Source organism: Nocardia sp. NPDC001965 (assembly GCF_053594175.1).
Genome location: NZ_JBSFDZ010000009.1, coordinates 134639 through 192309 on the forward strand (window position 1 = coordinate 134639; position 57671 = coordinate 192309).

At 67.9% G+C, this 57671-nt stretch carries 52 protein-coding genes and 1 pseudogene (2 of these 53 running past the window's edge); 26 read left to right on the forward strand and 27 right to left on the reverse strand.

Annotated features, from left to right (window positions below):
• From ACWCPQ_RS15910 to ACWCPQ_RS15920, 3 genes are all read left to right on the forward strand, one after another.
• Window positions 1-171, forward strand: the 3' portion of a protein-coding gene (locus ACWCPQ_RS15910) for an HAD family hydrolase (RefSeq protein WP_449899164.1). It extends 498 nt beyond the left edge of the window; the window shows 171 of its 669 coding nt (coding positions 499-669); its start codon lies beyond the left edge, outside the window; it ends in the stop codon at window positions 169-171.
• Window positions 172-279: 108 nt separating this feature from the next.
• Entirely contained in the window at window positions 280-1116 is an 837-nt protein-coding gene (locus tag ACWCPQ_RS15915; RefSeq protein ID WP_449899167.1) for an SMP-30/gluconolactonase/LRE family protein, read from the forward strand.
• Window positions 1117-1202: 86 nt separating this feature from the next.
• Entirely contained in the window at window positions 1203-2168 is a 966-nt protein-coding gene (locus ACWCPQ_RS15920; RefSeq protein ID WP_449899168.1) for a dipeptidase, read from the forward strand.
• On the opposite strand, the gene ACWCPQ_RS15925 is transcribed toward ACWCPQ_RS15920, so the two are convergent.
• Window positions 2165-2554 (reverse strand): hypothetical protein, encoded by a 390-nt coding sequence (locus tag ACWCPQ_RS15925; protein WP_449899171.1) that lies wholly within the window; start codon window positions 2552-2554, stop codon window positions 2165-2167. The genes ACWCPQ_RS15920 and ACWCPQ_RS15925 overlap by 4 nt on opposite strands.
• A 194-nt stretch (window positions 2555-2748) precedes the next feature.
• Window positions 2749-3015, reverse strand: coding sequence for a hypothetical protein (locus tag ACWCPQ_RS15930; RefSeq protein WP_449899173.1), 267 nt, complete (start codon window positions 3013-3015; stop codon window positions 2749-2751).
• Window positions 3016-3313: 298 nt separating this feature from the next.
• On the opposite strand from ACWCPQ_RS15930, the gene ACWCPQ_RS15935 reads away from it, so the two are divergent.
• Window positions 3314-5368, forward strand: a complete 2055-nt coding sequence (locus ACWCPQ_RS15935) for a glycosyltransferase family 39 protein (RefSeq protein ID WP_449899176.1) — start codon at window positions 3314-3316, stop codon at window positions 5366-5368.
• A 140-nt stretch (window positions 5369-5508) separates the two neighbouring features.
• Here ACWCPQ_RS15935 and ACWCPQ_RS15940 read toward each other — a convergent pair whose 3' ends face one another.
• Both ACWCPQ_RS15940 and ACWCPQ_RS15945 read right to left on the reverse strand, forming a co-directional pair.
• On the reverse strand, window positions 5509-7758 hold the full coding sequence (locus ACWCPQ_RS15940) for a thiamine pyrophosphate-dependent enzyme (protein ID WP_449899178.1): 2250 nt from the start codon (window positions 7756-7758) through the stop codon (window positions 5509-5511).
• Window positions 7759-7841: 83 nt separating this feature from the next.
• On the reverse strand, window positions 7842-8408 hold the full coding sequence (locus tag ACWCPQ_RS15945) for a TetR/AcrR family transcriptional regulator (protein WP_449899180.1): 567 nt from the start codon (window positions 8406-8408) through the stop codon (window positions 7842-7844).
• Between the two features lie 91 nt (window positions 8409-8499).
• Between ACWCPQ_RS15945 and ACWCPQ_RS15950 the strand changes: the two genes are divergently transcribed.
• Entirely contained in the window at window positions 8500-8937 is a 438-nt protein-coding gene (locus ACWCPQ_RS15950; protein WP_449899182.1) for a DoxX family protein, read from the forward strand.
• 46 nt (window positions 8938-8983) lie between these two features.
• On the opposite strand, the gene ACWCPQ_RS15955 is transcribed toward ACWCPQ_RS15950, so the two are convergent.
• Window positions 8984-9586 (reverse strand): TetR/AcrR family transcriptional regulator, encoded by a 603-nt coding sequence (locus ACWCPQ_RS15955; protein WP_449899184.1) that lies wholly within the window; start codon window positions 9584-9586, stop codon window positions 8984-8986.
• A gap of 248 nt (window positions 9587-9834) precedes the next feature.
• Between ACWCPQ_RS15955 and ACWCPQ_RS15960 the strand changes: the two are divergent.
• Window positions 9835-10086, forward strand: a pseudogene (locus ACWCPQ_RS15960) (DUF1772 domain-containing protein); the annotation flags it as partial.
• A 91-nt stretch (window positions 10087-10177) separates the two neighbouring features.
• On the opposite strand, the gene pgl reads toward ACWCPQ_RS15960, so the two are convergent.
• From pgl to tkt, 5 genes are read right to left on the reverse strand one after another with little or no spacing between them, the layout of a single operon-like run.
• Window positions 10178-10921 carry a 6-phosphogluconolactonase gene (pgl, locus tag ACWCPQ_RS15965; RefSeq protein WP_449899186.1) on the reverse strand — a complete coding sequence of 248 codons (744 nt, stop codon included), beginning with the start codon at window positions 10919-10921 and terminating at the stop codon, window positions 10178-10180.
• A complete protein-coding gene (opcA, locus tag ACWCPQ_RS15970; protein WP_449899370.1) occupies window positions 10911-11822 on the reverse strand; it encodes a glucose-6-phosphate dehydrogenase assembly protein OpcA in 912 nt (303 codons plus the stop codon). Before opcA ends, pgl begins: the two co-directional genes overlap by 11 nt.
• Window positions 11819-13393 carry a glucose-6-phosphate dehydrogenase gene (gene zwf / locus ACWCPQ_RS15975; protein ID WP_449899189.1) on the reverse strand — a complete coding sequence of 525 codons (1575 nt, stop codon included), beginning with the start codon at window positions 13391-13393 and terminating at the stop codon, window positions 11819-11821. Before zwf ends, opcA begins: the two co-directional genes overlap by 4 nt.
• A gap of 5 nt (window positions 13394-13398) precedes the next feature.
• Window positions 13399-14535, reverse strand: a complete 1137-nt coding sequence (tal, locus tag ACWCPQ_RS15980; protein ID WP_449899191.1) for a transaldolase — start codon at window positions 14533-14535, stop codon at window positions 13399-13401.
• A gap of 6 nt (window positions 14536-14541) precedes the next feature.
• A complete protein-coding gene (gene tkt / locus ACWCPQ_RS15985) occupies window positions 14542-16683 on the reverse strand; it encodes a transketolase (protein ID WP_449899193.1) in 2142 nt (713 codons plus the stop codon).
• Between the two features lie 348 nt (window positions 16684-17031).
• Here tkt and ACWCPQ_RS15990 point away from each other — a divergent pair, with 348 nt between their 5' ends.
• On the forward strand, window positions 17032-18021 hold the full coding sequence (locus ACWCPQ_RS15990; RefSeq protein ID WP_449899196.1) for a heme o synthase: 990 nt from the start codon (window positions 17032-17034) through the stop codon (window positions 18019-18021).
• A gap of 66 nt (window positions 18022-18087) precedes the next feature.
• Here the strand turns inward: ACWCPQ_RS15990 and ACWCPQ_RS15995 are convergent, their stop codons facing one another.
• Window positions 18088-19515: an FAD-dependent monooxygenase gene (locus ACWCPQ_RS15995; protein ID WP_449899199.1), complete on the reverse strand. Its 1428-nt coding sequence runs from the start codon at window positions 19513-19515 to the stop codon at window positions 18088-18090.
• Between the two features lie 96 nt (window positions 19516-19611).
• Between ACWCPQ_RS15995 and ACWCPQ_RS16000 the strand changes: the two genes are divergently transcribed.
• Window positions 19612-20214, forward strand: a complete 603-nt coding sequence (locus ACWCPQ_RS16000; RefSeq protein ID WP_449899202.1) for a TetR/AcrR family transcriptional regulator — start codon at window positions 19612-19614, stop codon at window positions 20212-20214.
• A gap of 22 nt (window positions 20215-20236) precedes the next feature.
• On the opposite strand, the gene ACWCPQ_RS16005 is transcribed toward ACWCPQ_RS16000, so the two are convergent.
• Window positions 20237-21202 (reverse strand): quinone oxidoreductase family protein, encoded by a 966-nt coding sequence (locus ACWCPQ_RS16005; protein ID WP_449899204.1) that lies wholly within the window; start codon window positions 21200-21202, stop codon window positions 20237-20239.
• Window positions 21203-21340: 138 nt separating this feature from the next.
• Here ACWCPQ_RS16005 and ACWCPQ_RS16010 point away from each other — a divergent pair, with 138 nt between their 5' ends.
• Together ACWCPQ_RS16010 and ACWCPQ_RS16015 are read left to right on the forward strand one after the other, a co-directional pair.
• Complete coding sequence (locus ACWCPQ_RS16010; protein ID WP_449899207.1) at window positions 21341-21691, forward strand: hypothetical protein; 351 nt, start codon at window positions 21341-21343, stop codon at window positions 21689-21691.
• A 137-nt stretch (window positions 21692-21828) separates the two neighbouring features.
• Complete coding sequence (locus ACWCPQ_RS16015; protein ID WP_449899209.1) at window positions 21829-23061, forward strand: PucR family transcriptional regulator; 1233 nt, start codon at window positions 21829-21831, stop codon at window positions 23059-23061.
• Window positions 23062-23067: 6 nt separating this feature from the next.
• On the opposite strand, the gene ACWCPQ_RS16020 is transcribed toward ACWCPQ_RS16015, so the two are convergent.
• From ACWCPQ_RS16020 to mptB, 4 genes are all read right to left on the reverse strand, one after another.
• Window positions 23068-24042: a COX15/CtaA family protein gene (locus ACWCPQ_RS16020; RefSeq protein WP_449899212.1), complete on the reverse strand. Its 975-nt coding sequence runs from the start codon at window positions 24040-24042 to the stop codon at window positions 23068-23070.
• A 65-nt stretch (window positions 24043-24107) separates the two neighbouring features.
• Window positions 24108-24899, reverse strand: coding sequence for an ABC transporter permease (locus ACWCPQ_RS16025; protein ID WP_449899214.1), 792 nt, complete (start codon window positions 24897-24899; stop codon window positions 24108-24110).
• 272 nt (window positions 24900-25171) lie between these two features.
• Window positions 25172-26065 carry an ABC transporter ATP-binding protein gene (locus ACWCPQ_RS16030; RefSeq protein WP_449899372.1) on the reverse strand — a complete coding sequence of 298 codons (894 nt, stop codon included), beginning with the start codon at window positions 26063-26065 and terminating at the stop codon, window positions 25172-25174.
• A 35-nt stretch (window positions 26066-26100) separates the two neighbouring features.
• Window positions 26101-27807 (reverse strand): polyprenol phosphomannose-dependent alpha 1,6 mannosyltransferase MptB, encoded by a 1707-nt coding sequence (gene mptB, locus ACWCPQ_RS16035; protein ID WP_449899374.1) that lies wholly within the window; start codon window positions 27805-27807, stop codon window positions 26101-26103.
• A 518-nt stretch (window positions 27808-28325) separates the two neighbouring features.
• Between mptB and ACWCPQ_RS16040 the strand changes: the two genes are divergently transcribed.
• The 15 genes from ACWCPQ_RS16040 (at window position 28326) to ACWCPQ_RS16110 (ending at window position 43887) form a co-directional block, all read left to right on the forward strand.
• Complete coding sequence (locus ACWCPQ_RS16040) at window positions 28326-29177, forward strand: helix-turn-helix transcriptional regulator (protein ID WP_449899376.1); 852 nt, start codon at window positions 28326-28328, stop codon at window positions 29175-29177.
• Window positions 29174-30610, forward strand: a complete 1437-nt coding sequence (gene sufB / locus ACWCPQ_RS16045; RefSeq protein WP_449899216.1) for a Fe-S cluster assembly protein SufB — start codon at window positions 29174-29176, stop codon at window positions 30608-30610. Before ACWCPQ_RS16040 ends, sufB begins: the two co-directional genes overlap by 4 nt.
• Before the next feature lie 23 nt (window positions 30611-30633).
• The gene (gene sufD / locus ACWCPQ_RS16050) at window positions 30634-31824 is read left to right on the forward strand and encodes a Fe-S cluster assembly protein SufD (protein ID WP_449899379.1); all 1191 of its coding nucleotides are present in this window, start codon (window positions 30634-30636) and stop codon (window positions 31822-31824) included.
• A 38-nt stretch (window positions 31825-31862) separates the two neighbouring features.
• Window positions 31863-32675: a Fe-S cluster assembly ATPase SufC gene (sufC, locus tag ACWCPQ_RS16055; RefSeq protein WP_449899219.1), complete on the forward strand. Its 813-nt coding sequence runs from the start codon at window positions 31863-31865 to the stop codon at window positions 32673-32675.
• Between the two features lies 1 nt (window position 32676).
• Entirely contained in the window at window positions 32677-33930 is a 1254-nt protein-coding gene (locus ACWCPQ_RS16060; RefSeq protein ID WP_449899222.1) for a cysteine desulfurase, read from the forward strand.
• Between the two features lie 3 nt (window positions 33931-33933).
• Entirely contained in the window at window positions 33934-34431 is a 498-nt protein-coding gene (gene sufU, locus ACWCPQ_RS16065; RefSeq protein ID WP_449899225.1) for a Fe-S cluster assembly sulfur transfer protein SufU, read from the forward strand.
• Window positions 34428-34817 (forward strand): metal-sulfur cluster assembly factor, encoded by a 390-nt coding sequence (locus tag ACWCPQ_RS16070; RefSeq protein ID WP_449899227.1) that lies wholly within the window; start codon window positions 34428-34430, stop codon window positions 34815-34817. The genes sufU and ACWCPQ_RS16070 overlap by 4 nt, the downstream gene beginning before the upstream one ends.
• Window positions 34818-35641: 824 nt before the next feature.
• Window positions 35642-37225 carry an ATP-binding protein gene (locus ACWCPQ_RS16075; RefSeq protein WP_449899229.1) on the forward strand — a complete coding sequence of 528 codons (1584 nt, stop codon included), beginning with the start codon at window positions 35642-35644 and terminating at the stop codon, window positions 37223-37225.
• Window positions 37225-37659: a roadblock/LC7 domain-containing protein gene (locus tag ACWCPQ_RS16080; RefSeq protein WP_030521402.1), complete on the forward strand. Its 435-nt coding sequence runs from the start codon at window positions 37225-37227 to the stop codon at window positions 37657-37659. The genes ACWCPQ_RS16075 and ACWCPQ_RS16080 overlap by 1 nt, the downstream gene beginning before the upstream one ends.
• Entirely contained in the window at window positions 37656-38003 is a 348-nt protein-coding gene (locus ACWCPQ_RS16085; RefSeq protein ID WP_030521401.1) for a DUF742 domain-containing protein, read from the forward strand. Before ACWCPQ_RS16080 ends, ACWCPQ_RS16085 begins: the two co-directional genes overlap by 4 nt.
• Window positions 37978-38601, forward strand: coding sequence for a GTP-binding protein (locus ACWCPQ_RS16090; RefSeq protein WP_449899231.1), 624 nt, complete (start codon window positions 37978-37980; stop codon window positions 38599-38601). The genes ACWCPQ_RS16085 and ACWCPQ_RS16090 overlap by 26 nt, the downstream gene beginning before the upstream one ends.
• Window positions 38598-39869, forward strand: coding sequence for a cytochrome P450 (locus ACWCPQ_RS16095; protein ID WP_449899233.1), 1272 nt, complete (start codon window positions 38598-38600; stop codon window positions 39867-39869). The genes ACWCPQ_RS16090 and ACWCPQ_RS16095 overlap by 4 nt, the downstream gene beginning before the upstream one ends.
• Window positions 39870-39880: 11 nt before the next feature.
• Window positions 39881-41098, forward strand: coding sequence for a cytochrome P450 family protein (locus ACWCPQ_RS16100; RefSeq protein WP_449899235.1), 1218 nt, complete (start codon window positions 39881-39883; stop codon window positions 41096-41098).
• Between the two features lie 145 nt (window positions 41099-41243).
• A complete protein-coding gene (locus ACWCPQ_RS16105; RefSeq protein ID WP_449899236.1) occupies window positions 41244-42512 on the forward strand; it encodes a cytochrome P450 in 1269 nt (422 codons plus the stop codon).
• A 130-nt stretch (window positions 42513-42642) separates the two neighbouring features.
• Complete coding sequence (locus tag ACWCPQ_RS16110) at window positions 42643-43887, forward strand: cytochrome P450 (protein ID WP_449899238.1); 1245 nt, start codon at window positions 42643-42645, stop codon at window positions 43885-43887.
• Between the two features lie 127 nt (window positions 43888-44014).
• Here the strand turns inward: ACWCPQ_RS16110 and ACWCPQ_RS16115 are convergent, their stop codons facing one another.
• The 9 genes from ACWCPQ_RS16115 to ACWCPQ_RS16155 form a co-directional block, all read right to left on the reverse strand.
• Window positions 44015-45625 carry an ABC transporter permease gene (locus ACWCPQ_RS16115; RefSeq protein ID WP_449899240.1) on the reverse strand — a complete coding sequence of 537 codons (1611 nt, stop codon included), beginning with the start codon at window positions 45623-45625 and terminating at the stop codon, window positions 44015-44017.
• Window positions 45622-46533, reverse strand: coding sequence for an ATP-binding cassette domain-containing protein (locus ACWCPQ_RS16120; RefSeq protein WP_449899242.1), 912 nt, complete (start codon window positions 46531-46533; stop codon window positions 45622-45624). The genes ACWCPQ_RS16115 and ACWCPQ_RS16120 overlap by 4 nt, the downstream gene beginning before the upstream one ends.
• A gap of 65 nt (window positions 46534-46598) precedes the next feature.
• A complete protein-coding gene (locus ACWCPQ_RS16125) occupies window positions 46599-47591 on the reverse strand; it encodes an Acg family FMN-binding oxidoreductase (RefSeq protein ID WP_449899244.1) in 993 nt (330 codons plus the stop codon).
• A gap of 68 nt (window positions 47592-47659) precedes the next feature.
• On the reverse strand, window positions 47660-48508 hold the full coding sequence (locus ACWCPQ_RS16130; protein WP_449899247.1) for a hypothetical protein: 849 nt from the start codon (window positions 48506-48508) through the stop codon (window positions 47660-47662).
• Window positions 48509-48800: 292 nt separating this feature from the next.
• Window positions 48801-49553: a L,D-transpeptidase gene (locus ACWCPQ_RS16135; protein ID WP_449899249.1), complete on the reverse strand. Its 753-nt coding sequence runs from the start codon at window positions 49551-49553 to the stop codon at window positions 48801-48803.
• 119 nt (window positions 49554-49672) lie between these two features.
• The gene (locus tag ACWCPQ_RS16140; protein WP_449899252.1) at window positions 49673-51784 is read right to left on the reverse strand and encodes an amylo-alpha-1,6-glucosidase; all 2112 of its coding nucleotides are present in this window, start codon (window positions 51782-51784) and stop codon (window positions 49673-49675) included.
• The gene (locus tag ACWCPQ_RS16145) at window positions 51781-52932 is read right to left on the reverse strand and encodes a glycosyltransferase family 4 protein (protein ID WP_449899382.1); all 1152 of its coding nucleotides are present in this window, start codon (window positions 52930-52932) and stop codon (window positions 51781-51783) included. Before ACWCPQ_RS16145 ends, ACWCPQ_RS16140 begins: the two co-directional genes overlap by 4 nt.
• Before the next feature lie 271 nt (window positions 52933-53203).
• Complete coding sequence (locus ACWCPQ_RS16150; protein ID WP_449899254.1) at window positions 53204-53488, reverse strand: hypothetical protein; 285 nt, start codon at window positions 53486-53488, stop codon at window positions 53204-53206.
• A gap of 218 nt (window positions 53489-53706) precedes the next feature.
• Window positions 53707-54369 carry a cyclodeaminase/cyclohydrolase family protein gene (locus ACWCPQ_RS16155; protein ID WP_449899256.1) on the reverse strand — a complete coding sequence of 221 codons (663 nt, stop codon included), beginning with the start codon at window positions 54367-54369 and terminating at the stop codon, window positions 53707-53709.
• 130 nt (window positions 54370-54499) lie between these two features.
• Here ACWCPQ_RS16155 and ACWCPQ_RS16160 point away from each other — a divergent pair, with 130 nt between their 5' ends.
• Window positions 54500-55540: an LLM class F420-dependent oxidoreductase gene (locus ACWCPQ_RS16160; protein WP_449899259.1), complete on the forward strand. Its 1041-nt coding sequence runs from the start codon at window positions 54500-54502 to the stop codon at window positions 55538-55540.
• 177 nt (window positions 55541-55717) lie between these two features.
• Here ACWCPQ_RS16160 and ACWCPQ_RS16165 read toward each other — a convergent pair whose 3' ends face one another.
• A complete protein-coding gene (locus tag ACWCPQ_RS16165; protein WP_449899261.1) occupies window positions 55718-56056 on the reverse strand; it encodes an STAS domain-containing protein in 339 nt (112 codons plus the stop codon).
• Window positions 56057-56099: 43 nt separating this feature from the next.
• Window positions 56100-57671 carry the 3' portion of a SpoIIE family protein phosphatase gene (locus ACWCPQ_RS16170; protein ID WP_449899264.1) on the reverse strand. Its footprint extends 759 nt past the window's final position, so the window shows 1572 of its 2331 coding nt (coding positions 760-2331); its start codon lies beyond the right edge, outside the window; its stop codon occupies window positions 56100-56102.

Here is a 57671-nt window from a genome sequence, read left to right on the forward strand (position 1 = left end):
TGCGCACGGATCGGTGTCGCGCCGAACGAGGTACTGATGATCGGCGACAGCGCGGAGGCCGACGGGGCCGCGGCCGATATCGGCTGCGCGGTCGGGCTCGTCGATCCGCTGCCGACCGATCAGCGACCGCGTGCCCTGCTCGATGCGTTGGCACGGTACGGAATCGGCTGAAGGAGCGCCGGAAAAGCCGAGTGGTGCGCCCCGGCGATTCGGATCCACCGATGATTTCCCGGCGGTCGCCACGTCCGCATCACCACCGTCGAACGAAGGGAATGCCGCGTGGATACACCAGAGGTGCTGCTCGAGGGGGTCGTCTTCGGAGAATCGCCCCGCTGGCACGAAGGGCGGTTGTGGTTTTCCGATTGGGGTGCGAACCAGGTGGTCGCCGTCGACGGACCGGGCCGGAGCGAGGTGATCGCGTCGGTGCCCTCGTTCCCCCTGTGTTTCGACTTCCTGCCGGACGGGCGGCTGCTGATCGTCGATTCGGCCCGGCGGCGGCTGCTGTGCCGTGAAGTGGACGGTAGCCTGTCGACATACGCCGACCTCGCCGCCGAGACGGACAAGCCGTGGAACGATATCGTCGTCGGTGCCCAGGGCAACGCCTACGTCAACAGCATCGGATTCGATTTCCCCGGCGGCGAGTTCGTGCCCGGTTTCATCGTGCTGGTGACTCCGGCCGGTACGGTGCGCCGGGTGGCGGTGGATCTCGCATTTCCCAACGGTATGGCGATCACCGCCGACGGCACCACGCTGATCGTCGCGGAATCCTATGCCGAGCAGCTCACCGCTTTCGATATCACGGCCACGGGTGATCTCGTCGGCCGCCGCGTCTGGGCGGCCACGCCCGGCGACCATCCCGACGGCATCTGCCTCGATGCCGAGGGCGCGGTCTGGTACGCCGATGTCGGCAACCGGCACTGTGTACGGATGGCCGAGGGCGGCACGGTACTGGGCACTGTCGAATTCGATCGTGGCGCGTTCGCCTGTGTGCTGGACCGCGATCCGGACCGCCCCCGGCTCTTCGTGGTCGGTCAGGAATACGGCGCCGAAACAGCCGGCCCGACCGGCCGGGTGGTGGCCTTTCCCGCGCCGGCACCGGGCGCGGGCCGCCCCTGAAATGCCATAGCGCGCATCGCTGAGGAAACGGGCCCGCGCCGGGGTTCCCCGGTCCGCACCCGCGGTCGGGGGCAGGATGGTCTGTTATGACCTTGCTCTGGGATCAGCACGCCTGTCTGCCCCTGCAACTCGGCGCGGATGTCGGCGAGCTGGCGCGGTTCCGGCGGCGTGGGCCCACATTCGTCTCGGTGAACGTGGGATACACCCCACAGCGCTTCGCGGATTCGGTCGCGCTGCTGCACGATTACCGCGCGGCGATCGCCCGGCACCCGGAGTTGGCGCTGGTGGCCACGGTGGACGATATCGAGTCGGCGGGGGCGGCGGGACAGATCGGGGTGGCCTTCGATCTGGAGGATTCCGGTCCGCTCGACGGGGATCTGGGCAATCTCCGGATCCTCGCGCAGTTGGGCGTGCGGACATTGCTGCCCAGCTACAACCATGCGAACCGGGCCGGTTGCGGCTGCCTGGACACCGATGACCGGGGTCTCACCACCTGGGGTGCCGAGCTGGTGCGGGAGATGAACGCTGTCGGGATGGTGCCGGACGGGTCGCACTGCAGTGCCCGCACCGGACTGGATATGTGCGATATCTCCGCGCTGCCCGTGGTGTACAGCCATTCGTGTATGCGGTCGGTCTGGGAGCATCCGCGCAATATCACCGACGAGCAGGCGAAAGTGTGCGCCGGAACGGGCGGGGTCGTCGGGATCACGGGGGTCGGGATCTTTCTCGGGCCCAATACCCCGACGCTGGAGGCGATGACCCGCCATCTCGAGTACGCGGTCGAACTGATCGGTGTCGAGCATGTCGGGGTGAGTACCGACCATTCGTTCGACGGCCCCGAATTCCTCGCCGAAGTGGCCGCCCGGCCACATCTCTTCGACGATTCGTACACCCGGTGGGGGCCGATTCGATGGATGCCGCCGGAGACTTTCGTCGCCCTCGGCACCCATCTGGCCGACCGGGGCTGGGCCGATGCGGAGATCGGTGCGGTGCTCGGCGCCAATTTCGCCCGGGTGGCCCGCCGGACCTGGCCGGGGGCCGTGTCCGGCTAGGGGACGACGACCGTGACCGTTTCGCCCAGTTCGTACCCGCCCGCGGGGCCGGTATCCGCGCAGCCGCCACGGGCGGTGATGGTGGAACCCGATTCGAGGCCGGTCAGCGACGTCTCCACAGTCTGCCCGGGAGCGGCCAGCGATTCCGGTTTCGCCTCACCGAAGAAGACGTGGTTGTTCTCCGGGCCGACTCCGGCCTCCGCCCAGCACTGGCCTCGGTCGTTCGGATTGTGCAGGGTGGCGGTCACCGTTCCCGGTGCGGTGCCCTCGAAAGTGACCTGGGGCGCGGTGAACGGTGCGTCCGCGACGGCGGAGGTCGCGGTGAGGGGTACGAATATCGCGGCGGCCAGAGCCGACAGGGCAACTCCATGAACTCGTCTGATCATCACATGACCAGATGGTGCCCGATAATGTCCACGGGCACAGCGGAATCCGCCCAGAACGGGCGATCTCGGTGGCCCGTGCCGATTCCGGGCCGCACTCCCGGAACGAACGCGACCCCGCGAAGAGGTCCGTGCCGACGGAGAACCTTCGCGGGGCCGGGCGGCGACCGGTGGGTCGCGGATCGGATCCCGATGGATCACCAGGGCAGCGGCACCCACCGATCGAAGAACCAGAAGCCGTGACCGTTCTGATGGTTCGGTCCGGGGTTGTGGTTGTCCTGATGCTGATCCCCGTGCTGCTGATTCTGCTGCGGCTGGTTCCAGTGCTGGTCCGGGCCCGGCTGTGCGCTCGCCGCGCCCGCGCCGAGGCCGACCATCCCCAGTCCGACACCGCCGACCACGGCCGCCTTCGCGAGCTTCGACTTCATCACCTTCGGCATTACGAGATATTCCTCCTCTGGCATGCGGCCTGACCCTCAGGCCGTCGTTCCGGAGCGGGCTCCGGTCCGACAGAGGCCATCCTGGGCAACCGGGCTCGAGGTGGGCTGCCAACGGCCTGCGAACTTCCTGGCAACCGGGACCGCCGCGGCCGGACGCGCGGCCGGAGCCGGAATTCGCCCGGTTGTGGCCGTCGCGGCGACTCCCAGCCTGTTCCCAGGCTCCCCCCAGGGGAGGAAGAGCATCGGCGGTGATCGTGGTTTCCATGACCGAGCATTCGAGCAGTTACCACGGCGTCGGCCGTCTCGTACGGGAGGTGGCGCAATGACCACTCTGATGACGCGCCCCACGGCTCCGGCGGCGGCATCCACCCGGCGCGGCACGCCCTGGGAGAAGATCGCCGTCGCGGTGCTGCTGGTGGGTACGGCGGCGGCCTACTTCTGGAATCTCACCGCCAACGGGTTCGCGAATTCCTTCTACGCGGCGGCCGTGCAATCGGGTGCGAAATCCTGGGAGGCGTTCTTCTTCGGTTCCTCCGACTGGTCCAACGCCATCACCGTCGACAAGACCCCGGCCGCGCTGTGGCCGATGGAATTGTCGGCGCGACTGTTCGGGTTCGGCAGTTGGAGCATGCTGGCGCCGCAGGTGCTGATGGGTGTCGCCGCGGTGGCGCTGCTGTGGGCGACGGTGCGACGCTCCTTCGGTGCCACGGCCGGATTGCTGTCCGGGCTCGTGCTGGCGGTGACACCGGTCGCGGCGCTGATGTTCCGGTTCGACAATCCCGACGCGCTGCTCGTGCTGTTGATGACCGCGGCCGTATGGGCGATGGCCCGGGCGGTCGAGGACGGGCGCTGGCGCTGGCCGGTGCTGTGCGGTGCGTTGGTCGGATTCGGGTTCCTCGCCAAACAGTTGCAGGTGATGCTGGTGCTCCCCGCGCTGGCGCTGGTGTACCTGTTCGCCGGGCCCCCGCGATTGGGTACCCGTATCGCGCAACTGTTCGCCGCGGGCGCGGCGATGGTGGCCGCGGCCGGCTGGTGGATCCTCGTCGCCCAGCTGTGGCCCTCGGATTCACGACCGTACTTCGGTGGGTCGGAACACAATTCGATCATCGAACTCACCCTGGGCTACAACGGGCTCGACCGGCTCAGCTCCGCCGGTGGTGGGCCGGGCGGTGGATTCGGCAGTGACGCGGGGATCACGCGACTGTTCGGGGTGTCCATCGGGGGCCAGATCGGCTGGTTGATCCCGGCGGCGCTGATCCTGCTGGTGGCGGCGACGGTTCTGCGCGGCCGAGCCGCACGCACCGACCGCAGGCGCGCGACGCTGCTGCTGTTCGGTGGGTGGGGTCTGGTCACCGGTGTGGTGTTCAGCTTCATGACCGGGACTTTCCATCAGTACTACACCGTGGCGCTGGCCCCGGCGGTCGCGGCGGCGGCCGGTGCGGGCGGGGTCGCGGTATGGCGGGAACGCGAGCGGCTCTGGGTGCGCCTGGTTCTCGCGCTGGCCGTGGCGCTGACCGCGGTGACCTCCTGGGTGTTCCTGGGCCGGTCCGCCGAATTCGTACCGTGGTTGCGCTGGGTGGTATCGGCGGCCGGAGTGGTCGCCACGGTCCTCGTTCTGTTCCGGACGCCGCGTAAGGTTTCGGTGGCCGTGGCGCTGACGGCGGTGTTCGTGGGGCTGGCCGGGCCGGTCGCGTACACCGTGGACACGCTGGCGACGCCGCATACCGGTTCGATCGTGCTGGCGGGGCCGAGTACCGGTTCGGGCGGGTTCGGCGGTATGGGCGGCGGGCCGGGTGCGGGTGGAGCGCCGGGCGAGATGGGTACGGCACCCGGTGGTCCGGAGGCGGCCCCCGGCGACGGGGCCGCCCCTGATGCTGCGGGTGACACAGGTGCGTTGTCCGCCGGCGCCGCGCCCGACAACAGCGACGGCGGCCGGAGCGGTGCCGACGGACGGCCCGCGGGCCGGACCGACGGGCAACAGGGCACCGGTGGGGGTGTACCGGGGCAGGGCGGTCCGGGTGGTGAGAGCAGTGCCGCTGTCACCGCGTTGCTCCGGCAGGATGCCGGTTCCTACACCTGGGCGGCGGCCGCGGTGAGTTCGATGAACGCCGCCGGGTACCAGCTGGCCGGAGACGTACCGGTGATGTCGATCGGTGGTTTCGGTGGCGGCGACCCGTCCCCGACGTTGGAACAGTTCCAGCAGTACGTGGCCGCCGGCGCGATCCACTATTTCATCGGTGGTGGGCAGGGTGGTTCTCGCGGCGGGCCGGGATCGAACTCGGAGTCCGAGGCATCGAAGATCACCCAGTGGGTACAGGACAATTTCACCGCCACCGAGGTGGACGGCGTCACGGTCTACGACTTGACGGCCCGGTGACCCGCCCCGCCACCCATTGTCGATGAGGACGTGAGGTCGCTGCTGCGCCGGGTTGCGCGCCCGCCGGGTCAGCCGTCCGGCGGGCGCACCGCCGGTTTGCGGGCTGGATCCGGGGCCGCGAGTCGGAGGGGTTCGGCTGGTCAGGTTCCGGTCGCCGAGAGCAACCGCTCGGCGGCCGTTTCGATATCGGCCTCGGCGAGCAGCACGGTCGCGGCGGCGGGCCCCAGCGGCACGAAACTGTCCGCACTGGTGACCCGGGCGAGGGCGCCGGTGAACCCGGCGTCCACCAGTGCCGCGCACACGGATTCGGATACCCCGCCGCTGCGCCGTGTCTCGTCGGCGATCAGGACCCGCCCGGTGGCCTCGGCCTGCCGGATCAGGTCCGCCCGGGGGAGGGGGCAGAGCCAGCGCAGGTCGAGAACGCGGATCCCGAACCCGCGCAACGCGAGCCGCCGGGCCACCCGCAGGCTCATCGGTACCGAATCGGCGAACGCGACGATCGTCAGATCCGATCCGTCGCCGTACACACGGCCGTGGCCGATCGGCGCGTGACCGGGGTCCGCCGCGGTGGCCGCCCACCGGCCGTCCTCGGGTTCGTAGAGGTCACGGGTGTGATAGAGGGCGATCGGCTCGAGGAATACACACACCGCACCGTCCACCCGGGCAGCGGAAACGCAGGTGCGCAGCATGGCCGCCGCGTCGTCCGCCCGCGCCGGCGACGCCACGACCACGCCGGGGATATCACGCAGTGCGGCAACGGAATTGTCGTTGTGGAAATGTCCGCCGAAACCACGCTGGTAGGCGTAACCGGCGATCCGCACCACCATCGGATTGTGGTATCGGCCGGCCGAGAAGAACGAGAGGGTCGCCGCCTCACCGCGTATCTGGTCGAGTGCATTGTGGACATAGGCCAGGTACTGGATCTCCGGAATCGGCACGAATCCGGCGAGGCCGGTACCCAGTGCGGTACCGAGAATGCTCTGTTCGTCGAGCAATGTATCGAACACCCGGCGCGGGCCGAACCGTTTGCGCAGTCCCTTGGTGACCCCGTAGACGCCGCCCTTGCGGGCCACATCCTGGCCGAAGACCAGGATATCGGGATCGCGCGCGAGCAATTCGGCGAGTGTGCGATTGATCGCCTGTGCCAATGTTTCCGCGCTCCGGTCCCCGGTGTACCCCGGCTCGGCACCGCTCGCCGCGTCCGCTGCCCGGAACGGGGTGGTGGCGCGCACGGTGGTCGCCGGGGCCGAGGGGGCCGGGCACATCACATCGTCGCGCACCCGGTCCGGGCGGGCCGGAGCCAGTGCGGCGATCACGGCGTCGGCGCCGGTGAGTTTCGGTTCCCGGCAGACCACTTCCTCGATCGCGCCGACCCGCTCGGCCAGGCGGTCGTAGTGGTCGAGCAGCTCGCGCGGGGTGCGGATGCCGGTACCGGCCAGATACCGCGCTGTCGCGATGACCGGATCGCGGGCGAGATCGGTCTCGATCGCCGCGGCGTCGCGATACGCCGTCTCCACATCGGAGCCGGCGTGCCCGAACAGCCGCACCGTCCGCAGCTGCAGGAAAGCCGGGCGCCGGTGGGTGCGAACCCAGTCGACTGCCGCCGTCGCGGTGGCGACCGCATCTCGGAGATCGCAGCCGTCGGCTGTGTACCAGCGCAGTCCCGGGCGGTGCCCGTAGGCGTGTTCGATCCAGTCCGGTGGGGTGGGCACACTGATCCCTATCCCATTGTCCTCGCAGACGAACAACACCGGGACGGGAATACCGAGATGGGCGGTGTGCACAGCGGTGTTGATCGCCCCCGCGGCGGTCGAATGGTTGGCCGAGGCGTCCCCGAAACCACACAGCACCACCGCGTCCGCCGGCCATGGGCAGCGCACCCCGAGCCGGTCGGCGCGGTCGAGCGCGAACGCGAGGCCCACCGCGCGCGGCAGCTGCGAGGCGATGGTGGAGGTCTGCGGGATGATGTTCGCCACCGCGCTACCGAAAACCTTGTGCCGGCCGCCGGAGATGGGGTCGGCCGCGGCGGCCACCACACCCAGCAGGAGGTCGCGTACCGGATCGGTGACTCCGGCCCGGCGCGCCCGATGGAGGAAGAAGGCGCCCGAACGGTAATGCGGCAGGACCGGATCGGTGATCCGGGTCGCCGCCGACAATGCGGCGTTCCCCTCGTGCCCGGACGACCCGATGCTGTAGAAGCCGTGCCCGCTCGCACCCAGCCGGCGGGCGGCGAGATCGGCCTGCCTGCTCAGCACCTGCGCTTCGAAGAGTTCCAGGAGATCCCCGTCGGTGAATCCCGGTGGCAGCGACCGGTCCGGTGCCTCCTGTGCGGGCGTCCGGGCCGCCGCGATCTCCGCGCGGAACCGTTGGTCGGGGTCCTGGACGCTCATGGAGTCCTCACCGGCACCAGCCTAGGCGCGGGCCCGCCGATCCACGGATCATCGGGGCCGAATCGTGTCGCGTCTGCTCCGGTTCAGTCGAACCGGACGGTGTCGAGCATGCGGCGGGCCACGGACTCGGGATCGGTGGAGGAGGCCAGCGGCGAATCCGCCAGCGCGCCTTCGCGCCACAGTGCGGCGAACCCGTGGACGATCGACCAGGCGGCGAGCTGGACTGCTTGCTGATCGGCCTCGGCGATACCGGGCTGCCCGTCGACCACACTCGCGCGCAACGCCGCACCGGAACGAGCGCGGGCGGTGGCGAGAGCCGCGTCGTCGGTGCGGAGGATCCGGCGGCGGAACATGACATCGAAATGGCCGGGATACCGCAATGCGAAGCGGATATAGGCGAGTGCGGCCGCGCGGGCGTCGGCGGTGCCTTCCAGTTCGGCGGCCAGCAGGTCGAAGCCCTCGGCGGCCAGTGCGGTCAGCAGCCCCGCACGGTCACCGAAATGATGGGCGGGGGCGGCATGGGAAACTCCCGCCCGGCGGGCCAATGCGCGCAGGGAGATCGCGTCGACACCGTCGGCCGCTATCTGTTCGGCGGCGGCGGCGAGCAGCGCGGACCGCAGATCGCCGTGGTGGTAACCGGTTTTCGCCATACTCCGATCCTCGCCCATAATCTTGTCATTGACAAGTTTCGTGCGGCGCTCGTATCTTTGCAGTGTCAAGATATGTTCATGAGGAGTTCCAATGGCACCGCTCATCACACTCGTCGTAGTCACCGGGCTCGCCCGGCTCCTCGGCTGGGCCGCCGGCCCGCAATGGCTCGATTCCTGGCCCCACGCGACGGCGCTCGGGCTCGCGGTCATGTTCCTGCTCACCGCGAGCGCCCATTTCCAGCAACCGCGACGGGACGGGTTGATCGCTATGGTCCCGCCCCGCTTACCTGCCGCGCCCGCGCTGGTCACGTTCACCGGAGTTCTCGAACTGGCTGGTGCGATCGGCCTGCTCATCCCGGCCACCGCGCGCCTCGCCGCCGTCGCGCTGCTGATCCTGTTGATCGTCATGTTCCCGGCCAATGTGCGAGCCGCCCGGGCGGACCTCGGAATCAAGACCATGCCGCTACCGCTGCGCACCCTGGTTCAGGTGCTCTTCGTCGCCGCCTGTGTAGTGGTGGCGGTCGCGTGAGCTCGGGCCGGCGAACAAGTGGTCCCCGTGGGTCGGTCCGGCGCGGTCACGATGCGGAGGGGGTGTCGAACAGTCCGGCGCGGGCGGCGTTCAGCGCGACGGCGGTGGCTCGGTCGGCGGTGCGTTCGTCGACCCTCTCGCCGGTGATCAGGACGCGCAGATAGATCGGTGCGACAAGCGCTTTGACCAGTTCCGCGGGATCGGTCCGCGCGGGGAGCTCGCCGCGGGCGACGGCTCGGGTGACCACCGGGAGCGCCCGGCGGATGCGATCACGGAAAACGTGCCGAACCGGCTCCGATGGAGTGGTCGATGCGCCCGTCGTACCGGGCAGCATGACCGCGAGGACTGCCCGCCCGGCCGGGCTGGTGATCCAGCCGACCAGGGTCCGGGCCAGGCCGCGTAGATCGGCGTCGATCGAACCGGTATCCGGGATGGGGATCTCGGCGGCGACGCTGTCGGCCAGGGCTTCCGCTATCAGCGTGTCCCGATCGGGCCAGCGGCGGTAGACGGTGGTCTTGTGTACGCCGGTGCGCCGCGCGACGTTCTCGACGGTGAACGCGGCGTACCCGTGTTCGCTCAATTCGGCGACGGTCGCGGCCAGTACGGCGGCGCGAACCTTCGGTCCGCGGCCGAGCGGTGCGGCGCACATTGCAACTCCTTGTTGCGATATCGACGAGGGGCGGTCATGCTGACGATATCGCAACTCGGTGTTGCGATATCGGTGAGAGGATTCCCATGTGGTCGACATCCGTGCGCGCGGCGGCACTCCTGTTCCCCGGACTCCTGGCCGGAGCCTTCGGATACGGCGCGGTGAACGTGCTGTACGCGTTCCGTGAAGTGCCTCTCGACGTCCGGTTCACCTTCCATACCGCGCTCATGCGGGTGAACGGGCCCGTTATGCAATCGCTGATGGGTCTGGCCGTACTGAGCACACTGGTGCTGGCACTGCGCTCGCGCTCCGGATCGCGCTGGGGCGCCGGGACGGCATCGTTGCTGGCGATCACGTCGTTCCTGGTGACCAGGTTCGGCAACGTTCCGATCAATCAGCACATCAAAGAGTGGGCAGTCGCAACCCCACCGGCAGATTACGCCGAGATCCTGCACCGCTGGGAGATGTTCCATTTCCTGCGGACCGCCTGTGCGCTGGCCGCGTTCATCCTGGTGATCGGTGTCGTCCTGCGGGCCGCGAACCGCGATCCCGGCGACCCGGCCACGCGCCCGGCGACCGCCGAGCGGCAGGTCAGCCCAGACCGGCGGCGGCGTCCGCATCCAGCAGCCAGGTGGTGGACTCCGACCCGTGCGCGCCCGCCGCCGGGACCCGGAGCGGATCGGCGCCCTGCAACGCGGCGGCCACCGGATCGGCTTTGCCGGAGCCGGACACCACGAACACCACATGCCGGGACCGGCGGATCGCCGGATAGGTCAGCGTGACCCGCACCGGCGGCGGTTTGGGGGAGTCGGTGACCGCCACGGCGTATTCGCGCTCCTCGCCGATCGCATCGGCATGCCCGGGGAACAGCGAATTGATATGCCCGTCGGGACCCATCCCGAGCAGATGGAGATCGAAGGCCCCGTACGCGGCGAGGTGCGCGCGTACGGCGGTGGCGTATTCGGCGGCCGCCTCGACCGGATCTGGGTACTCGCCGTCGGAGGTGGCCACGGTATGGATCCGTGCCGGGTCCACCGGCACATGATCGAGCAGGGCTCGGTGCGCCTGGAGTTCGTTGCGCTCCGCATCACCGGCGGGGACGAAACGTTCGTCACCCCAGAACACATCGAGTTTCGACCAGTCGAGATCGCCCGAGTCGGCCCGGACCTTCTCCAGCAATGTGATCCCGGTGCCGCCGCCGGTTACCACGACCGATGCCACACCGCGCTCGGCCTGCGCGGTGACCAGGACCTCGACGAACCGGCGGGCGGCAGCGGTGGTCAGCGCGTCACCGTCGGTATGGACTTCCACGACTGCTTCGGAACTAGTGGTCATAGGTCACCCCTTCGATTCCGGCCAGAGCCTCGGCATAGATCTCGTCCGCGTCCAGCCGCCGCAGTTCCTCGGCCAGGCAGTCACGGGTTTCGCGGCGCGCCAACGCTATCCGCTGGACGGGGTCGCCGGTGCGGGTCAGTGTGGCGGTGACCCCGGTCTGCGGGCGCTCGATGGCAATGGTCACCGATTTCCGGCGCAGCTCCACCCGGAGATCCCCGGTATGCCGGTACACCGGGCAACCCAGCCGCCGGGCCAGCCAGCCCGCGAGCATGTCCAGGGCCGGTTCGTCACGCAATCCCGATATCTGCACCGACTGCACCGGCTCGAACGGGGGTACGTCCATGGCGGCGGCCAGCAACGCCCGCCAATAGGTGATCCGGCTCCATGCCAGATCGGAATCCCCGGGCGCGTAGGAATCGTGCCGCTTCTTGATGGTCGCCTGCGGGTCCGGCGCGAAGGTGGCGTCGGTGATACGCCGGGTCGCCAGCCGCCCCACCGAATCCTTCGACGGGAACTCGGGGGCGCCGCGCGGCCACCAGGCCACCACCGGGGTGTCGGGCAGCAGAAACGGGATGACCACGCTGTTCTCGTGATTCACCAGCTGCCCCTGCAACCGCAGCACGATCACCTCGGCGGCACCCGCGTCGCCACCGACCCGGATCTGCGCGTCCAGCCGCGTCGCCGCCGACCGGTCGCCACGGGCCAGCACCACCACCCGGCACGGATGTTCGCGGCTGGCATCGTTGGCGGCGTCGATGGCCTCCTCGGCCTCGGAACTGTCCAGGGTGCACACCACCAGGGTCAGCACCCGGCCCATGGTGATCACACCGTTGCTCTCGCGCAGCTGCACCAGGCGTTTGGTGACCGCGCCGGTGGTGGTGTCGGGAATATCGATGATCACGGCCGCCGCCATTCCCGGCCGGTACGGGCCAGCATCTCGTCGGCGGAGTCCGGGCCCCAGGTACCGGCCTCGTACTGCTCGGGCTTCCCGTCGGCGGCCCAGTGGGCGAGTACCGGATCCAGGATGCGCCAGGACAATTCGACCTCCGCATTGACGGGGAACAACGAGGGTACGCCGAGCAGCACGTCCAGGATCAGCCGCTCGTAGGCTTCCGGAGACGATTCGGTGAACGCCTCGCCGTAGCTGAAGTCCATGTTCACATCGCGGACTTCCATCGACGACCCGGGCACTTTCGACCCGAAGCGCATAGTGATGCCCTCGTCCGGCTGTACCCGGATGACGAGCGCGTTCTCCCCGAGCTCCTCGGTCATGGTCTGATCGAAGGGTAGATGCGGGGCGCGTTTGAACACCACCGCGATCTCGGTGACCCGGCGGCCCAGCCGTTTACCGGTGCGCAGATAGAACGGCACGCCGGCCCAGCGCCGGGTATCGACCTCGAGGGTGATCGCGGCATAGGTCTCGGTACGCGACTGCGGGTCGAAACCCTCCTCGTCCAGTAGGCCCACCACCTCCTGGCCGCCCTGCCAGCCGGCGGCGTACTGGCCGCGGGCGGTGGTCTCGTCGAGCGGCTCCACGAGTTTGGTGGCGGAGAGGACCTTGATCTTCTCGTTCTGCAACTGCCGCGGTTCGAAGCTGATCGGCTCTTCCATGGCGGTGAGCGCGAGCAACTGCAGCAGATGGTTCTGGATCACATCGCGCGCGGCGCCGATACCGTCGTAGTAGCCGGCCCGGCCGCCCAGACCGATATCCTCGGCCATGGTGATCTGGACGTGGTCGACGTAATTCGCGTTCCAGATCGGATCGAACAACTGGTTGGCGAAGCGCAGCGCCAGAATGTTCTGCACCGTCTCCTTGCCGAGGTAGTGGTCGATCCGGAAAACCGTCTCCTCGGGGAACACCCGGTTCACCAGCGCATTCAGTTCGCGCGCACTGTCCAGATCGTGGCCGAACGGTTTCTCGATCACCACCCGCCGCCAGGGCGCGCGCCCGAGCGCGGCCGCCGAACTGGTGAGCTGATGGCGGTGCAGCTGGTCGAGCACCACCGGAAAGGTGTTCGGCGGAATCGACAGATAGAAGGCGTGATTACCGCCGGTGCCCCGCTCGTCGTCGAGCTGGGCCAGGGTTTCGGCGAGCCGGCCGAACGCGTCGCCGTCCTCGAAGGTCCCCTGGACGAAGCGGAACCCTTCGGCCAGATGGTCCCAGACCTCCTGGCGGAACGGAGTGCGCGCGTGTTCCCGGACGGCTTCGTGCACGATTTCGCCGAAATCCTTGTCCGACATCTCCCGGCGGGCGAAACCGACGAGCGCGAAACCCGGGGGCAGCAGCCCCCGGTTCGCCAGATCGTAGATGGCCGGCATGAGCTTGCGCCGGGACAGGTCTCCGGTGACCCCGAAGATCACCATGCTGCACGGGCCCGCTATACGCGGAATCCGTTTGTCCCGGCTGTCCCGCAGCGGGTTACGCCACGGGGTGCCGGATGCCGTCTGTGTGCTCTCCGGAGCGCCGGCCATCGCGGTCAGTTACCTCCTGTGGCCGACTGGAGTTCGGCCGTCGTGGCCTCCAGCAGTTCCTCCCAGGACTTCTCGAACTTCTCCACGCCCTCACGCTCGAGGACCGCGAACACGTCGTCGAGATCGATACCGGCCGCGCTCAGCTGCTCGAAGACCTCCGCCGCGGCCGCACCGGTGCCGGTGACGGTATCGCCGTGGACCTCGCCGTGATCGGCGACGGCCTCGAGCGTCTTCTCCGGCAGCGTGTTCACCGTATTCGCCGCTACCAGCTCGGTCACGTAGAGGGTGTCGGAGTAGTCCGGGTTCTTGACACCGGTCGACGCCCACAGCGGCCGCTGCCGGTTGGCGCCGACCGAGGCCAGATCTTCGTAGGTGGAGACGTGACCGCCACCCGGCGCGAAAACATCCTCGTACTCGGCGTAGGCGAGGCGGGCGTTGGCGACACCGGCCTTACCGCGCAGGGCCAGCGCCTCCGGCGTACCGATGGCCTCCAGCCGTTTGTCGATCTCGGTATCCACCCGGGATACGAAGAACGACGCCACCGAATGGATCTTCGCCAGATCGTGCCCGGCGATCCGCGCTTTGCGCAGACCGTCGAGATAGGCGCCCATCACCGCGCGGTACCGCTGCACCGAGAAGATCAGCGTGACGTTCACGCTGATGCCCTCCTCGATCACCGCGGCGATGGCCGGCAGGCCCGCCTCGGTGGCCGGGATCTTGATGAACAGGTTCGGCCGGTCGACGATCTTCCACAGTTCGACCGCCTGGGCGACCGTCTTGTCGGCATCGAAGGCCAGACGGGGATCGACCTCGATGGACACGCGGCCGTCCACCCCGCCGGTCTGTTCGAACACCGGGGCCAGCACATCGCAGGCCGCGCGGACGTCGTCGGTGGTGATGGTGCGGATGGCGGCATCGACATCGGCGCCGCGCGCGGCCAGTTCACGAACCTGCTCGTCGTAGGCGTGACCCTTGCTGAGGGCGCCCTGGAAGATGGTCGGGTTGGTGGTGACTCCGACGATGCCGCGGGTGGCGATCAGTTCGGCGAGGTTGCCGGAATTGATCCGATCGCGGGACAGATCGTCCAGCCACACCGACACCCCGGCCGCGGCCAGGGCGGCGATGTTCTCGTTCTGTGCCATGGGCTCTTATCCCTTCACATTGTCGAGCGTGCGCTGCGCAGCGGCCACGACAGCCTCGGGCGTGAAGCCGAACTCGCGGAACAAGGTCTTGTAATCGGCCGAGGCGCCGAAATGCTCGATCGAGACGATCTCGCCCGCGTCACCGGTGAACCGGTACCACGGCATCGCGATACCGGCCTCGACGACGACCCGAGCGGCGACCGCCGGGGGCAGCACCTCGTCCCGATACGCCTTGTCCTGCGCGTCGAACCACTCCACGCACGGCATCGAGACCACCCGGGTACCGATGCCCTGCTCCTCCAGCGTAGTGCGCGCGGCCACGGCGAGTTGGAGCTCGGAACCCGTGGCGATGATGATCACCTGTGGAATGCCGTTGGATGCCTCGGCCAGGACGTAACCGCCCTTGGCGACACCCTCGAGGCTGGTGCCCTCCTGTACCGGCAGGTCCTGCCGGGTCAGCGCCAGCGCGGCCGGGCCGCCGGTGCCCACGGCGTCGCTCGAGACGAACGGCGAATTGTGCTTACCGCTGTGCTTCTCGATCACTGTGCGCCAGGCGTATGCGGTCTCGTTGGCGTCACCGGGGCGGACCACCGACAGACCCGGGATGGCGCGCAGGGCGGCCAGATGCTCGATCGGCTGGTGGGTCGGGCCGTCCTCGCCGAGACCGATCGAATCGTGGGTCCAGACGTAGGTGACCGGTACCCGCATCAGCGCGGCCAGCCGGACGGCCGGACGCATGTAATCGCTGAACACCAGGAAGGTGCCACCGTAGGGGCGGGTGGGACCGTGCAGGGCGATGCCGTTGAGGATCGAACCCATCGCGTGCTCCCGGACACCGAAGTGCAGGGTGCGGCCGTAGGGGCTCGCCTTCCACATACCGGTCGAGATGGATTCCGGGCCGAAGCTCAGCGAATCCGGGATGGTGGTGTTGTTCGACTCGGCGAGATCGGCCGAACCACCCCACAGTTCCGGCAGCACCGGGCCCAGGGCGCCCAGCACCTTGGCCGAGGCTTTACGGGTGGCCAGGCCCTTTGCGTCGGGTTCCCAGGTGGGCAGGCCGTCGGCCCAGCCCTCGGGGAGCTGACCGTTGAACAGCCGGTCGAACAGTTTCTTGGCCTCTGGTGCGCGCTGGGCCCAGGCGTCGAATTCGACGGTCCAGTCCGCGTGCGCCTGCGCGCCGCGCTCGGCGGCCTTGCGGGTGTGCGCGATGACCTCGTCGGCGACCTGGAAGCTCTGCTCGGGATCGAACCCGAGGGCCCGCTTGGTCCCTGCCACCTCGTCGGCGCCGAGGGCGGCGCCGTGCGAGGCGCCGGTGTTCATCTTGGTGGGGGCCGGGTAGCCGATGATGGTGCGCAACAGGATCAGCGACGGCCTGCCGGTCTCGGCCTTGGCGGCGGCCAGTGCGGCCTCGATCGCGACGACGTCCTCGCCGCCTTCCACGATCTCCACATGCCAGCCGTAGGCCGCGTAGCGGGCCGCGACATCCTCGGTGAAGGCGATGGTGGTGTCGTCCTCGATGGAGATCTTGTTGTCGTCGTAGATCACCACCAGATTGCCCAGCTGCTGGGTGCCCGCCAGCGAGGAGGCCTCGGAGGTGACGCCCTCTTCCATATCGCCGTCGGAGGCGATCACGTAGATGTGGTGGTCGAACGGGCTGGCGCCGGTCTCGGACTCCGGGTCGAACAGACCGCGTTCACGGCGGGCGGCCATCGCCATACCGACCGCGGAGGCCAGGCCCTGGCCCAGCGGGCCGGTGGTGATCTCCACGCCTTTGGTGTGGCGGTACTCCGGGTGGCCCGGGGTCAGCGAACCCCATTTGCGCAGGTTGCGCAGATCATCGAGTTCCAGGCCGAATCCCGCCAGGTACAGCTGGATGTAGAGGGTCAGGCTGGAATGCCCGCACGACAGCACGAACCGGTCGCGACCGACCCATTCCGGATCGGCGGGATCGTGGCGCATGGTGCGCTGGAACAGCGTGTAGGCGAGCGGCGCGAGACTCATCGCGGTACCCGGGTGGCCGTTGCCCGCGGTCTGCACCGCGTCGGCGGCGAGGACCCGGACGGTGTCGACAGCTTTGGTGTCCAGATCCGTCCAGTCGTCCGGAAGGTTCGGCTGGGTGAGGGCGCGGATGTCGTCTGTCACTGACACGACCGTGTTTCTCCTGACATTTCGAGGCGTCGAAATTGGGGGCGGGCAGGGCGGCGAACCGGTGCGGCGCGGTGACTGTGGCGCCGCATACACCCCATACCCTAATTGCGCCCGGCCGCCCCCGTGCAGGCCCCCCGGCTAGTCCCGCGAGCCGGTCATCGCCCGGATGGCGCCGGTGCCCGGCCGACCCCGGCGCGCCGGGCGATCGGTCACCCGGGTGAGCGCGCAGGGGCGACCGGCGGCGCATACCGGACGTGGGTCTACCATCGTGCGTAGTAGTAGCCGCGTCGCAGCCGCGCGCTGCTCCTTCCCAAACCGGATGCGAAGCACAGCGTGCGAGGAGAGACAGTGCGGATCGGTCATGACACGGGGGTCGGCGGCGCCCACGATTCCGCCCCGGCACCCGCGGACCGTGTCCTCGGTAGTGAGAAGCTCGCCCGGATCGCCCGGCGCCCGCTCGCGTACATCGCGCTCACCAAACCACGTGTCATCGAACTCCTGCTGGTGGCCACCATCCCCACCATGCTGCTGGCCGACCGGGGGCAGGTCGATATCCGGCTGATCCTGGCCACCCTGTTCGGCGGCTGGATGGGCGCGGCCAGTGCCAACACCCTCAACTGTGTGGCCGACGCCGATATCGACAAGGTGATGAAGCGGACGGCCAAACGCCCGCTGGCCCGGGACGCGGTACCGACCTCGCACGCCTTCGTGTTCGGTGTCGTACTCGGTATCGGCTCGTTCGCCTGGCTGTGGTGGCAGGCCAATCTGCTCAGCGGTGTACTGGTCGTCGCGACCATCCTGTTCTACGTCTTCGTATACACCCTCGGCCTCAAACGGCGTACCTCGCAGAACGTGGTGTGGGGCGGCGCTGCCGGTTGTATGCCCGCCCTCGTCGGCTGGTCGGCGGTCACCGGCACCATCGGCTGGCCCGCTCTGGCGCTGTTCGGGGTGATCTTCTTCTGGACGCCGCCGCATACCTGGGCGCTGGCCATGCGCTACAAGGAGGACTACCGGGCGGCCGGGGTGCCGATGCTGCCGGTAGTGGCCACCGAACAGGCTGTCACCAAGCAGATCGTCATCTACACCTGGCTGACCGTGCTCACCACTCTGGCACTGGTACCGGCCACCGGGGTGATCTACACGGCCGTCGCGGTGGTCGCCGGTGCCTGGTTCCTGCTGATGGCCCATCAGCTCTACGCCGGGGTGCGGCGCGGTGAATCGGTCAAACCGCTGCGGCTGTTCCTGCAGTCCAACAACTACCTCGCGGTGGTGTTCTGCGGTCTGGCCGTCGATTCGGTGCTCGGCTGGACGACGCTCGGCGACGTCTTCTTCGGCTGATCTCCCGGGTGTGCCCGCCCCGGAACCGGGCGGGCACACCCGCTACGGCCGGATACACCGCGGCGATCAGTCGATCTGCCCGATATAGCCGTCGGGCCGAACCAGGATCCGCGTTCCCGCCACGGCACCGTATGCCGTGCGGGCATGGCCTTCCACATCTATCACCGCGTCGTCCGCGCCGGTGCCGCCCGCCTCGACCACCGCCCAGCTCCGGGTCTCCGGCAGCCTGGGCAGTTCGGCCGTGGCGCCGAAGCACAGCAGGGTCGCGTGCGGACCGCGGAAGAGGTCGAAGAGCCGCAGTGACCGTCCGTCGGAGTCCTTCAGCGGCGCGTCGGGAGCACGGTCGCCGGGCGCGACGGGCCGGGGATCGGCCGGATCGCGGTAGCTGATGTCGAGCTGGCGGGTCTCCTCGCCGCGCGCCATGGCGTCCTCGGCGCCGTCGACCAGTTTGTCCAGCAGTTCCGAACTGATACCGAGTACGCGGGCCGCCACGGCGCGGCGTTCCGGCTCGTAGGTCGACAGCGGGCGTTCGTCCCCGTCGAGCGCGGCCGCGAGTTTCCAGCCCAGGTTGTAGGCATCCTGGATCCCGGTGTTCATTCCCTGTCCGCCGGTCGGCGGGTGGACGTGCGCGGCGTCACCGGCGAGCAGCACCCGCCCGGACCGGAACCGCTCTGCCAGCCGGATATTGGGCCGCCACACCGTCGCCCAGGTCAGGTCGGTCAGGGTGATATCGGTGCGTCGCGACCAGTGCTCCACGGCGGCCTGGAGTGTCGCGAGGGTGGGTTCGGTGGCACCGGTGAACGGCGCGGCGAACTGGAAGTGGCGCCCACCGGGCAGCGGTGACAGCGCGATACCCCGGGTCGGGTCGGTGGCCGCGGCGAACCAGTGGCCGTACTCGTGATCGAGGGCGTCGGCGCGCACGTCGCCGAGGAGCATGCGCAACGATTCGTCGGTGGTGCCCGCGAATCCGATACCGGTCTGTTTGCGCACCGTACTGCGGCCGCCGTCGGCGCCGGCCAGATAGGCGACCCGTACGGTCTCGGAACCATGCGCGCCCGACAGCCGCGCGGTGACCCCGGACTCGTCCTGGGAAAACGACAGCAGTTCGGTGCCGAGTTCGACCCGGACCCCGAATTCGGCCAGCCGGGCCCGCAGGATCGCTTCGGTCTGTGCCTGGCCGAGGAACCACGGATCGGGGTAGGGGACGGTCGGAGTCGGCTCGGCGGGCTCGCTCATCCGGTGTTCGCCGACCGGCTGCCCGTCGAAGTAGGCCCGCATGATCGGCGCCGGCCGGCCCGCCGCGCGGATCTTCTCGAGCACACCCAGGTCGTCGAATACCTCGAGGGAGCGGGGCTGGATGCCGTCGCCGCGGGAGCCGGGGCAGAACTCGGTGGCCTTGTCGATGATGCGCACGGCGATATTCCGGCGGGCCAAATCGATGGCGAGGGTGAGGCCGGTCGGGCCGGCACCGGCGATGAGAACGGAAGAGGTCATGGGAACTCCCGAGCGCGAAATTGGATGAATTATGATTCAGTGAATCTGTATTCAGTATTGAGGTTGGTAGGTTGCCGTGTCAAGGAGGTGAGGTCGGTGGGATCCAGCCGTCGGGAACGGGCGGAAGAAACAGAGCAGGCGCTCAAGGCCGCCGCGCGGCAGGTCTTCGCGGAGCGCGGCTATCTGAACACCAAGATCACCGACATCACGGCGGCGGCGGGCCGGGCTGCGGGGTCGTTCTACAACCACTTCGCGAGCAAGGAGGAACTGCTTCGGGCACTGCTGGCAGACCTGGAAACGGCCGGTGACGAACAAGCCGGGCAGCCCGGGCACAATCCGGATTTCGCCGACCCCGACGCCGTGCGTTTCCATATCGCCGGGTTCTGGCACTTCGCGCGCGAGAACGCCGTCGTGATGCGGGCGATGGGTCAGGCCGCGCTGGTGAACGAGGAATTCGCTCGGGAGATGGCACAATTCGGCGCGGACCAGCGTATCGATATCGCCGACCACCTCGACAGTCTGGTCGCCGAAGGTGCCACCCTGCCGGGTACGGTCGATACCAGCCTGGCGATGATGTTCTGTCTCGTCCAGGCCATCTCCGCGGCGGTCGAGGAGGGCGCGGTGCGCATATCCGACGACGAAGCTGTCGAAAGCCTGACCCGATTCGTCTACCGGGGACTGACCGGGCGCGACTACTGAGTTCCGCGCCCGGCCGAACGGATCAGGGCAGCAGGACTATCGAGCCGGTGGTCCGCCGGCTCTCCAGATCGCGGTGCGCCCGCTCGGCTTCGGCCAGCGGGTAGGTCGCGCCGATCCGGACGGTGAGCGAGCCGTCGGCGACGGCTTCGAGGATATCGCCGGCCCGCCAGTCCAGTTCGGCGCGATCGCGGGTGTAGTGGGCGATATTGGGCCGGGTCACGAAAACCGAACCCGCCGCATTGAGCCGTTGCAGATCCACCGGCGGTACCGGGCCGCTGGCCGCGCCGAACAGCGCGAGCGTGCCGCGGACGCGCAGCGAGGCCAGGCTGGCGTCGAAGGTCGCGGCGCCCACTCCGTCGTAGACCGCCGCGACGCCTTCGCCGCCGGTCAGCGCACGGACCCGCTCGGCGAGATCGTCCCCGTAGCGCAGGACCTCCCAGGCCCCGGCGGTACGCGAGAGGTCTTCTTTCTCGTCGGAGGACACCGTGGTGATCACCCGGATATCCCGGGCGACCGCCAGCTGGGTGAGCAGCAGTCCGACCCCGCCCGCGCCGGCGTGAACCAGGATCGTCTCGCCCGGTTCGGGACGGTAGACCGATTCGATCAGGTAGTGCGCCGTCATCCCCTGCAGTAGTGCCGAGGCGGCCACCGCCGGATCGATCTCGCCGGGCACCCGCACCGCGACCGCCTCGTCGATCACCGCGCGTGAGGCGTAGCTGTTCGGCCCGGCTGCCCATGCCACCCGGTCGCCGACGGCGAATGCGGTTACCCCGGAACCGATCTCGGCGACAATTCCGGTACCCTCGGAGCCCGGAATGTAGGGCACCGGCCGCGGATAGGTGCCGGTGCGGAAATAGGTGTCGATGAAATTCACACCGACGGCGTCGATATCGACCAGTAGCTGATCGGGGCCGGGCTCCGGATCGGGAACCTCGGCGAGGGTCAGCACTTCCGGACCGCCGTGCCGGTCTACCTGGATCGCGCGCATGGATCCTAGTTCTACACTGGTGTGCCCGTCCGGTGCGCAGGGGTCCGCCGATGTGTCGGTGGCCCGTGCCCGCGGGGGTGACCAGGCGGTTCGGGCCGGGCCCCGGCGGCCTCCCTACTCGCCGGTAAACTCCACGGCATGAGCGCAGATACCACCACCGTCACCGCCGATGCCCCGAAGGAGATCGTCGAATCGGTGCGCAAGTTCGTCGCCGCGCACGGGGGTTCGGCCGAAGCCGTGCTGCAGCCGGTCGGGCGCCGGGGAGTCCGGGTCACGCTGGTCGGGTCCGACGGGGTCCTGGGGGACCGGATGGTCGCCGACGAGGCCACCGCGCGCGCCGTGGTCGACGCGGTCGACGGACTCACCGCCGCTGAGGGCTGGGAGCGGGAACTGGTCTCCCGCACCACCCCGCGTACCGGGCACTGGGCGAAGATGGCCGGCTGGGTCGCTGGTCAGACTCGGTTTCCGAAGGCTCGCAACGAGAAATGACACCTGTGGGTGCTCACAGGCGGGTTACCGGACATCAGGTAGCTCGAACAGTTTCCCGGGCAAAAACTACTGACGAGTAACCACTTCGCGCTACCGTTAGTGCCTCGAGCGTCAGCCCCGGGGTAGAAGGAGCCGATATGACGGTCAGCAGTCCGACCCGTTCCAGACTCACGGTGTCCGGCCGTCCGATCTCGAACCACCTACGGGATGTGTCGACCCTGTCGCGTCAGATGGTCGGGCATTTCGTCGAACACGTCGCACCGTGCGGAACCCTGCCGGGTGACGCACTCCAGGGGGATGTGACCGCGGTGACCAGGCTCTGCCTGGAACTGACCCTCAGCCGACTCGACGGCCGGGAGCTGCCGGAGAAGATCGAACAGGTCCGCGAGGCCGCCGCCGAATGGGCGCGTGAGGGTATCCCGATCGACACGATCAACCACGCCATCCACGAGGGTTTCAAACTCGGGTTCGACCGCATCATGTCCACCGCGGGACCGTCGGATTCCGCGACACTGGTCGCCACCGCCCGCCGCATGCTGGAGATCCTCGACACGATCACCTCGGAAGTGGCGCTGGCGTACGTCGGCGAATACCGAGGTGTGGTCGCCGAACATCACACCGCGGTACATACGCTGACCTCGGCACTGCTCGGTGGGCACAGCACCGCCACCATGGCCCGCGAATGCGGGATCGAGATCGCCGGCTCCTATCAGGTACTGGCGCTGGCCCTGCCGCCGCATCCGGACGAATCCGCACAGCAGGTGGACGGCCGGATCGTCGCCCGCCGCAAGCTCCGCCGGGTACAGGCCGAACTCGCCCGCAGCTGCGGCGAGAAGGCGCTCTCGCTGCTGAGCATCGACGGGGGCACGGTATTGCTACCGGCCGACGGGTTCCCGGACGAGATGCTGGACGAACTGATCGCGCGCCTGGGGCAGGCGGCGCAGGTCCCGGTCACCGGCACCGTGGTCACCGCGGCCACCGCCGAGATCCCCGATGCCACCGACCGCGCCCACGAACTCCTCGACACCGTGCAGCGCATCACCGACGGCGGGGGACTGCACCGGTTCACCGATCTGGCCCTGGAATTCCAGATCACCCGGCCGGGGCCGGCGCGCGAACACCTCAGCTCCATCCTGGATCCGCTGGACGAACATCCCGAGTTGCTGGAGACACTGCGCCAGCACATCGCGAACAATTTCAATCGCCAGCGCACGGCCCGGCTCATGCATATGCACACCAATACGCTCGACTACCGGCTCAAAAGGGTGCGGCTGCTCACCGGGTTCGATCCGGCCGTCCCCACCGGGCTCTGGTATCTGACCTCGGCCCTGGTCGCCCGGAGCTATCAGAACGGCCCGGCCGGGACCTGAGGTGTGTCAGGCGGGCTGGGCCCGCCTTTCGGTGACGTCCGCGGGCAATGGTTCCCGCGTTCGCAGCGAAGCCCACAGCGCGGCGGTCGCCGCGGTGCACAGGGCCGCGCCGCCCACGTGGATCGCGACCAGCGCCGCCGGGACATCGGTGAAGTACTGGACGATCCCGACCATCGATTGGGCGAGAACCAACCCGAGCAGAACGAACAAGCGGTCACGCACCGGTTTGGTGATGCCGGTCGCGAAGAGACCGAAAGCGAGGCCGACGAGCAGGGCCAGATAGCCGACCAGCAGCTGCGAATGCAGATGCACCAGGGGCACGATCTCCACTTCGAGCCGGGCCACCGGGCGGTCGATGCTCTTGTCACCCGCATGTGGACCGGCACCGGTGACCAGCGTGCCCGCCATGAGAACCCCGGCCAGCGCGACCCCGCTCAGCGCGGTCAGCCAGCGCAGCGGCTCGGGCGCCCGCACGGTCTCCACACCGTCGTCGGGCGCGGCGACCTTCGCGTACATGACCGCTGCCAGCCACACCATCAGCATCGATGCCAGCAGATGCAGCGCGACTGTCCACCACAGCAGCCCGGACAGGACGGTGATCCCACCGAGCACCGCCTGCAGCACGGTGCCACCCGGCATGAGCCAGGCGTAGATGAGTACCTCGCGCCGACGCCGGGCCCGGGTCACGGCCAGGACGATGAGAGCGGCACACAGTGTCACCGCGAAGGTCAGCATGCGATTGCCGAATTCCACCGCCTGGTGTACCACTGCCACCTCGGAGACACCTACCGGGGTGAAACTGCCGGGGAAACACTGCGGCCAGGTGGGGCAGCCGAGACCGGAGGCGGTGACCCGCACGACAGCCCCGGTCACGGCGATACCGGCCTGAGAGGCGATCACCGCCAGGGCGATCAGCAGTTGGGTGCGCCGCGAGGGCAGCGGCAGCCGGTCGACGAGTCGCAGGAATGCGCGATACAGCACGTCACGATGGTAGCGGGCGGCTTTCGGCGGCCCACAGGCGGACTACTACAACTTGTCGTGGTCGATTATTCGAAGCAGAACCAGCGGGCCGCCAGCAGCCCCGCGGCGGTACCCCAGACGATCAACGCCGCGACGCCCAGCCAGTCGACACCGCCGGCCAGCGCGTGTTCCAGCGCGACCGCCAGCGCACCCGAGGGCACCAGCCGCACCAGGGTGTGCACCGCGGCGGGAAGTTCGTCGGAGGCGAAGACCACACTGGCGATACCGAGCATGACGAACCAGAGGATATTGGCCAGCGCCAACACCACCTCGGCCTTGAGCGTGCCGCCCAGCAGCAGGCCCATCGCCGCGAACGTGGCGGTGCCCAGCGCGATCAGGACTGCGCCCAGCAGCAGTCCCAGCGGGGTCGGCCGCCAGCCCAGTGCCACACCGATCAGCCCGAGCAGGACCGCCTGCAGGATCACCACGAGCAGGACCGCGCCGCTCTTACCCGCGACGATGCCCCAGCGCGGCAGCGGTGTGGCGCCGAGTCGTTTGAGGGCGCCGTAACGCCGGTCGAAACCGATGGCGATGGCCTGCCCGGTGAACGCGGTCGACATGACCGCCACCATCATCACCGCCGGCACGATCTTGTCGATCTTGTCCGGACCCATGTCACCGAACGGGAGCAGCGCCAGCCCGATCAGCAGGGTGATCGGAATGAACATGGTGAGCAGCAGCTGCTCTCCGTTGCGCAGCAGTAGCACCAGATCCAGCCGCGTCTGCGCCGCCAACATGGCCAGGCGCGGCGCGGGCCGCGGTTCCGGGGCGAAGGTCCCCGGTGCGAACCGGTTTTCTGTCCGATCAGGCTTGGTCATCGGAACCGTACTCCTTCGTGGGATGCGGTCCGCGGAGCCCGGAGGGAAGGCAGCGGGATCGCATCATCGGAACCGGGCTCCTTCGATAGTGGGATGTAGCCCGCAGAGGCCGTAGTGAAGGCGGGGGGGCTGGTGTGTGGTTGGGCCTTTTTCCGGAAGACGGATGCGTTCCGCGGAGCTCGTAGTGAAGGCGGGGAGCTGGTGTGTGGTTGGGCCTTTTCCGGAAGACGGATGCGCTCCGCGGAGCTCGTAGCGAAGGCGGAGAGACCGCATCATGCGCGCAGGTCCCGTCCGGTCAATTCCAGGAAGACATCCTCGAGCCGCCGCTGATCTATACGGATATCGGTGGCCAGCACGTTCACCCGGGCACACCATGCGGTCACCGTGGCCAGCACCTGCGGATTGATCTCGCCCTCCACCAGATACGAGCCGGGGCTGGTCTCCTTGGGTGCGAAACCTTCCGGCAGCGCCAGCTGCAACAGTTCGAGATCGAGTTTGGGCGGCGCCGCGAAACGCAACTGGCCGGCCGCGCCGTGCGCGGTGACCTCGGCCGGAGTGCCCGAAGCGACGACTCGCCCGTGATCGACGATCACGAGATGGTCGGCCAGTTCCTCCGCTTCGTCCATGAGATGGGTGGTGAGCAGAACGCTCACCCCGTCGCGTCGCAGCGCATCGATCAACTCCCACACCATGATCCGTGCCTGCGCGTCCATCCCCGCGGTCGGTTCGTCCAGGAAGACGATCTCCGGGCGGCCCACCAGCGCGCAGGCCAGCGACAGCCGCTGTTGCTGACCGCCGGACAACCGGCGGTACGGGGTCCGGCGGTGATCGGCCAGGCCGAGTACGCCGAGCAACCAGCCGGGATCCAGCGGGTTCGCCGAATACGAGGCGACCAGATCCAGCATCTCCCCGGCGCGCGCACCGGGGTAGGCGCCGCCGCCCTGCAGCATCACCCCGATCCGAGGCCGCAACTGTTCGGAATCGGTGATCGGATCGAGGCCGAGTACCCGCACCTGCCCCGAATCAGGGCGGACGAAGCCCTCACACATTTCCACGGTGGTCGTCTTACCGGCGCCGTTCGGTCCGAGAAGGGCGAACACCTGCGCGGGTTCGATGGTGAAGCCGATACCGTCCACCGCGATCGTCTCGCCGTAGCGTTTGGCGATGTGGTCCACCTCGACGGCGGCTACGCGGGAAGCGGTCACGAGGTCCCACCGTAGGCCCCGGTCGGCTGTGACGGGGCCGACACCCCCTGCTCCGCCCGCCAGGGCAGCGCATTCCGGGTGACCACGATGAACAGCAGCGACACGATGACGGTGGCCACCGCCGAGCCCACGATCTGGAACACCTCGAGGTCGGCCCCGCGCGGCATCAGGATCACGCTGACCACCGCGGAGATCCCGATCGCCGGCGCTCGGAAGGCCGGGCGGGTGGCCCAGGCGGCCATCGGGACGATGGCCCACAGCAGATACCAGGGCTGGACCACCGGGAACAGCAACACGATCGCGCCGAGTGAAACGCCGAGCGCGCCGACCGGATGCAGCCGACCGGTCCAGGTGGCGACCAGCATGCGCACCGTGATGAATCCCGCCACCACGGCGGCGATGGGCCGGGTGATACTCAGCAGCGCGGTGGTGTGGTCGCCCAGGCCGAGCAGTACTCCGCCGAATCCGGTGACGATTCCCAGCGCCGTGGGTAGCGACATCCAGCTGCGTACCGCGTTGGCGGTGTTCAACGTATAGAGCCAACCGAAACCGAGACCGCTCGCGGTGCTGATCACCACCGTCACCGCGATGGCGATCAGGCCGAGCAGCCCGGCGGCGGCCAGTATCGGCCGCAGCCCCGGACCCCAGCGGCGGGCCAGCGCCATGCCCGCGAATCCCAGCGCGATGATCGAGGTGACCTTGACCGACGAGGACAGGCTGATCACGACCGCGCCGCCGATGAGCAGCGCCCACCCGCGGCCGTCCAGCGGCGGTGGCCCGCCGTTTCCGGGGATCCCGTGGATCGCGCGCAACATGAATTCCAGGCCGGCCAGCATCAAGCCGAGCATCAGGGCGTCGTTGTGTACGCCGCCGATGAGATGGAACAGCACCAGGGGGTTGGCCACTCCCAGCCACAGCGCGCTCACCGGGGCCACCCCGCAGCGGATGGACAGACGCGGCAACGCCCAGACGATGAGCGCCACTCCCGCCAGGGCCAGCAGCCGGTGCACCCAGACCCCGGCCAGGATGTTCTCCCCGGTGAGTTCGGCGATGCCGTGGCCTATCCACAGGAACAGCGGGCCGTAGGGGGCCGGTGTCTCGCGCCAGATATTGGGGACATTGTTGGTGAGCACATTGTCGATGCCCAGTCCCGCGACAGGACCTTCCTGATAGGGGTCGATACCGCGGGCGGCGATCTCGCTCTGCGCCAGATAGGAGTAGACGTCGTTGCTGAACATCGGCGGCGCCACGCACAGCGGAATGACCCAGAGCAGTAGTGTGCGGTCGAACTGACGCCGGGTCAGCCGGTGCAGCGGCGAACCGCCGAGCCCGCCGACGGCGAACCGGCCCAGCAGCAGCCAGGCCAGCACTACGGTGACGGTGCCGACCATGCACATGGCCAGCGACCCGGTATGGGCACGGGCGAAAATGCCGAGGACACGCATGCCCGAGGTCGGATTCTGATGTACCGGCTGAGCACCGATACCGAGCGCGCTGATCGCCATGAGCACGGTGCCCGTGGCACCCATCAACCGGATCCGGTCCAGCTGTGCCCGCTCGCGGCGATCGAGCCCCGGAACCTCGGATTCGTCGCTGTGCAGTATCGCGATGGTGTGGTCCGCGGGCGGGACATCCAGTCCGAGTGCGCGCCGCGTCAGTTTCAGCGCACGCGGGCCGTTGAGTGCGCGCTGTCCGCGCGTCACCACTGCGCCCGGGGCGCCTGCCTGTCCTGCCACGGTCACCGAGACTAGTTCGCCGGCGGCGCTGTCGGTCTCCGGGCCGGAGCATACCGCCGGGACGGGTGGCGGAACGACGGTGCGCCCGCCCGGTCGCGCCCGTCCGATCCGGCGCCGGGTATCTCCCAGCTACCGTGGCGCGTGTCCGGCGCCGCGGCGCCGGATGCCGCGCGGATCGGTGACCGACGCCGAGCCCGGGAAGACCGGGCCCGGCGGTGTCGTCCGGCAGCCGGTACCGGGATACGGTAGGCGCATCCGGACAGCAAATTTTCGGGTGCCGGATCGGCGGGGTGAGTGAACTCCCGGGCGCAGTGAAGCACATCACTCCGTCGATCCGCGGGGAGCGCCGCGAGCGGGTGTTTCTCGTCCGAACAGGCGATTTCGCGAAATTCCGCCGGATGCGGCGCCATGTGGTACCCCTCCTGGTCAGGGCACCCTTATTAGATTTCGGGAACGAATTCCGCCACACTGATGTTGTGAAAACTATGGGTTTGCCGAACGTGGACGAAAGGGCTGGTCACCGCACCGGAACCGGGTCTGTCGGCGTGCCCGTGACCGGCGGTGAGGGACATACCCGTGCCGCCATCGTCCGGCTGCTGCTGGAGGAGGGGCCGATCACCGCGACCGCGATAGGTAGCGCATTGGGCCTGGCTCCCGCGGGGGTGCGCAGGCATCTGGATGCCCTCATCGAATCGGGTCAGGCGCGCGCCGGGCGTTCGGCGCCCTGGCAGCAGAAGGGTCGCGGGCGTCCCGCCAAGCAGTACCAACTCACCGCTGCCGGGCGCGGCATGCTCGGCCATGCCTACGACGATCTGGCCGGGGCCGCCATTCGCCAGCTCCGTGAGATCGGGGGCGAGGAAGCTGTCACCGAGTTCGCCCGCAAACGCGCGCGCACCCTGGTCGACGGGATCGACCCACTCCCGGCGCACAGCCCGGAACCCGCGGCCGGAGGCTCCGGATCCCGGGCCGCTACCGTGCAGTCCGGCACCGCGGACAAGGCCGAGGAGATCGCCACTGCGCTCTCGGACGCCGGTTTCGCCGCCAGCACCCGCCGAGTGGGCGCGGGCGTGCAGATCTGCCAGCACCACTGCCCGGTCGCTCATGTGGCCGAAGAGTTCCCGGAACTGTGCGAGGCCGAACTCGAGGCATTCCGGGAGGTCCTCGGTACGCATGTCCAGCGGCTCGCCACCATTGCCAACGGCGACTGCGCCTGCACCACCCATGTACCGCTGACCGTGCTGCCGACGGCCGCCGACCGACCGAACAACGCTTCACCCTCGACCGTTGCACAGCCCGCAGCGGACGCACCGAACGACTCCGGAAGGAGCGCCGAATGACGACCACCACCGATCAGGTGCCACCGCTCACCCAGGAGGAGGCGATCGCCTCACTGGGTAAATACGGCTATGGATGGGCCGACTCGGATGCGGCCGGAGCCAGTGCGCAGCGTGGTCTGTCCGAGGAGGTCGTCCGCGATATCTCGGCCAAGAAGGACGAGCCGCTCTGGATGCTGGAGAACCGGCTCAAGGCGCTGCGCATCTTCGATCGCAAGCCCATGCCGCACTGGGGATCCAACCTCGACGGTATCGACTTCGACAACATCAAGTACTTCGTGCGCTCGACCGAGAAACAGGCCGAGAGCTGGGAAGACCTGCCCGAGGACATCCGCAACACCTACGACAAGCTGGGCATCCCGGAGGCGGAGAAGCAGCGGCTGGTCTCGGGTGTCGCCGCCCAGTACGAGAGCGAAGTCGTCTACCACCAGATCCGTGAGGATCTGGAACAGCAGGGTGTCATCTTCCTCGACACCGATACCGCGCTGAAGGAGCATCCGGAGATCTTCCAGGAGTACTTCGGTTCGGTCATCCCGGCGGGGGACAACAAGTTCTCGGCGCTGAACACCGCGGTGTGGTCGGGTGGTTCCTTCATCTACGTGCCGCCGGGCGTACACGTGGACATCCCGCTGCAGGCCTACTTCCGGATCAACACCGAGAACATGGGCCAGTTCGAGCGCACCCTGATCATCGTCGACGAGGGTGCCTATGTGCACTACGTCGAGGGTTGCACCGCGCCGATCTACAAATCCGATTCGCTGCATTCGGCGGTCGTCGAGATCATCGTGAAGAAGGGCGGCCGCTGCCGCTACACGACCATCCAGAACTGGTCGAACAATGTCTACAACCTGGTCACCAAGCGGGCCAAGGCCGAGGCCGGCGCGACCATGGAATGGATCGACGGCAATATCGGCTCCAAGGTCACCATGAAGTACCCGGCCGTGTGGATGACCGGTGAGCACGCCAAGGGCGAGGTGCTCTCGGTCGCGTTCGCCGGTGAAGGACAGCATCAGGACACCGGCGCCAAGATGGTGCACCTGGCTCCGCACACTTCGTCGACGATCGTGTCGAAATCGGTGGCGCGCGGCGGCGGCCGGGCCTCCTATCGCGGCCTGGTGCAGGTCAACAAGGGGGCGCACGGCTCCAAATCGACGGTGAAATGCGATGCGCTGCTGGTCGACACCGTGAGCCGCTCCGATACCTACCCCTACGTCGATATCCGCGAGGACGACGTGACGATGGGCCACGAGGCCACGGTCTCGAAGGTGTCGGAAGACCAGCTGTTCTACCTCATGAGCCGCGGGATGACCGAGGACGAGGCGATGGCGATGGTGGTGCGCGGCTTCGTCGAGCCCATCGCCAAGGAACTCCCGATGGAGTACGCGCTGGAACTCAACCGCCTGATCGAACTGCAGATGGAAGGAGCCGTCGGCTAGTGAGCGAGCTTGCGAGCAAACCGATCGACACGGCCAGTGGTCCCTCGAATCTCTCCGAGGCCGCCGAGGCTCGTACGCCGGCGATCAACAAGGGCGAGGTGTTCACCTCCTTCGATGTGAACGCCTTCGAGATCCCCTCCGGCAAGGACGAGGCCTGGCGGTTCACCCCGCTGCGCCGGCTGCGCGGTCTGCACAACGGCACCGCGACCGCCGACGGGCAGGCCGGGGTCGAGGTCGGGGAGGTCGCCGGGGTCACCGTGGAGACGGTGGGCCGCGACGATTCCCGGCTCGGGCAGGGCGGCACACCGTCGGACCGGGTCGCCGCGCAGGCGTACTCCGGTTTCGAGCAGGCGACGATCCTCTCGGTCGGCAAGGAGACCGAGGTCGCCGAACCCGTCGTCGTGCGGATCACCGGTCCGGGCGAGGGGAAGACCGCCTACGGTCATCTCCAGGTGCGGCTGGCCGAATTCGCCGTCGCCACCGTGGTGATCGACCAGCGCGGCAGCGGAACCTACGCCGAGAACATCGAATTCGTGCTCGGCGACAGCGCCAAGTTGACCGTGGTCGCGGTCCAGGACTGGGCCGACGACGTCGTACACGCCACTGCGCACCACGCCCTGGTGGGGCGTGACGCGGTGCTGCGGCACACCGCGGTCACCCTCGGCGGTGATCTGGTCCGGCTCACCGGCAATGTCCGGTACGCAGGCCCGGGCGGTGATGCCGAACTGCTCGGTCTCTACTTCGCCGACGCCGGCCAGCATTTCGAACAGCGCCTGCTGGTCGATCACGCGGTGCCGCACTGCAAATCGAACGTGCTCTACAAGGGCGCGCTCCAGGGCGATCCCCATTCGTCCAAGGGTGATGCTCGCACGGTCTGGGTCGGCGATGTGCTGATCCGGGCCGCGGCCGAGGGCACCGATACGTTCGAGATCAACCGCAACCTGGTGCTCACCGACGGCGCGCGCGCCGATTCGGTGCCGAACCTGGAGATCGAGACCGGTGAGATCGTCGGTGCCGGTCACGCGTCGGCGACCGGCCGGTTCGACGACGAGCAGCTGTTCTATCTGCGTGCCCGCGGTATTCCGGAAGACGCCGCCCGCCGCCTGGTGGTGCGTGGTTTCTTCCACGAGATCATCCAGAAGATCGGCGTCGGTGAGATCGCCGAACGGCTCGAGGCGGCCATCGAGGCCGAACTCGCCGCGATCGGCGCCTGACCACCCAGCCCACAGCCACCGAAGGAATTCGACACCCTATGACCACCCTGGAAATCAAGGACCTGCACGCCGAGGTCGCCACCCCGGACGGCGACACCGTCAAAATCCTCAACGGTGTGAACCTCACCGTGAAATCCGGCGAGACGCACGCCATCATGGGCCCGAACGGCTCCGGGAAGTCGACGCTGTCCTATGCCATCGCCGGGCATCCCAAGTACACCGTCACCTCGGGGTCGATCACCCTCGACGGTGAGAATGTCCTGGAGATGTCGGTGGACGAGCGGGCGCGGGCCGGACTGTTCCTGGCGATGCAATACCCGGTCGAGGTTCCCGGTGTCTCGATGTCGAACTTCCTGCGCACGGCGGCGACCGCGGTGCGCGGCGAGGCGCCGAAGCTGCGGCACTGGGTCAAGGAGGTGAAGGAGTCGATGAACGAACTCGATATCGACGCCGCCTTCGCCGATCGCAGTGTGAACGAGGGTTTCTCCGGCGGCGAGAAGAAGCGCCACGAGATCCTGCAGTTGGGCCTGCTGAAGCCTAAGATCGCCATCCTCGACGAAACCGATTCCGGCCTCGACGTGGATGCGCTGCGTATCGTCTCCGAGGGCGTGAATCGCTACCGGGAGCGGGAGAACGGCGGCGTGCTGCTGATCACCCACTACACCCGTATCCTGCGCTACATCCAGCCGCAGTTCGTGCACGTCTTCGTGGGCGGCCGCATCGTCGCCGAGGGCGGCCCCGAGCTCGCCGAGGAACTCGATGCCAACGGTTACGTGAAGTTCACCCAGAGCTCACCCGCCCCGTCGGCTTCGCCGACTGCCGCCCCCAGTCCCGCCGGAGCCGGAGCCTGAGATGACCGCGACCCTTCCCGCCTTCGACGTCGCCCGGATCCGGGCCGACTTCCCGATCCTGAACCGTACGGTCCGGGACGGGAAGCCGCTGGTGTACCTGGATTCCGGGGCTACCGCGCAGCGGCCGCTGGCGGTGCTGGACGCCGAACGCGAATTCCTCCTCGCGAGCAATTCCGCGGTGCATCGCGGCGCGCACCAGCTGTCGGAGGAGGCCACCGACGCCTACGAGGACGCGCGCGCGCAGATCGCCGCGTTCGTGGGCGCCGCGGCCGACGAGATCGTGTTCACCAAGAACGCGACCGAATCGCTGAACCTGGTGACCTACTCTTTCGCCGACGATCGGTTCCCGTACCACGTAGGCCCGGGCGACGAGATCGTGATCACCGAGCTGGAGCATCACGCGAATCTGGTGCCGTGGCAGGAACTCGCCCGCCGCACCGGTGCCACGCTGCGCTGGTACGGGGTGACCGAGGACGGCCGGATCGATCTGGATTCGCTGGAACTGTCGCCGGCCACCAAAGTCGTCGCCTTCACCCATCAGTCCAATGTCACCGGCGCGGTGGCGCCGGTGGCCGAACTGGTGCGCCGGGCCCGCGCGGTCGGCGCGCTGGTGGTGCTCGACGCCTGCCAGTCGGTACCGCATGCGCCGGTCGATCTCCACGCGCTCGATGTGGATTTCGCCGCGTTCTCCGGGCACAAGATGCTCGGGCCGTCCGGAGTCGGTGTGCTCTACGGGAAACGGGCGCTGCTCGCGGAGACCCCGCCCTTCATCACCGGTGGTTCCATGATCGAGACGGTGACCATGGCGGAGACCACCTATGCCCCACCACCGCAGCGGTTCGAGGCCGGGGTGCCGATGACTTCGCAGGTCATCGGGCTGGGTGCCGCGGTCCGCTATCTGGACGAGATCGGGATGGACGCGATCGCCGCCCATGAGCACAGTCTCGTCGACGCCGCGCTCGCCGGGCTGGGTGCGGTACCGGGTGTGCGGATCATCGGCCCGACCGAGAACGTCGATCGCGGCGGCGCGGTCGCTTTCCTGGCCGAGGGTATCCACGCCCACGATCTGGGCCAGATCCTCGACGACGAAGGCGTGGCCATCCGGGTCGGTCATCACTGCGCCTGGCCGCTGCACCGACGTTTCGGCGTCGCCGCGACCGCCCGCGCCTCGTTCGCGCTGTACAACACGGTGGACGAAGTGGACAAGATGATCGCCGCGGTGCGGAAGGCCCAGAGCTTCTTCGGGGTTGCCTAGAACATGCGTATGGAGCAGATGTACCAGGAAGTGATCCTGGATCACTACAAGCATCCGCACAATCGCGGGTTGCGGGAGCCGTTCGGTGCCGAAGTGCACCATGTGAATCCCACCTGCGGTGACGAGGTGACGCTGCGGGTGCGGCTCGGCGCCGACGGCGCCGTCGAGGATGTGTCCTACGACGGCCAGGGATGCTCGATCAGTCAGGCGTCGGTGTCTGTGCTCACCGATCAGGTGATCGGACTGCCGCTCGTCGAGGCGCTGGGTGTGGTCGATTCGTTCAACGAGATGATCGGCAGCCGGGGCACCGTAGAGGGCGACGAGGACGTCATCGGCGACGGAATAGCCTTCGCCGGCGTCGCGAAGTACCCGGCCCGGGTGAAATGCGCACTGCTGGGCTGGATGGCGTTCAAGGACGCTGTGCTGCGAGTCGACGGCGCGGCCGATTTCGCCGCGGCCGCATCCGATACCGACCCATCACGGAACGGGGAAACAGCATGACCGATACTCCTGCCGCCGAGGCCACCACCCCGGAGAGCGCGGCCGCGCCCGAAGCCGAACTGTCTGCCGAGGATCTGGCGCAGCTCGCGGATCTCGAAGAGGCGATGCGCGATGTGGTCGATCCCGAGCTCGGGATCAATGTCGTGGATCTGGGGCTGGTCTACGGAATGCGGGTCGAGGAGACCACCGCGGTCCTGGATATGACGCTGACCTCTGCCGCCTGCCCACTCACCGATGTGATCGAGGATCAGTCACGGAACGCCCTGGTGCGCAGCGGCCTGGTCGACGATCTGAAGATCAACTGGGTCTGGATGCCGCCATGGGGTCCGGACAAGATCACCGAGGACGGCCGGGAACAACTGCGGGCACTCGGGTTCACCGTCTGAGCCCGGCTATCCGCCTCCCACGCGGGTAATGCGCGACGGCGACCGAATCGGTCGCCGTCGCGTTCTGGTCTGTACCCGAATTGGTTCGGACAGAAGGCCGGGAAGCGGGCATCCGGTACGGACCGGTCCGGCCTTCCGGTGCGCCGGTCGTATTTCACCCGCTAATGGTGGGCTTTCACTGGAATGCGGCTATTTCACGTTCCCGGGGTGATCATCGCGATGCCCGTTCGAGTGTCCGCATTGCGGATTTCGCTGGGCGCGCGGCTTCGATTCGACCGGCCCGGTGCAGTATTGGATCTGTCTTGATATCAATTTTCCGGTCCCGCCGCCAATCGCCGACCGTTCGGTCCGCTTTCCGTGTTCCGTCGCTGGTGATAGGGGATGCGGTCGTGGTGTGCCCTGGAGCACCCGCGGTCGCCCGAGCGGTCCCGGTGGTGTCCGGCGGTCGTGATCTTCACCGTCGCAATACCTTTCCGCATTCGACGAGGTCGCGGCCCTATCACGGAAAGGTGACAATCGATTATCGGCCGTTATTGAGAGAGTTCCCCACAATGCTGCTACTGTGAGCGAGTCGTCGGGTTCCGGGCCATCGGAGCTGTGCTCCGATGGTGAGCGATCGGCCGAATGACTTGTCCCTTAGTTACTTTCGGGTAGGCGAAAGTAACTAAGGGATATGTCACCGACCGTTACCGCGGTGCCCGGCACGGACCTCATCCGGCCAGGGGCGAACACGGTCGGCGTCGCGAGGAAGGCGAGACGAAGCGCCGTGGCCTGCCACGGCACCTCGTGGCGCACCTCGAGCCCCGCCAACGACGAGAAAGCTGATGAATCTGAATACCGCCGTGCTGCTTCCCTGGATACTCGCCCCCATATTGGTGCTCGGCGTGGCGTGGTACGCCGTTCGGGCTGTGCGAGAACAACAGAAACGACTCGATGTGCTCGAGCGGGAGCTAGCTGTGCGCGAGGACGCGCTCGAGCATCTCGCGGCCAGCACCTTGCCCGCCCTCTCGGAATCCACCCGCCGGTTCGACCAGACCGGCGTGACGCCCGAAGTCCCTCCGGGATTGGAGAATTCGCGTTTCGCCCAGTGCCTCCGCTGGATCATCGACCGCGTCTCCGAGGATCTGCGTACCGTGCAGACCGAGACCCGCGAAGCCGTTACCCGGGAGATGGAGGAGCAGGTCCGTACCTCCGTCTCCGCCGCGGAACGCAATGTTCGTACCGAGGCCGACGCCGGCCGCGAACGAGCGGAAACCCTTGCGCGTGAGGCGACCAGCGCCGCGGTCCGCTCGTTCGGTACCTCCGTGGTGAGCCTGGGTGCCGACGTCTCCCAGGTCGTGAGTTCCGCGCTGCGTGAACACCGCGACGACCGCGTATACGAGACGCTGATCCGGATCGACCACACCGTGCAGCAGATGATCCGCCAGGCGCAGTCCTATGTGATCGTCTGTGGTGGTCTGCCCGGCCGCCGCTGGCCCGCCCAGTCGCTCACCGACGTCGTCGGCGGCGCGACCGGCCGAGTCCGTGACTACCTGCGGGTACGCCCCTCCCAGCTGGACCGCATCGTCATCAGTCGTGCGGTCGAACCGCTGGTGCACACCCTGGCCTCGCTCATCGACAACGCGCTGCGCTACTCGCCGCCGACCTCCTTCGTGGACGTGACCTTCCAGGAAGGCCATCACGGCGTCACCGTTATCGTCGACGACGCCGGTGTGCGGATGAACGCCGAGCAGATGGAAGAGGCCCGGCAGGTCCTGGCCAACGAACGCTCGATCGATATCCACCAGCTGGGCCCGGCCCCCAAGGTCGGCTTCCCCGGTATCGCCGCTCTCGCCCGCCGCTACGGCTTCACCGTCTACATCGACGGCCCGAACGCCTACGGCGGTATGCGTGCCATGGTCTACATCCCGGAGGCACTGCTGGTCGCGCCGAAGACCAACCAGGACAACGACGCCGCACTGCCGGGCGGTGCCCCGGCTGCACGCGAACTCGCGGCGGTGCCCGGCGGTCAGGCCTCGTCGGTATCGGGAAGCTCGGGTAACGCCTTGGTCGGAAACGCCGTATCGTCCGGTGGTGGAGCACATTCGGCGACGAGCACCGGGGCGCATGCCGCGGTGACGGTGACGCCGGAGATCTCCCGCCCTGCCGACCGGACCCCGGCGGCAGGCGAGACCGACGAGACCGAGAGCGAGCAGCGTACGACAGTCCACGACATCACCAGCGGCGGTCTGCCCCGGCGCCGACGCCGGGCCGCGGCCGTCCCCGCCGATATCAACGACCGCGTGTCCGGGCAGGACGACCGCACCGAAGCGGGGCAGCCCCGCCCCGATATCGCCGCCGCCTGGCAGAGCGGCTCCAAGAGCGGCCGTGCCGCCGCAACCGAACACACCGAAGGGATGACATCCTGATGGGTTCACCGAGGACAGTGGTATCCGACAGCACCAATAAACTGGGCTGGTTACTGGACGATCTCGAGGTTCCCGGCGTCCGATTCGCCGTTCTGCTGTCCGAGGACGGGCTGCGTATCGCCCATTCGGCGGGTATCGCGAAAGACGATGCCGAGCGGTTCGCGGCCGCGGCCTCCGGGCTGCGGTCGCTGGGTAAGGCGCTCGGCGAGTTCTGTGGCAGCAACGGAAACGACGTGCGGCAGAACATGACCGAATACGACCAGGGCATGATCATGATCACCGCGGCGGGCGAGGGCGCGCTCCTGGGTGTGGCGACCATGACCGATATCGACGTGGGCCTGATCGCCCACCGGATGAACGAGCTGGCCGGCCGGGTGGGCCACGAGCTCGGCAGCGAACCTCGCAGAGGCGCACACGGCGGCGATCTGCAATGAGCCGGTCGCGGCGTGATCCAGATCTGGTCCGTGCGTATGTGCGGACCGGCGGACGCTCCCGTCCGACCCGTGAGCTCGGCCTGGTAACCCTGGTCGTGGCCGTCGGGGATCCGGCGCCGGGCTCCACGCCGGACGCACGCCGGGTGGTCGATGTCTGTGCTCGCGGTGCCCTGTCGATCGCGGAGGTCGCCGCCTATCTCGACCTCCCGCCGTCGGTGGTGACCATCGTGGTGTCCGATCTGCTGGACAGCGGACATCTGAATATCCCGACCCCGGCGGAAATAATGCCGGAGATCGCCCTGCTCGAGGAGGTACTCAATGGGCTCCGTGCTCTCCCGGCCTGATCGGCCCGCGGACTACGGCCGCGCGGTCGACTATGTGCCGGAGACGGTGACCCGATCGGTGAAATTGCTGGTTGCGGGTAATTTCGGCGTCGGCAAGACCACCTTCGTGAGCAGTATTTCCGAGATCAAGCCGCTGCGTACCGAGGAGACAATCACCGAGGCCAGTGTCGGGATCGACGATCTGGGCGGCCTGGGATCGAAAACGCAGACCACGGTCGCCATGGATTTCGGCCGTATCACACTCAACCCCGAACTGGCCCTGTACCTCTTCGGTACTCCGGGCCAGCAGCGGTTCATTCCGCTGTGGGAAGAATTGGCCAAGGGCGCCCTCGGCGCTCTGGTCCTGGTGGACACCCGGCGGATCGAGAAGGCCGACGAGGTACTCGCTGTGCTCGAGGAGCGCGGTGTGCCCTACGCCGTCGGGGTGAACGAGTTCGAGGGCTCGAACCGCTTCCCGCTGTCGGAAGTGCGTGAAGCGCTGGATCTGACCGAAGACACTCCGCTCATCGCGCTCGACGCTCGTGATCGGCGGACCTGCCTGCAGTCGCTGATCACGCTCGTCGAATTTCTGTTCCACCGATTGGAGTCTCGTCTTTGACCGCGCAGTTCTCTCCGGTTCCACAGCAACAACCTCCGTTCGCCGGCTGCCCGGTCGTCCACGGAGACCCCACCGGAGGAATCGGCGACCGATTCAGCCTCTTCTCCGAAGAATTCGCCGGTGATCCGCATCGGGCCTACGCCGCGATGCGGAGCCGATACGGATCGCTGGTTCCCATCGATCTGGCGCCGAATGTCCCCGCCACTCTGGTGATCGGTTACGAAGCGGCCGTCCGGATCCTCAACGACCCCGACCGGTTCCCGGCCGATCCGCGGACCTGGCAGACGAGCATCCCGGCCGATTCGCCGATCAAGCCGATGATGGAGTGGTACCCGAACGCGCTGCGCAACAGCGGCGATCTGCATCTGCGGTACCGCCAGGCCTATGTGCACGCGATCGACCGGATCGATCTGCACGAGTTGCACCAGACAGTCGAGAAGACCGCCGTCCCGCTGATCAACTCCTTCTGCGGCACCGGTGCAGCCGATCTCGTCACGCAATACGCGTTCCCGCTCGTCTTCGAAGTGCTCAACCGGATGGTCGGTTGTTCGGTCGAACTGGGTGAGCGGATCGCCAACGGGATGGCCGCTCTGTTCGACACGGTCAACGCCGAATGGGGGATGAACCATCTCAGCGAAGCGCTGATGGAACTCATCTTCCAGAAGCGTTCCGATCCCGCCGACGATGTGACCTCCCGGCTCGTGCACCATCCGGCGAAGCTCGACGACGAGGAGCTGCTGTCCAACCTGATCAGCTTCTACGGCGCCGGGGTGGAACCACAGCAGAACCTGATCAACAACACCCTGCTGCTGATGATGACCGACGACCGGTTCGGCGGGAACATGCTCGGCGGCGCGCTGTCCACCCGCGACGCGTTGGACGAGGTGTTGTTCAACGACCCGCCGATGGCCAATTTCTGCACCACCTACCCGCGGCAGCCGATTCTGGTCGACAACACCTGGCTCCCCGCCCATCAACCGGTGGTGATCAGCCTGTCCGCATGCAACAACGATCCGGCCATCCGGGGCGCCGACCATACAGGTAACCGGTCCCACCTGGCCTGGAGTATCGGCCCGCATGCCTGCCCGGCGCAGTCACCGGCCTTCGTGGTGGTCCAGGGGGCCATCGACCTGCTGCTCGACGCGCTTCCCGAACTGGAGTTGGCGGTGGCGCCCGAAGAACTCGTCTGGCGTCCCGGTCCCTTCCACCGGGCGCTGGCGGCGTTGCCGGTCACATTCCCGCCCTCGCCACCGTTGCATCTCGTATAAGGAGTCAGTCGTTGGAACGCGAACCCATCGTCCTGGACATGGCCGGTGTGGATACCCAGGGGGAAGCGGCGAGGCTGCGGGCCCAGGGGCCCGCAGCGCTGATCGAGCTGCCGGGTAGCGTGCCGGCCTGGTCGATCACCGACGCGGCGGTTCTGAAGAGTCTGCTGGCCGATCCTCGGGTGTCCAAGGATCCGCGCCGGCACTGGACGGCGTTCGTGAACGGTGAGATCACCGAGGATTGGCCACTGCTGCCGTGGATCGCGGTGGAGAACATGTTCACCGCCTACGGTGCCGACCATCGTCGGCTGCGCAAACTCGTCTCGCCGGCGTTCACCCACCGGCGGACCACGACCCTGCGCCCCCGGGTGGAAGCTCTCGTCGCCGAACTGCTCGACAAGCTAGCCGCGATGCCGGCCGGGCAGGTCGTCGATCTGCGCGAGCATTATGCCTATCCGGTACCGATCCAGGTGATCACCGAACTGCTCGGGGTTCCCGAAACGCTGGAAGCCGGTTTGCGGGTCTGCGTCGACCGGTATTTCGACACCACGATCGATCAGGCGGGGGCTCAGGCCAACTACGTCGAGATGTACGGCCTGGTCACCGAACTGGTCGCCTATCGGCGTGACAATCCCGGCGACGACATCACCAGTGTGATGATCACCAGCCGGGACGAGGACGGTTCGCAGCTCACCGAGAAGCAGATCGTCGAAACCCTGATGCTGGTGATCAATGCCGGTCACGAGACGACGGTCAACCTGCTCGATCAGGCCATCGTCGCGCTGCTGACCAACCCGCGGCAGCGCGCCGCCGCCCTGGCCGGTGAGGTGAGCTGGTCGGAAGTGGTGGAGGAGACGCTGCGCTACGAGGCGCCGGTCGCGCATCTGCCGCTGCGGTTCGCCGTGGAGGACATCGAGATCGAGGGTCTGCGTATCGGTAAGGGCGAGGCGATTCTCGCGTCCTATGCCGCGGCCGGCCGGGACCCGAAGGTGCACGGTGATACCGCGGGGACCTTCGATATCACCCGTTCGGTGAAGGATCATCTGTCGTTCGGTCACGGGGCGCACCATTGCATCGGGGCACCACTGGCGCGGATGGAAGGTGAACTGGCCCTGCCCGCGTTGTTCCGGCGCTTCCCGGATCTGCGCCTGGCGGTGGATGTGAGCGAATTGAAGCCGGTGGTCAGCTTCGTTTCCAACGGTCACCAGGAATTGCCTGTGTACCTGGGCTGAACCCGGTAGCGTAAAAGGTTCCGGTTACTACAACTTCATGCTGATGGCTCGTCGCGGACGTCGCTGAGCGAGATGTATGGGTCGGCGGATAGGTCTGCGAAACCGCACTATTCGCCGATTCATACGAACCTCGGAGTGTGACGTCTTGACCACAGCGCAACACGATCAGCCCCGCGTTTCCGATCCACGCCTGGTGATCCACGGCTCTCCGGTGGACCCCATAGGTCCCTACGTACCTCTGTATTCGGAAGAGTTCGCCGCCGACCCGCACAAGATCTATCGCGAGATGCGGCGGCGTTTCGGATCACTGGCCCCGGTGGAACTGGCACCGGGGGTACCGGCCACCCTGGTGATCGGGTATCACACGGCTCTGCGAATCCTCAACGATCCAGAACACTTTCCCGCCGACCCCCGAGCCTGGCAGCGCGGAGTGCCGGGGGATTGTCCGGTACTGCCCATGATGGAATACCGGCCCAATCCGCTGCGCACGGTCGGCAACGACCGGATCCGTTATCGCTCGGCCGCGGTCTCGGCGATCGCCGAGATCGATATGCACGAGCTGCATTCCACAATCGAGCGGCTCGCGGTCACGCTGATCAATTCGTTCTGTACCGACGGCTATTGCGATGTGGTCGGTCAGTACGCCTCGCCCCTGATCTTCGCCACCCTGAACGCCATGCTGGGCTGCCCGCCCGAACTCGGGCATCGTGCGGCCCGCGGTCTGGCCGCCATGTTCGATACGGTCGGCGCGGCGGAGGGCAACGTCACCCAGGCCGACGCGCTGCTGGAACTGGCTCGCCTCAAACGCGTTCACCCCGGCGACGACATCACCACCCGGCTGGTCCAGCATCCGGTGCAGTTGAGCGATGAGGAGACGCGACAGCAGCTGGCGCTGCTGTACGGCGCCGGTACCGAACCGCCCCAGAACCTGATCGCGAACACCCTGCTGCTCATGCTGACCGATGAGCGGTTCGCGGCGAATGTGCTGGACGGCAGTCTGTCGACCCGGGACGCACTGGACGAGGTGCTGTTCAGCGATCCGCCGTTGGCCAATTACTGCATCAGCTATCCGCGGCAGCCGATCCTGATCGACGGTATCTGGCTGCCGGCGAACCAGCCGGTGCTGATCAGCATGACGGCGTGCAACAACGACCCCGCTATCAAAACCGGCGGGTTGACCGACAATCGGTCGCATCTGGCATTCAGTGTGGGCCAGCACAGTTGCCCGGCCCGTTCGGTGGCGCTGCTGGTTGTACAGGACGCTCTCGATCAGCTGCTGGACGCGATACCGGAGATGGAACTGGCGATACCGTCCGCCGAGTTGCGCTGGCGCCCCGGCCCCTTCCATCGCGCGCTGGTCTCGCTGCCGGTCACTTTTCCCGAATGCCCGCCGATCCGGATGAACGGACATTGAACCGCGGGACTGTTCGACCGGAGCGGGCCGGATGCGCGGAATGTTTGCCGAGTTCGGGGTAGAGTCGCGAGCTCAGCCCTGCGGCCGGATCTCCGGCCGCCATTCCCATCGCGCAGGAACCAGCAGACGCTTGAATATCGACAGCCAGCCCCTATCACCCGCGGCACCCCGGGACTTCGACGGCCCGCGCGTCTCCCTCTACTCGGATGAATTCGCGGCCGATCCGCACCGGATGTACCGGGAGATGCGGCAGCGTTTCGGCTCACTGGCCCCGGTGGAGCTGTCCCCGGGGGTACCGGCCACCCTGGTGATCGGGTACCACGCGGCATTGCAGATCCTGCACGATCCGGATCATTTTCCCGCCGACCCACGCTCCTGGGAACGGAACATCCCCGCGGACTGTCCGATCCGGCCGATGATGGAATGGCGGCCCAACCCGATCCGCAGTGCGGGCAGCGACCACATCCGGTACCGCTCCGCGGCTGCGGCGGCGCTCGGCAAGATCGATCTGCACCGGTTGCACGCCACTGTCGAAGAGGTTGCGGCACCGCTGATCAACTCGTTCTGCGAGGTCGGGCATTGCGAGGTGGTCAGTCAATACGCCCTGCCCATCGTGTTCTCCACACTGAACGCGATGCTCGGCTGCTCACCCGAGATCAGCCGGCGCGCGGCCACGGGTATGGCCGCCATGTTCGATACGGTCGACGCCGAGGCGGGCAACCGGATGCTGTCCGAAGCACTGCTCGAACTGACCCGGATCAAACGCGCCGAACCGAGCGACGACGTCACCAGCCGGCTGGTCGAACATCCGGTGCGCTTGGACGACGAGGAGATGCTGCACCAGCTGGTGACGCTGTACGGGGCGGGAATCGAGCCGCAGCAGAATCTCATCGCGAACACCCTGCTGCTGATGCTCACCGATGAGCGGTTCGCGGCGAATGTGCTGGACGGCAGTCTGTCGACCCGGGACGCACTGGACGAGGTGTTGTTCAACGATCCGCCGATGGCCAACTACTGCATCAGCTATCCGCGGCAGCCGATCCTGATCGACGATGTCTGGCTGCCGGCGAACCAGCCGGTGATGATCAGCATGGCTGCCTGCAACAACGATCCGGCGATCCGGACCGGCGATATGACCGACAACCGGTCACACCTTGCCTTCGGCACCGGTCCGCACGCCTGCCCGGCCCGTCCGGTCGCGGTGCTGATCGTGCAGGACGCGATCGATCAGTTGCTGGACGCCCTGCCCGAACTGGAGCTGGCCGTACCGGTTTCGGAACTGCAGTGGCGACCGGGGCCGTTCCACCGGGCGCTGGCGGCTCTTCCGGTCACTTTTCCCAAGAGCCCTCCGATCAGCCTGCCCGGGATCCGGTAGTCCGGTCCGCAGCTTTCCGGTGCCGAACCGCTGCATCGCCCACAGCCTTCACCGGCTGCCGCTGTCGGGGACGGACGTCGACCCACCGAGGAGCCGCCGGATCGTGTGCGGGTCACCAGCGCACGATCTAGGCGGTCCGCAGGTCGCGCCGCCGGAAACCGTATCCGCCTGCTGCGCAGAGCAGCAGCGCGACCGCGAGGGTGAGCAGGACCGGTACAGTGTCGAACTCCTGTGCCGGAACCAGCGGGATATTGTCGAACGGCGACAGGCTCATCAGCCATCCGGGAAATTTCAGGGTCGCGCCGAACATCAGCACCACCACGCAGAACACCATCGCCAGCCAGGCCGCGGAGTCGATCAGCGGTGCGAATCCGAACAGGAACAGCGTGATTCCGCCGAGCACCCATACCGCCGGAAGATAGGTCAGTGCGGCGCCGGTCAGAGTGACGGTCTGCGATATGTCGCCGGTCATGAGGCCGTAGGTGGTTCCCATCCCGAAACCGCTGAGGGCCACCACCGCCGCCGAACCGGCCAGCACGATCACCGAATGTCCGGCCATCCAGCGCAGCCGGCCCAGTTCGGTGGACAGCAGCGGTTCCGCGTGCCCGGCGGACTCCTCGGCGCGCAGGCGCAGCGCGGCCGAGATGGTGTAGGCGGCGGAGATGATCGTCAGGATCACCACTGCCATGGCGTAGAACGCGTCGGTCATACTGCCCAGGCTCTGGCCGAGCACCTCGTTCAGATCGATATCGCCGAGCAGATCGTCGACATCGTTGCCGATGGTGCCGAACGACAGACCGCCGAGGAACATCCCGATCGCCCAGCCGTACAGCAGGCCGCGCTGCAGCCGCCAGGCCAGCCCGAAGGTGCCGTGCAGGGACGCCGGGGCCCGTGCCGGACCCGGTCGTGGCGGGATCAGCCCCGCGCCGAGATCCCGTCGGTCCAGCACCCACGCCGCGGCGAATCCGATCGCCGCCGCAGCCATCACCGACAGTGCCGCGGGCCACCAGATCTCACCGTCGTAGGGGCGCATCGCCTGTCCCCAGCCCAGCGGTGAGAACCAGGAGAGCACCCCGTTGCCGACATCGCCCACGGCGCGCAGCAGATAGGAGACGGCCAGGGCGGTGCCGGTGACCGCGTAACAAGCGCGCGTGGTGGCGCCGACCTGCGCTGCGAGCAGGGCGATCGACCCGAACACCCAGCCGGCGCAGGTTGCTCCCAGACCCAGCGCCACCGATCCGGCCACCGGGAGCCCGTAGCCGATCAGGCTGACAGCGATGGCGGCCCCGAGCACGATATTCGCGCCCACCGTGACCAGTGCCGCCGCGGTCGCCGGTGCGTAGCGGCCCACCACGCCGGACCGGATGAGCTCGTCGCGCCCCGACTCCTCGTTCGCGCGGGTGTGCCGGCCGATGAGGAACATGCTCATCAGTCCGGCCACCACCATGCCGAACGCACTGGACTGGAACGCGACCTGGCCTGCCACCGTGTCCAGGACCCGAGGCGGTCCGGCCATGGCGATCATGGCGGCATTACCCGACATACTTCGGGCGAGCGCGTCCAGGTCGGCCTGATCCGGGTAGGCCGCGTCCAGTGCGACGGCCTGTGACCAGTAGATAAGGGTGCCACCCACGATCCAGGCGACCAGCGGGAAACGTTCGCGCCGCAGCGCGAATCGGGTGAGGACACCGGTGCCGCTGCGAGTGCCCGGGGTCCGAACTGTGCGCCGGGCGGTCATGATTCCGGCACTCCCGCGGCCGCGAGTTCGTCACCGTAGTGCCGGAGGAACAGTTCCTCCAGAGTCGGCGGCTGACTGGTGAGAGTGCGAATACCGAAGGAGGTGAGCCGTTCCATGGCCGCGCCGAGTTCGACCGTGTCGACCTGGAACCGGATGCGGGTGCCGTCGGCCACCAGATCGTGTACCCCGTGCATCTCCCCGAATCCGGTGACCGGGCGCTGAGTTTCGGCTTCGATCGAGGTCCGGGTGAGATGACGCAGGTCGGCCAGCGAACCGGATTCGACGGCCCGCCCCTGCCGGATGATGGTGACCCGGTCACACAGTGCCTCGACCTGCGCCAGGATATGACTGGACAGCAGCACCGTACGTCCGGCCCGGCGAATCTCCTCCACGTATTCCTGGAAAACCGCCTCCATCAACGGATCCAGCCCGGAGGTGGGTTCGTCCAGCAGCAGGAGTTCGACATCGGAGGCCAGCGCCGCGACCAGGGCGACCTTCTGCCGATTGCCCTTCGAGTAGGTGCGGCCCTTCTTCGTGGGATCCAGATCGAACCGTTCCAGCAGATCCCGGCGCCGGTTCTCGTCGAGCCCACCCCGTAGTCGTCCGAGCAGATCGATCACCTCACCGCCGGTGAGATTCGGCCACAGGTTCACATCCCCGGGAACATAGGCCAGCCGTCGGTGCAGCTGCGCGGCGCCGGACCAGGGGTCGCCGTCGAGCAGCCGGACCGTACCCCCGTCGGACCGCAACAGTCCGAGCAGGATCCGGATGGTGGTGGATTTACCGGCGCCGTTGGGACCCAGGAATCCGTGTACTTCGCCGGCGGCCACCTGCAGATCGAGCCCGTCGAGTGCGCGGGTGCGGCCGAATGCCTTCTGCAGACCGGAGATATCGATCGCGGCAGTCATGCCGGCACAGTATCCCGCTCCGGATCGATCCGGAGTGTTTCCCGCGCTGTCGGGGCGCGGCCGGGTCAGGCGGCCCGGTGCAACTCCAGGAAATCGCCGACGGCGCGTCGCGGGGTGGGCGGTTGCGCCGCGGAGGTGGGGGCGGTGCCCACCCGGACCACCACCTGCGGAGCCGCGGGCTCACGTAGCAGGTTCGCGATGGTGCGCCGGCTCACCGGGACTTCGGTGATATGGCTCAGGGGGCAGGTGGCGAGCCCGGCGGCCGTACATTCCAGCAGTACAGCCGACAGCGCTTCACCGGCCCGCAGCCAGTCCAGGGGGCTGTCGGCGGCAGAACCGATCACCAGCAGGCGTGAGGAGTCGGTCAGTTCCCCGCGCCGCAGCGACGGCGGTGCGGCGGGGAAGGCGCGCCCGACGCCGACCTGCGCCAGTTCGGCGGCCGAGACCAGTGCGGAAATCGGCACGCCGTCGGCGGGGGAGTCGTTCCCGGCCCACCAGTGCAGTTCGTTCAAGTACTGCGGATCGTATTCGCGCAGGGCCGCCGACTGGGCCGACGCGGCGGCCAGGCGCAGCCGGGCGGAATCGTTCAGTACCTCGAGGGTGCCGCCGCGCTCGGCGGCCGTGATGTGCAGTCCGGGCGCGACGCGTTGCCAGTCGTGTGGCGGCAGCATCGGCAGCCGATCGGTGTAGCGCCGTTCGACAGCGGCCGCCAGGGCCCGGACCGAATCGGGTATCTCGGGGGCCGGAGTGAAGGCGACCGTCGCGAGATGGTCGGCAGCGGTATCCGGCAGCCGGGTCACTTCGGTGTCCCAGCCCGCGGCCGCGAAGGCGGTCCGCACATGGTCCAGCATGGCTCCGCAGCTGATGATCAGCTGTCGGCCCTGCGGATCGGCCGAGAACAGCTGTCTGCTGGTGTCCCGGTGCAGTTGTAACCGGTGACCGTCGAAAACCCAGCGCCACGGCTGGGTGTTGTGTACCGAGGGGGCCCGCCGGGCGAGCGAGAGAGCGGCCTGCACTGTCGGATGGTCGGGCACCCGAGCCGTACCGATGGCGTCCATCTCCCGAGTCTGCTCCTCGCGATCTCCCCGGACCACCTCGTCGGCGGATTCGCGCCGAATCGTGCCGCTCAGGGCATGGGGCCGATACCGGTGATCAAGGTCCGATCACCGATTCGCATCGTCGTGACCAGTTGCGGGTTGTATCCCAGCGGTGCCGAACCGGGTCGGTACTCGGTGACGGCGACCGTGTACTGGCCGACGAACGCTCCGGGGGTGATCCGCACACAGTGGGTGGTTCCGGCCGGAATGCCGTCGATACCGCGTTGGATATCGGCCGCCGGGGGCACGGCGGCGTCCGCCGCGACCAGGGCACGGGCCTGTTCCCCGGACCGGGCGACGTAGTAGGCGTGCTGGAACCCGAAGATCGCTTCCGGCCCGGAGTCGGTGCCGCCCGCGCCGTTGCCCTGCACGGTGTTGCCGATCCGCTCCGCCGCACAGTGCGGATCGGCACCGGCCACGGCGGGCACGGTGGCGCTGGGTGCGGTCGCGGCGGGCGAACGTGTTTCCTCGCCGCCCACGACCGCGAACTGCACGTACGCGGCCGCGCCGAGGGCCGCGACACCGGCCACCCCGAGCAACGCCGGTGCCGCGCGCCGGCGGCTCGGCGCGGCGGCGGCGCGGGCCGGTTCCGGAGTGGAGGCCTCGGGTGGGGTCAGCCGCCGGCGCAGGCGTTCCCGCGCACTCGCCGGTGGGCTCGGCTCGGCCGTCGCGGCGGGGTCGTGCCCGGCGGCGCCACCGGTCTCGGCCGGGTCGGAACCGGGTTCCGGATCCGTATCCGGGTCCGGCTCTTCGTCGGGGCGGGTGTCGGCGTCCTCGCCGCTCGTCCGCGCGACCCAATCCGACCATGAGCCCTCGTAGGTGGCGTTGCCACTGTCCCACCCGGGCAGGCGCAGCACCGGTATGGGTTCGGTCGGCATCGCATCGTCGGGCGCCGGGGAGGCACCGTAGTGCGGCCGATACAGATCCGGCTGCCGGGAAGCCGGGTCCCCGGTAGCCGGGGGAGTTCGCGAGTCCCGATTCCAGGCCGGGCCGGCGGGGTCCCCGGGAAGCGGCTCCCTGTCGGCAGGACCCGGAGGCGGTCGATCCATGGCGCGGCCCCCTTCATCGGTTCACGACACGTGATCGCTCTCCATTGTTCTAGTGGATCGGCGACCGGATCGCAGCCCGGGGGGCACCGTCGGGCGCGGTAGCCGCGCCCGACGCCCTGTTTCACCAGTGGATGTTCACCGGATCGCCGACACCCACGTTCTCGTAGTACCAGGAGGCGTCGCCGGGAGCCAGATTGATACAGCCGTGGCTGACGTTGGAATTGCCCTGCTGGCCGACCGACCAGGGTGCGGAATGGACGAACACGCCGCCCCAGGTGAGTCGTTCGGCCCATTCGCCGTCGATCAGGTATCCCTCCGGGGAATCCAGCGGGATACCGATGGTGCGGGAGTCGAAGATGATGTTGCGGAACTTCTCCAGGATCGGATAGGTGCCGGTGGGGGTCTCGTAGCCGGGCTTGCCCATGGAAGCGGGCATCGTCCGCACCACCACGCCGCCCATGCTGACAGTGAAGGTGTGGGCCGACAGGTTCGCGTCGGCGATCACGCCGCCGTTGGTGTCGAACTGCGTACGGCGGTCACCGAAGTTCACGGTGAGCGTCGTATTCGCCGGGAGATATCCACTGGGTGTCCAGGTCAGTTCCCGGTCACCGCGCCAGGTGTAGGAACCGGGCAGCGCATCGCCGGCGGTGACCGACAGCGACTTCTCGGCGCGGGCCCGATCGGTGACGGCGGTGGCGAACCGGACGGTAACCGGATGAGCGATTCCGACGACGGCACCGTCGGACGGGGTCACCGAGGCCACTGATGCGGCGCCGGGTCGATCGATCGTCATGGCGTGCGCCCCGGCGGGGGCGACGGCCAGCGAGAGTGCGACCGCGATCGCTAGAAATAGGTGCCGGGCAACGATATTCATGGTGCCACCCCTTACGGACGACTGGTGGACAGACGTCCATCCTAAGGGGCCATGATCAACTCAACCACCCAAGATATCGTCCCGGCACCCGTTCGCGACGTTGACACACCGCGTGATTGCTATTCGGTGACAAGTTTCCAGTCGTCGGGCAGCCCGTGGACGTGCATGGTCGACCCTTCCGCATGGATGCTGACCGTGGCAGATCCCAATCGCAGGTCCGTCAGGCCGACTTTGCCCCATTCCCGCGGCAACTGCGGGGTCACCCGCAGGACACGATGCGGTGCACACGGCGAGAGCCCGAGGAAGGAACGGACCAGCAGCAGCGGCGCCGCGCTCGCCCAGGCCTGCGGGGAGCACGAGGTGGGGTAGGGCACCGGCGATCGGAACTCGGTGCGCGCGAAACCGCAGAACAGCTCCGGTAGCCTGCCACCGAAGTCGATGGCGGCGTCGAGCAGTCCGGTGGTGAGCCGTTCGGCCAGCTCCGAGGCCCCGGAAATATGCCGGTAGCGGAGCAGTCCGGCCACCGCGATCGCGGTGTCGTGCGGCCAGATCGAGCCGTTGTGGTAGCTCATGGGGTTGAAGGCGCCCATACCGGTGGCCAGCGTGCGCAGGCCGAACCCGCTGTCCATGCTCACATCGGCCAGCCGCTCGATGAGTTCGGTGGCGCGCTCGTCGGAGACGATGCCGGTCCACAGGCATTGGGCGGCGTTGCTGGTCAGCGCGTCGACCTGGTTCTTCTGCCCGTCCAGGGCGACGGCATACCAGCCGTTCTTGGCGACCCAGAAGGCCTCGTCGAACCGGTCCTTGAGGTTCTCGGCCTGTGCCCGCAGGCGCGCGGCGGCACCGGTATCGCCGAAATGGTCGGCGAGCTGAGCGCGGGCCAGCCGGGCCGCGTACACATAGCCCTGGACCTCGCACAACGCGATGGACGGTTCGGCCAGATGGCCCGATGCGTCGTTGATCGCATCGAAGCTGTCCTTCCAGCCCTGGTTGCTCAGGCCGCGATCGGTTTTCCGGCGGTACTCGACGAAACCGTCGCCGTCGGCGTCGCCGTATTCGTCGACCCAGGCCAGCGCCGCGTCGGCGGCCGGGAGCAGTTCGCGGATCACCTGGTCGCTCGCGCCCCAGCGCCAGCATTCGGCCAGCAGCATCACGAACAGCGGGGTCGCGTCCACCGAACCGTAGTAGACGGTTCCACCCAGGACCTGATTGCTGGCCGGTCCGTGCCGCATCTCGTGCATGATGCGACCCGGTTCCTCCTCGGTGATCGGGTTGACCTTGGTGCCCTGCAGATCGGCCAGGCGGCGCAGGGTGCCCACCGCGAGCGCAGAGTCCAGCGGTAGCGCCATCCAGGAGGTCAGCAGGCTGTCCCGCCCGAACAGGGCCATGAACCAGGGCGCCCCGGCGGCCACATAGGCCGGTGCGCCGTCGGTACTGCCGTCGATGCGCAGTGCGCCGAGATCGCTCTCGGTACGCTGCAGCACCTCCGACAGTGCCGGATCGGTCGCGGTGAGGTCGGTGGCGGTGGCCCGCCACGCCTTCAGCCGGCTGATCGGGCTGTCCTCGTCGTCGCCGAAGGCCATCTGCACCCGGCGGTGCGAGACGACGGGCTGGGCCAGGATCTCGGTGTCCCAGCGGCCGCGGGCCGGTACCACCACCTGCCAGGTGATGGTACCGGGCAGCATGACCGCACCGGCCGTGGCGCTGATGGTCAGGCCACGCCCGGGTTCGTTGCGGTCGGTCAGGTGCAGGTCGCCGTCGACGGCATTGTGCTCGGCGCCGCCACCGTGGTTGCGACCCTCCTTGACCGCGAACAGATCCGCGAAATCGGAGTCGACGAATATCGTGATGGTCATCCCCGTGTCCTCGTGTCCGAGGTTGTGCACGGTGACGGTTTCCTTGAGCCCGTTGCCGATGAGCCGCCGACGCACCACGAGCACGGTGCTGTCGGCGACTCCGGCGCGTGGGGGTTTGCGCAGGATGAACCGGCCCTTGAAGGCCTCCGGGGTGAGCACGGTGAGGTGTTCGGCCGGTTGGCCGTCCAGGCGCAGTTCCCACCGTGAGATCAGCCGGGAATCCCGGTAGAAAAGGCCTTGCGAAGTGCCGGAATGGATATCGCCGAGGGGGTCGGACAGGCAGAAGGTGCTCGCCTCGACCAGGGTCACCGTCCCCCCGCCGCCGTTGATGGCGGCGGGCTGGCCGGAGTTGAGAATTCTCGGCGGTGCGTTCATGCCCTACTCCATACCGGTGTCGTGCCGGCGTCGGCGCGTATCTCGGGTACCGAACTGCGGCGCGTACCGACGGCGGTCAATGGCTGCCCACTGTGATGGGATTCGTCCCACGCATCGAGTATGCGGTAGTAGGCGGCTTCGTACCCGGCACCCAGCTGATCCACGCCGAAATAATCTTCGACGCGGCGCCGGCAGGCGTGCGGATCGAGTTCACCGGCCCGGGCGATGGCGGCCGGGAGTTCGTCGGGGTGATCGCAGATGAAACCGGTGACGCCGTGTTCGATCACCTCGTCGACCGCGCCGCCGCGCAACGCCACCACCGGGGTCCCGCAGGCCATGGCCTCGATCATGACGATGCCGAACGGCTCCTCCCACCGGATCGGGAACAACAGGCAACGCGCGCCGGCGAGCAGTTCCCGTTTGGCGACCGCGTCGGCTTCCCCGAAGACATGGTCGGTATCGGTGAGCAGGGGTTCGATCTCCTGCGCGAAGAACGCCTTCTCCGGCGGCTCGTTGCATTTTCCGGCCAGGATCAGCTTTATCCCCGCCTCGTGTGCGGCGCGCAACGCGAGCTGGGGGCCCTTGTAGGAGGCGTAGCGGCCGAGGAACAGCGCGTAGTCCTGCTTCTCGGTGCGGAAGGGCCATTCGCTGGGCCGCAATGCATTGTGTACGCGGCCGATCCAATTGAAACTCGGTGCCAGTTCGCGCTGCCGGTCGCTGATCGCGACGAGCCGGGTGTGTTCGTCGAGGGCGCCGTAGTACTCCCACATATCGTTGTCGACCGGCCCGTGCACGGTGACCGCGGTGGGAATGCCCAGCGCTTCGTAGGCGGGGGCGTTCAGTGGGCCGGCGAAAGTGTGGTCGTGGATGATGTCGATATGCCTGGAGCGGGCGAGCTTCTCGACTACGCGCCGCACCTTGAGCGCGTTGACCACTTCGGGGAAGGGGTCGCCCAGTCGGTCGGCCTGGATGTTCTCCCAGACCGGGACGAATTCGGCCTCCGTACCGGGTTTTCCGGCGCCGAGCAGTGTCACCCGGTGTCCGCGTGCGACCAGCGTGTCGGCGAGCTCGGCCACCACGGCCTCGACACCGCCGTAACCGGCCGGGGGGACATCGAAATACGGCGGGGCGACCAGCACGATGTTCAGCGGGTGGTTACGACCGTTTCCTCCGAAACCTGCGCGCCGCGGTTTTCGCGCCGGGGTATCCGATTCGGAATCCGCATTCGTGAATATGGTGCTCAACTCGTCCTCCTCGATTAGTGGCCCTGCGGCATAACGCAATCGCCACCCGGCCAATGGGTGGAGCTGATAGACAACCATTCGGTGCGAGAGCAGTACTGCTATCGGAAGCGCGCCGGAATACCCGGCGCCGGAAAGAAGCGCGACGAGGCGGGGACTTCCACCCGCCGCGCGGGAATCAATCGCCGTAGTGCGCGGATCGCCCGGGCGAAATGCCGAACGCGGGTAGATCCGGGGTGGCCGAAGCGATGGCCAAGGTGAGGCCGGCCCGTCTCAGGACCAGACATTCGGAAGAACAGAGTCGATGGATATCGTGTGCGCGCCGGGCCTGGCCGAGCGTCAACACTCCTGGATCCGCCGAACAGTCGGCGATATTGGATACGACTCCGTGTTCGGTGATGACATCGATACCCGAATCCGGGGCTTCCGCCGCGAGCGGCGCCGATGTGTACCCGATCCTCACCGTTACCTCCTGCACTCGTCGAGCTGGGGCAAACAGTTCCCCGGCCGCCGGTGCCCCGCCGGCCGGTCTAGCTGATCGAGCCTGGGTGGAGCGGTGGAGCAGTGTGAATTTCAGGAACGAGGCCCATTCTACGCGTGCTCCGTTGTCCACTCGATCTCGAATAATCCCATTTCGGCATAAACCTGGTTAATTCGCGCGTGCTGATATGTGCACGTGAATCATCCACCGCGGACCGCACGAAGCACCTCCTGGTGCAGCGAATCGGCCCGGGCGTTGATTTCTTCGATACCCGCCAGCACCTCGGCGAAAGCCGCGGCATGCTCGTCCGGGAGCGAGACGACATTGATCTCGATATTCAGTTGGGAGGTGACCGCTGCGGCCCGCGCGGCCGCGGCGGCGGCGCCGATATCGGTGACTACATTCGGATTACCGATCGGCAGCAGTTCGGTAGCCAGGCCCAGGATCCGGTCGGCTTCGTCGATCACCGCGGCGGGTACTCGGGCGGCCTCCAGCAACGCTGCGTGGATCGCCGCCGACCGCGCCGTCGCCTCGTCGTCGGTGTCCTTGGGCAGTTTGTAGGCGGCGCCGACGGCGGTGAAGGCGTCGGCGTCGGCGTCGGCCAGGGCCAGGGCGCGTGCCCGGGCCGTATCGGCGGCTTCGATGATCCGATCGACGACCGGCCGGTGCTCGGCGTCCTTGGCTCGGGTGGTGTAGCGAGCGACCATCGCGATCAGCGCGGCGCCCTGCGCGGCGTGTAGCGCGGCCACCGCGCCGCCACCCGGCGCGGGGACCTTCGCCGCGAGTTCGCCCAGGTAGTCACCGATCGGCGAACCGCCGAAACCGCTGGCGGTGTGCTGAGGCGATTGGGTGGGCTGCGACACGATTCGGCCTTTCTCGATCAAAATTGCTCGAAGTTAGCTGCACTGCTCGAGGGGTTACCGGTTTCAACCTACAGCGTCGCCCGGCGTGGCCGGTGCCGGGCCACCCCGTAGGCGGGATTATGTTGAGGGCATGCGGATCGGATTGAGCATCAACTACTCGGGCGGCTTCACCGAGGCAGCGGCCGAAGTGGCCGATTTGGAGCGGGCCGGGCTGGACATCGTGTTCGTGCCCGAGGCGTACTCCTTCGACGCGGTCAGCGCTCTGGGCTACCTCGCCGCCAAGACCTCCCGGTTGCAGCTGGCGTCGGGAATCCTGCAGCTCTACACCCGGACGCCCACGCTGACCGCGATGACCGCGGCGGGCCTCGATTTCGTCTCCGACGGCCGATTCGTTCTCGGCCTGGGTGCCTCCGGTCCGCAGGTGATCGAGGGATTCCACGGCGTGCCCTACGATGCGCCGATCGGGCGTACCCGTGAACTCGTGGAGATCTGCCGCAAGGTCTGGCGCCGGGAACGGCTGGACTACCAGGGCAAGTACTACCAGATCCCGCTGCCCGAGGGCACCGGCACCGGTCTGGGCAAACCGCTGAAGCTGATCAACCACCCGGTGCGCGAACGTGTTCCGGTGCTACTCGCCGCGCTGGGCCCCAAGAACGTGGAACTGGCCGCGGAGATCGCCGAAGGCTGGCAGCCGATCTTCTTCCTGCCCGAGCGTGCCGACGCGGTATTCGGTGACGCGCTGCGCGCCGGAAATGCGAAGCGCGATCCCGAACTCGGCCCACTCGATGTCTACGCCGGTCCGGCCCTGGCCATCGGCGAAGACGTGGAACCGCTACTGGGCTTCGTGAAACCGATGCTGGCGCTCTACATCGGCGGAATGGGCGCCAAGGGCAAGAACTTCTATCACACCCTGGCCACCCGCTACGGGTACGGCGCCGAGGCCGACCGCATCCAGGAGCTCTACCTGGCGGGTAAGAAAGACGAAGCGACGCAGGTGGTTCCCGACGATCTGGTCCGCGATATCTCGTTGATCGGCCCGGCCGGTTATGTGAAGGAACGGGTCGCCGCGTTCGCCGAAGCCGGGGTCACCGTCCTCAATGTCGCGCCACTGGCCGCGACACCGGCCGACCGCGTCAAACTCATCGAGCAGTTCCGCGCGATCTGCGACTGACATCCTGCGGGCGCTGGTGAGCTACGCGTCACCAGCCCGAAACCGGTGTTCGGTGCGATCCGGGACCGGTCGGGAGTTGCTCGATCGGTGCGAGTATGTTGCGCCATACCGCATCTGGACAACGAGCCGGGCCGGCGAGTTCACGTCTCGCCGGCCCGGTCATCGGTGGGGTCCGGCTCAGCCCGCCCGGAAACTCGCCAGGGCGGCCGCCAAGGTGGTGTGCAAGGCGAAAACCTGGTCCAGGGCCGTCATCTTCAGCTGACGGCTGGTGGCGGGTCCGTCGGCGACCAGGGCGATCGTGGTCTTGTCGCCGGCCCGCTGATGCGCGGCGACCAGCGCGGCCATCCCGGCCGACGCCAGGAAGCTCACCGCGGCCAGGTCGACGACGAGGCCGGCCGGATCGGCGTCGAGAGCCGCATCGATCGCGGTCTCCAGGGCCGGGGCCGTCGCGAGGTCGACCTCTCCGGTAACCGTGAGCACGGTGACCCCGTCGTGGTCGGCGACCGAGGTCGTCATCGTATCCGTGAGATTCGCGTCTGGAGGAGTGTTGGTCACATCTTCACAATCTGCCATGAGTCTCTCGATCTCGCTGCATCGTATCCCCGCCGGACCGGTTCGCCGTCCCGCGCAGGGCGCTGGCCACCGGGAACGTGATCGCCGGAAGCGTCACCGACATCCGTACCCGGGTTCCGGGGCCCAGGTGGTGATCTATCTCGAGTTCTTCGGTCAGTGCTCGCATCATATCGATCCCGCGACCCCGCGGTCCCGGATCGGCCGGACGCGGGCGCCAGGTCCCGGTATCGGTGGTCTCGATGACCACCCGGTCGCCTACGCATTCGGCGGTGAGGACGACCCGTTCGGCCTCACCGCCGCCGTTCTGGTAGGCGTGCTCGATACTGTTGCTGCACGCCTCGTTGGTGGCGGCCACCAGATCCGAAGTCAGGTTGTGCGGTACCGCCGCGGACGACAGCCACGCTGTCAGCGTACGGCGCAGCATGGCCAGCCGGTCCGGCCGGGCCGGTACATCCAGCCGCAACGGCGCGGGCGGCTGCCGGTAGACCACCATGGCGATATCGTCGTCGTACCCGCCCTCGGGCCGCAGCGCCGAGAGCACCGAATCGGCGACCTGACGGGGTAGTTTCTCGGCGGTATGGGCCAGGATATCGGCGATCTTGGTGAAACCCTCGTCGATATCCTCACCGCGGCGTTCCACCAGACCGTCGGTGAACAGCACCAGGGTCGATCCGGGGGGCAACGGCGTGGTGGCCTCCGGGCGGCGTGCTGTCTCGAAGGTCGCCAACGGCACCGAACGGCCACCTTCCAGCATGCGCCCGGTCTTGTCCACATCGGCCAGGATGGGCGGCATATGACCCGCGTTGCTGTACCGCACCAGACCCCGTACCGGGTCCAGTACCGCCGCGCAGACGGTGGTGCACAGTGCGCCGGGAATACGGGCCGCCACCGGGTCGAGCTCGGTGAGCAGCTGGGCGGGACCGGCGCCGCGGAGCAGCAGCGCGCGGGCGGCCGTACGCAACTGCCCCATCACCACGGCCGCGGACAGGCCGCGGCCCACACAGTCGCCGACCACCACGCCGATGGTGCCGTCGGGCAGCGGCACCACGTCGTACCAGTCGCCACCGATCTCCAGCGGTGGCAGCGCCGGTTCGTAGTGCACCGAGAACCGCGGCGGGAGTTCGATGGGACCCAGCATGGCCCGCTGCAGGGTCAGCGAGGTGGAGCGGGCCGCATCGAAGTTGCGGGCTCGCTGCACGGCCAGGCTGAGATGCCCGATCAGCAGTGAGAAAAGAGTCCAATCGGCGGCGTCGACGACGCGGGGTACCGCGAACCGCAACCACAGCGCCGCATCGCTCTTCTCGCCGAGCGGCGCGACGATACCCTGGGCGCTGCCCGCACCCTCCGGAACTGCTATCAGCGTGCGACCGGGCCGCACTCGCGCGCGCTTGAGAATGGCCTCGGTCGCGGGTTCGAGCCGTGATCCGGCCGCGGCGGCCGGGGGAATGCCGGAGGTATAGACCTCCGGCGCGGTGGGCGAAGTCCACACCGCGACCACCGCGGTTTCCGCGCCCACCGTGCGCCGCAGCTCGTCCAGGCCCACCTCGAGCACCTCGGC

Excerpts from the sequence above, each read along its gene's own strand:
- ACWCPQ_RS16015 (WP_449899209.1), top strand. The coding sequence starts at position 21,829 with ATGACGGTCAGCAGTCCGACCCGTTCCAGACTCACGGTGTCCGGCCGT.
- ACWCPQ_RS15925 (WP_449899171.1), bottom strand. The coding sequence starts at position 2,554 with ATGATCAGACGAGTTCATGGAGTTGCCCTGTCGGCTCTGGCCGCCGCG.
- ACWCPQ_RS15920 (WP_449899168.1), top strand. The coding sequence starts at position 1,203 with ATGACCTTGCTCTGGGATCAGCACGCCTGTCTGCCCCTGCAACTCGGC.
- zwf (WP_449899189.1), bottom strand. The coding sequence starts at position 13,393 with ATGGCCGGCGCTCCGGAGAGCACACAGACGGCATCCGGCACCCCGTGG.
- ACWCPQ_RS16090 (WP_449899231.1), top strand. The coding sequence starts at position 37,978 with ATGGGCTCCGTGCTCTCCCGGCCTGATCGGCCCGCGGACTACGGCCGC.
- ACWCPQ_RS16115 (WP_449899240.1), bottom strand. The coding sequence starts at position 45,625 with ATGACCGCCCGGCGCACAGTTCGGACCCCGGGCACTCGCAGCGGCACC.
- ACWCPQ_RS16135 (WP_449899249.1), bottom strand. The coding sequence starts at position 49,553 with ATGAATATCGTTGCCCGGCACCTATTTCTAGCGATCGCGGTCGCACTC.
- ACWCPQ_RS16060 (WP_449899222.1), top strand. The coding sequence starts at position 32,677 with ATGACCGCGACCCTTCCCGCCTTCGACGTCGCCCGGATCCGGGCCGAC.
- ACWCPQ_RS15945 (WP_449899180.1), bottom strand. The coding sequence starts at position 8,408 with ATGGCGAAAACCGGTTACCACCACGGCGATCTGCGGTCCGCGCTGCTC.
- ACWCPQ_RS15935 (WP_449899176.1), top strand. The coding sequence starts at position 3,314 with ATGACCACTCTGATGACGCGCCCCACGGCTCCGGCGGCGGCATCCACC.
- sufU (WP_449899225.1), top strand. The coding sequence starts at position 33,934 with ATGCGTATGGAGCAGATGTACCAGGAAGTGATCCTGGATCACTACAAG.
- ACWCPQ_RS16140 (WP_449899252.1), bottom strand. The coding sequence starts at position 51,784 with ATGAACGCACCGCCGAGAATTCTCAACTCCGGCCAGCCCGCCGCCATC.
- ACWCPQ_RS16080 (WP_030521402.1), top strand. The coding sequence starts at position 37,225 with ATGGGTTCACCGAGGACAGTGGTATCCGACAGCACCAATAAACTGGGC.
- ACWCPQ_RS16120 (WP_449899242.1), bottom strand. The coding sequence starts at position 46,533 with ATGACTGCCGCGATCGATATCTCCGGTCTGCAGAAGGCATTCGGCCGC.
- sufC (WP_449899219.1), top strand. The coding sequence starts at position 31,863 with ATGACCACCCTGGAAATCAAGGACCTGCACGCCGAGGTCGCCACCCCG.
- ACWCPQ_RS16040 (WP_449899376.1), top strand. The coding sequence starts at position 28,326 with ATGGGTTTGCCGAACGTGGACGAAAGGGCTGGTCACCGCACCGGAACC.
- ACWCPQ_RS16160 (WP_449899259.1), top strand. The coding sequence starts at position 54,500 with ATGCGGATCGGATTGAGCATCAACTACTCGGGCGGCTTCACCGAGGCA.
- ACWCPQ_RS16070 (WP_449899227.1), top strand. The coding sequence starts at position 34,428 with ATGACCGATACTCCTGCCGCCGAGGCCACCACCCCGGAGAGCGCGGCC.
- sufB (WP_449899216.1), top strand. The coding sequence starts at position 29,174 with ATGACGACCACCACCGATCAGGTGCCACCGCTCACCCAGGAGGAGGCG.
- ACWCPQ_RS16085 (WP_030521401.1), top strand. The coding sequence starts at position 37,656 with ATGAGCCGGTCGCGGCGTGATCCAGATCTGGTCCGTGCGTATGTGCGG.
- ACWCPQ_RS16005 (WP_449899204.1), bottom strand. The coding sequence starts at position 21,202 with ATGCGCGCGATCCAGGTAGACCGGCACGGCGGTCCGGAAGTGCTGACC.
- ACWCPQ_RS16075 (WP_449899229.1), top strand. The coding sequence starts at position 35,642 with ATGAATCTGAATACCGCCGTGCTGCTTCCCTGGATACTCGCCCCCATA.
- ACWCPQ_RS16130 (WP_449899247.1), bottom strand. The coding sequence starts at position 48,508 with ATGCCGACCGAACCCATACCGGTGCTGCGCCTGCCCGGGTGGGACAGT.
- ACWCPQ_RS16125 (WP_449899244.1), bottom strand. The coding sequence starts at position 47,591 with ATGGACGCCATCGGTACGGCTCGGGTGCCCGACCATCCGACAGTGCAG.
- ACWCPQ_RS16165 (WP_449899261.1), bottom strand. The coding sequence starts at position 56,056 with ATGACGACCTCGGTCGCCGACCACGACGGGGTCACCGTGCTCACGGTT.
- ACWCPQ_RS16010 (WP_449899207.1), top strand. The coding sequence starts at position 21,341 with ATGAGCGCAGATACCACCACCGTCACCGCCGATGCCCCGAAGGAGATC.
- ACWCPQ_RS15950 (WP_449899182.1), top strand. The coding sequence starts at position 8,500 with ATGGCACCGCTCATCACACTCGTCGTAGTCACCGGGCTCGCCCGGCTC.
- pgl (WP_449899186.1), bottom strand. The coding sequence starts at position 10,921 with ATGACCACTAGTTCCGAAGCAGTCGTGGAAGTCCATACCGACGGTGAC.
- ACWCPQ_RS15930 (WP_449899173.1), bottom strand. The coding sequence starts at position 3,015 with ATGCCAGAGGAGGAATATCTCGTAATGCCGAAGGTGATGAAGTCGAAG.
- ACWCPQ_RS15995 (WP_449899199.1), bottom strand. The coding sequence starts at position 19,515 with ATGACCTCTTCCGTTCTCATCGCCGGTGCCGGCCCGACCGGCCTCACC.
- ACWCPQ_RS15955 (WP_449899184.1), bottom strand. The coding sequence starts at position 9,586 with ATGTGCGCCGCACCGCTCGGCCGCGGACCGAAGGTTCGCGCCGCCGTA.
- tal (WP_449899191.1), bottom strand. The coding sequence starts at position 14,535 with ATGGCACAGAACGAGAACATCGCCGCCCTGGCCGCGGCCGGGGTGTCG.
- ACWCPQ_RS16025 (WP_449899214.1), bottom strand. The coding sequence starts at position 24,899 with ATGACCAAGCCTGATCGGACAGAAAACCGGTTCGCACCGGGGACCTTC.
- ACWCPQ_RS15940 (WP_449899178.1), bottom strand. The coding sequence starts at position 7,758 with ATGAGCGTCCAGGACCCCGACCAACGGTTCCGCGCGGAGATCGCGGCG.